The 57,671-nt window shown below is 71.9% G+C and carries 50 protein-coding genes (1 of these 50 running past the window's edge); 39 read left to right on the top strand and 11 right to left on the bottom strand.

Annotation, left to right across the window (positions count from 1 at the left end):
* The 8 genes from K7854_RS22495 to K7854_RS22460 all read left to right on the top strand — a co-directional run.
* Nucleotides 1–65, top strand: the 3' portion of a protein-coding gene (locus K7854_RS22495) for an enhanced serine sensitivity protein SseB (protein ID WP_226028354.1). The gene continues 703 nt to the left of window position 1, outside the view; only the last 65 of its 768 coding nucleotides appear in the window; the start codon falls outside the window, past its left edge; the stop codon is at nt 63–65.
* Between the two features lie 168 nt (nt 66–233).
* Nucleotides 234–1,031 carry an enhanced serine sensitivity protein SseB C-terminal domain-containing protein gene (locus K7854_RS22490; protein ID WP_226028353.1) on the top strand — a complete coding sequence of 266 codons (798 nt, stop codon included), beginning with the start codon at nt 234–236 and terminating at the stop codon, nt 1,029–1,031.
* A 371-nt stretch (nt 1,032–1,402) separates the two neighbouring features.
* Nucleotides 1,403–2,410 (top strand): ABC transporter permease, encoded by a 1,008-nt coding sequence (locus tag K7854_RS22485; protein WP_226028352.1) that lies wholly within the window; start codon nt 1,403–1,405, stop codon nt 2,408–2,410.
* Between the two features lie 71 nt (nt 2,411–2,481).
* Nucleotides 2,482–4,284: an ABC transporter substrate-binding protein gene (locus K7854_RS22480; RefSeq protein WP_226028351.1), complete on the top strand. Its 1,803-nt coding sequence runs from the start codon at nt 2,482–2,484 to the stop codon at nt 4,282–4,284.
* A 108-nt stretch (nt 4,285–4,392) separates the two neighbouring features.
* Nucleotides 4,393–5,391 (top strand): ABC transporter permease, encoded by a 999-nt coding sequence (locus K7854_RS22475; RefSeq protein ID WP_127892511.1) that lies wholly within the window; start codon nt 4,393–4,395, stop codon nt 5,389–5,391.
* Nucleotides 5,388–6,485, top strand: coding sequence for an ABC transporter ATP-binding protein (locus K7854_RS22470; protein ID WP_226028350.1), 1,098 nt, complete (start codon nt 5,388–5,390; stop codon nt 6,483–6,485). The genes K7854_RS22475 and K7854_RS22470 overlap by 4 nt, the downstream gene beginning before the upstream one ends.
* Nucleotides 6,486–6,508: 23 nt before the next feature.
* The gene (locus K7854_RS22465; protein WP_226028349.1) at nt 6,509–7,804 is read left to right on the top strand and encodes an ABC transporter ATP-binding protein; all 1,296 of its coding nucleotides are present in this window, start codon (nt 6,509–6,511) and stop codon (nt 7,802–7,804) included.
* 78 nt (nt 7,805–7,882) lie between these two features.
* Nucleotides 7,883–8,542 (top strand): trimeric intracellular cation channel family protein, encoded by a 660-nt coding sequence (locus K7854_RS22460; RefSeq protein WP_125628708.1) that lies wholly within the window; start codon nt 7,883–7,885, stop codon nt 8,540–8,542.
* A 7-nt stretch (nt 8,543–8,549) separates the two neighbouring features.
* Here the strand turns inward: K7854_RS22460 and K7854_RS22455 are convergent, their stop codons facing one another.
* Nucleotides 8,550–9,752, bottom strand: a complete 1,203-nt coding sequence (locus K7854_RS22455) for an erythromycin esterase family protein (RefSeq protein ID WP_226028348.1) — start codon at nt 9,750–9,752, stop codon at nt 8,550–8,552.
* A gap of 58 nt (nt 9,753–9,810) precedes the next feature.
* Between K7854_RS22455 and K7854_RS22450 the strand changes: the two genes are divergently transcribed.
* On the top strand, nt 9,811–10,554 hold the full coding sequence (locus K7854_RS22450) for a TioE family transcriptional regulator (RefSeq protein ID WP_226028347.1): 744 nt from the start codon (nt 9,811–9,813) through the stop codon (nt 10,552–10,554).
* 25 nt (nt 10,555–10,579) lie between these two features.
* Nucleotides 10,580–11,440: a thioesterase family protein gene (locus K7854_RS22445; RefSeq protein ID WP_226028346.1), complete on the top strand. Its 861-nt coding sequence runs from the start codon at nt 10,580–10,582 to the stop codon at nt 11,438–11,440.
* A gap of 12 nt (nt 11,441–11,452) precedes the next feature.
* Here K7854_RS22445 and K7854_RS22440 read toward each other — a convergent pair whose 3' ends face one another.
* The gene (locus K7854_RS22440; protein ID WP_226028345.1) at nt 11,453–12,079 is read right to left on the bottom strand and encodes a TetR family transcriptional regulator; all 627 of its coding nucleotides are present in this window, start codon (nt 12,077–12,079) and stop codon (nt 11,453–11,455) included.
* Nucleotides 12,080–12,194: 115 nt separating this feature from the next.
* On the opposite strand from K7854_RS22440, the gene K7854_RS22435 reads away from it, so the two are divergent.
* The 3 genes from K7854_RS22435 (at nt 12,195) to K7854_RS22425 (ending at nt 13,965) form a co-directional block, all read left to right on the top strand.
* On the top strand, nt 12,195–12,362 hold the full coding sequence (locus K7854_RS22435; protein WP_226028344.1) for a hypothetical protein: 168 nt from the start codon (nt 12,195–12,197) through the stop codon (nt 12,360–12,362).
* Between the two features lie 49 nt (nt 12,363–12,411).
* Complete coding sequence (locus K7854_RS22430) at nt 12,412–12,705, top strand: DUF4190 domain-containing protein (protein WP_226028343.1); 294 nt, start codon at nt 12,412–12,414, stop codon at nt 12,703–12,705.
* Between the two features lie 90 nt (nt 12,706–12,795).
* Nucleotides 12,796–13,965 carry a cysteine desulfurase family protein gene (locus K7854_RS22425; protein WP_226028342.1) on the top strand — a complete coding sequence of 390 codons (1,170 nt, stop codon included), beginning with the start codon at nt 12,796–12,798 and terminating at the stop codon, nt 13,963–13,965.
* A 28-nt stretch (nt 13,966–13,993) separates the two neighbouring features.
* On the opposite strand, the gene K7854_RS22420 is transcribed toward K7854_RS22425, so the two are convergent.
* The gene (locus K7854_RS22420) at nt 13,994–14,737 is read right to left on the bottom strand and encodes an N-acetylmuramoyl-L-alanine amidase (RefSeq protein WP_226028341.1); all 744 of its coding nucleotides are present in this window, start codon (nt 14,735–14,737) and stop codon (nt 13,994–13,996) included.
* 60 nt (nt 14,738–14,797) lie between these two features.
* Between K7854_RS22420 and mnmA the strand changes: the two genes are divergently transcribed.
* Nucleotides 14,798–15,928, top strand: coding sequence for a tRNA 2-thiouridine(34) synthase MnmA (gene mnmA, locus K7854_RS22415; RefSeq protein WP_226028340.1), 1,131 nt, complete (start codon nt 14,798–14,800; stop codon nt 15,926–15,928).
* A 43-nt stretch (nt 15,929–15,971) separates the two neighbouring features.
* Here mnmA and K7854_RS22410 read toward each other — a convergent pair whose 3' ends face one another.
* Nucleotides 15,972–16,751: an alpha/beta fold hydrolase gene (locus tag K7854_RS22410; protein ID WP_226028339.1), complete on the bottom strand. Its 780-nt coding sequence runs from the start codon at nt 16,749–16,751 to the stop codon at nt 15,972–15,974.
* A gap of 37 nt (nt 16,752–16,788) precedes the next feature.
* The gene (locus K7854_RS22405) at nt 16,789–17,130 is read right to left on the bottom strand and encodes a DUF427 domain-containing protein (protein WP_226028338.1); all 342 of its coding nucleotides are present in this window, start codon (nt 17,128–17,130) and stop codon (nt 16,789–16,791) included.
* A gap of 96 nt (nt 17,131–17,226) precedes the next feature.
* Here K7854_RS22405 and K7854_RS22400 point away from each other — a divergent pair, with 96 nt between their 5' ends.
* The 5 genes from K7854_RS22400 to rmdB all read left to right on the top strand — a co-directional run bounded on the left by K7854_RS22400 (nt 17,227) and on the right by rmdB (nt 24,355).
* Nucleotides 17,227–17,766, top strand: coding sequence for an LOG family protein (locus K7854_RS22400; protein ID WP_226028337.1), 540 nt, complete (start codon nt 17,227–17,229; stop codon nt 17,764–17,766).
* Nucleotides 17,767–17,793: 27 nt separating this feature from the next.
* On the top strand, nt 17,794–18,483 hold the full coding sequence (locus tag K7854_RS22395) for an SDR family oxidoreductase (RefSeq protein ID WP_226028336.1): 690 nt from the start codon (nt 17,794–17,796) through the stop codon (nt 18,481–18,483).
* A 167-nt stretch (nt 18,484–18,650) separates the two neighbouring features.
* Complete coding sequence (locus tag K7854_RS22390) at nt 18,651–19,646, top strand: methionine synthase (protein ID WP_226028335.1); 996 nt, start codon at nt 18,651–18,653, stop codon at nt 19,644–19,646.
* Between the two features lie 15 nt (nt 19,647–19,661).
* A complete protein-coding gene (gene ligA / locus K7854_RS22385) occupies nt 19,662–21,869 on the top strand; it encodes an NAD-dependent DNA ligase LigA (protein ID WP_226028334.1) in 2,208 nt (735 codons plus the stop codon).
* A gap of 257 nt (nt 21,870–22,126) precedes the next feature.
* Nucleotides 22,127–24,355, top strand: a complete 2,229-nt coding sequence (gene rmdB / locus K7854_RS22380; RefSeq protein ID WP_226028333.1) for a cyclic Di-GMP phosphodiesterase RmdB — start codon at nt 22,127–22,129, stop codon at nt 24,353–24,355.
* 75 nt (nt 24,356–24,430) lie between these two features.
* On the opposite strand, the gene K7854_RS22375 is transcribed toward rmdB, so the two are convergent.
* Nucleotides 24,431–25,021 carry a TetR/AcrR family transcriptional regulator gene (locus tag K7854_RS22375; RefSeq protein ID WP_226028332.1) on the bottom strand — a complete coding sequence of 197 codons (591 nt, stop codon included), beginning with the start codon at nt 25,019–25,021 and terminating at the stop codon, nt 24,431–24,433.
* A gap of 89 nt (nt 25,022–25,110) precedes the next feature.
* Between K7854_RS22375 and K7854_RS22370 the strand changes: the two genes are divergently transcribed.
* The 6 genes from K7854_RS22370 (at nt 25,111) to gatB (ending at nt 29,711) form a co-directional block, all read left to right on the top strand.
* Nucleotides 25,111–25,482, top strand: a complete 372-nt coding sequence (locus tag K7854_RS22370) for a DUF4267 domain-containing protein (RefSeq protein WP_226028331.1) — start codon at nt 25,111–25,113, stop codon at nt 25,480–25,482.
* A 32-nt stretch (nt 25,483–25,514) separates the two neighbouring features.
* Entirely contained in the window at nt 25,515–26,033 is a 519-nt protein-coding gene (locus K7854_RS22365; protein WP_226028330.1) for a cupin domain-containing protein, read from the top strand.
* A gap of 118 nt (nt 26,034–26,151) precedes the next feature.
* Nucleotides 26,152–26,448: an Asp-tRNA(Asn)/Glu-tRNA(Gln) amidotransferase subunit GatC gene (gene gatC / locus K7854_RS22360; RefSeq protein WP_003973500.1), complete on the top strand. Its 297-nt coding sequence runs from the start codon at nt 26,152–26,154 to the stop codon at nt 26,446–26,448.
* A 3-nt stretch (nt 26,449–26,451) separates the two neighbouring features.
* Nucleotides 26,452–27,945 (top strand): Asp-tRNA(Asn)/Glu-tRNA(Gln) amidotransferase subunit GatA, encoded by a 1,494-nt coding sequence (gene gatA, locus K7854_RS22355; RefSeq protein ID WP_226028329.1) that lies wholly within the window; start codon nt 26,452–26,454, stop codon nt 27,943–27,945.
* Entirely contained in the window at nt 27,942–28,181 is a 240-nt protein-coding gene (locus K7854_RS22350; protein WP_030402391.1) for a hypothetical protein, read from the top strand. Before gatA ends, K7854_RS22350 begins: the two co-directional genes overlap by 4 nt.
* A 15-nt stretch (nt 28,182–28,196) precedes the next feature.
* Nucleotides 28,197–29,711 (top strand): Asp-tRNA(Asn)/Glu-tRNA(Gln) amidotransferase subunit GatB, encoded by a 1,515-nt coding sequence (gatB, locus tag K7854_RS22345; RefSeq protein WP_226028328.1) that lies wholly within the window; start codon nt 28,197–28,199, stop codon nt 29,709–29,711.
* Nucleotides 29,712–29,813: 102 nt separating this feature from the next.
* Here gatB and K7854_RS22340 read toward each other — a convergent pair whose 3' ends face one another.
* Complete coding sequence (locus K7854_RS22340) at nt 29,814–31,730, bottom strand: protein kinase domain-containing protein (RefSeq protein WP_226028327.1); 1,917 nt, start codon at nt 31,728–31,730, stop codon at nt 29,814–29,816.
* 384 nt (nt 31,731–32,114) lie between these two features.
* Here K7854_RS22340 and K7854_RS22335 point away from each other — a divergent pair, with 384 nt between their 5' ends.
* From K7854_RS22335 to K7854_RS22315, 5 genes are all read left to right on the top strand, one after another.
* Nucleotides 32,115–34,352 (top strand): MMPL family transporter, encoded by a 2,238-nt coding sequence (locus tag K7854_RS22335; protein WP_226028326.1) that lies wholly within the window; start codon nt 32,115–32,117, stop codon nt 34,350–34,352.
* 131 nt (nt 34,353–34,483) lie between these two features.
* Nucleotides 34,484–35,140: a hypothetical protein gene (locus K7854_RS22330; protein WP_226028325.1), complete on the top strand. Its 657-nt coding sequence runs from the start codon at nt 34,484–34,486 to the stop codon at nt 35,138–35,140.
* Nucleotides 35,141–35,335: 195 nt separating this feature from the next.
* Entirely contained in the window at nt 35,336–35,521 is a 186-nt protein-coding gene (locus K7854_RS22325) for a hypothetical protein (RefSeq protein WP_226028324.1), read from the top strand.
* A gap of 113 nt (nt 35,522–35,634) precedes the next feature.
* Nucleotides 35,635–38,763, top strand: coding sequence for a helix-turn-helix transcriptional regulator (locus tag K7854_RS22320; protein WP_226028323.1), 3,129 nt, complete (start codon nt 35,635–35,637; stop codon nt 38,761–38,763).
* A 37-nt stretch (nt 38,764–38,800) separates the two neighbouring features.
* Nucleotides 38,801–39,010, top strand: coding sequence for a DUF6191 domain-containing protein (locus K7854_RS22315; protein ID WP_226028322.1), 210 nt, complete (start codon nt 38,801–38,803; stop codon nt 39,008–39,010).
* A 12-nt stretch (nt 39,011–39,022) separates the two neighbouring features.
* Here the strand turns inward: K7854_RS22315 and K7854_RS22310 are convergent, their stop codons facing one another.
* Both K7854_RS22310 and K7854_RS22305 read right to left on the bottom strand, forming a co-directional pair.
* A complete protein-coding gene (locus K7854_RS22310; RefSeq protein ID WP_226028321.1) occupies nt 39,023–40,231 on the bottom strand; it encodes a PQQ-dependent sugar dehydrogenase in 1,209 nt (402 codons plus the stop codon).
* A 74-nt stretch (nt 40,232–40,305) separates the two neighbouring features.
* Nucleotides 40,306–41,304: an aldo/keto reductase gene (locus tag K7854_RS22305; protein WP_226028320.1), complete on the bottom strand. Its 999-nt coding sequence runs from the start codon at nt 41,302–41,304 to the stop codon at nt 40,306–40,308.
* Between the two features lie 74 nt (nt 41,305–41,378).
* On the opposite strand from K7854_RS22305, the gene K7854_RS22300 reads away from it, so the two are divergent.
* The 6 genes from K7854_RS22300 to serA all read left to right on the top strand — a co-directional run bounded on the left by K7854_RS22300 (nt 41,379) and on the right by serA (nt 51,391).
* Nucleotides 41,379–42,320, top strand: coding sequence for a 2-hydroxyacid dehydrogenase (locus K7854_RS22300; protein WP_226028319.1), 942 nt, complete (start codon nt 41,379–41,381; stop codon nt 42,318–42,320).
* A gap of 413 nt (nt 42,321–42,733) precedes the next feature.
* On the top strand, nt 42,734–45,823 hold the full coding sequence (locus K7854_RS22295) for a putative bifunctional diguanylate cyclase/phosphodiesterase (protein ID WP_226028318.1): 3,090 nt from the start codon (nt 42,734–42,736) through the stop codon (nt 45,821–45,823).
* Nucleotides 45,824–46,066: 243 nt separating this feature from the next.
* Complete coding sequence (locus K7854_RS22290; RefSeq protein WP_226028317.1) at nt 46,067–47,908, top strand: acetolactate synthase large subunit; 1,842 nt, start codon at nt 46,067–46,069, stop codon at nt 47,906–47,908.
* 35 nt (nt 47,909–47,943) lie between these two features.
* A complete protein-coding gene (ilvN, locus tag K7854_RS22285; RefSeq protein ID WP_052838449.1) occupies nt 47,944–48,468 on the top strand; it encodes an acetolactate synthase small subunit in 525 nt (174 codons plus the stop codon).
* A gap of 116 nt (nt 48,469–48,584) precedes the next feature.
* A complete protein-coding gene (gene ilvC / locus K7854_RS22280; protein ID WP_019329769.1) occupies nt 48,585–49,583 on the top strand; it encodes a ketol-acid reductoisomerase in 999 nt (332 codons plus the stop codon).
* Between the two features lie 218 nt (nt 49,584–49,801).
* Nucleotides 49,802–51,391, top strand: coding sequence for a phosphoglycerate dehydrogenase (gene serA, locus K7854_RS22275; RefSeq protein WP_226028316.1), 1,590 nt, complete (start codon nt 49,802–49,804; stop codon nt 51,389–51,391).
* Between the two features lie 54 nt (nt 51,392–51,445).
* On the opposite strand, the gene K7854_RS22270 is transcribed toward serA, so the two are convergent.
* Nucleotides 51,446–52,993 carry an MFS transporter gene (locus tag K7854_RS22270; RefSeq protein ID WP_226028315.1) on the bottom strand — a complete coding sequence of 516 codons (1,548 nt, stop codon included), beginning with the start codon at nt 52,991–52,993 and terminating at the stop codon, nt 51,446–51,448.
* An 84-nt stretch (nt 52,994–53,077) separates the two neighbouring features.
* Between K7854_RS22270 and K7854_RS22265 the strand changes: the two genes are divergently transcribed.
* The gene (locus K7854_RS22265) at nt 53,078–53,668 is read left to right on the top strand and encodes a TetR/AcrR family transcriptional regulator (protein WP_226028314.1); all 591 of its coding nucleotides are present in this window, start codon (nt 53,078–53,080) and stop codon (nt 53,666–53,668) included.
* Here K7854_RS22265 and K7854_RS22260 read toward each other — a convergent pair.
* Nucleotides 53,649–54,872 carry a PucR family transcriptional regulator gene (locus K7854_RS22260; RefSeq protein ID WP_226028313.1) on the bottom strand — a complete coding sequence of 408 codons (1,224 nt, stop codon included), beginning with the start codon at nt 54,870–54,872 and terminating at the stop codon, nt 53,649–53,651. The genes K7854_RS22265 and K7854_RS22260 overlap by 20 nt on opposite strands.
* Nucleotides 54,873–55,037: 165 nt before the next feature.
* On the opposite strand from K7854_RS22260, the gene K7854_RS22255 reads away from it, so the two are divergent.
* Complete coding sequence (locus K7854_RS22255; protein WP_226028312.1) at nt 55,038–55,964, top strand: proline dehydrogenase family protein; 927 nt, start codon at nt 55,038–55,040, stop codon at nt 55,962–55,964.
* A gap of 49 nt (nt 55,965–56,013) precedes the next feature.
* Nucleotides 56,014–57,654 (top strand): L-glutamate gamma-semialdehyde dehydrogenase, encoded by a 1,641-nt coding sequence (gene pruA / locus K7854_RS22250; protein WP_226028311.1) that lies wholly within the window; start codon nt 56,014–56,016, stop codon nt 57,652–57,654.
* Nucleotides 57,655–57,671: the final 17 nt, after the last annotated feature.

Here is a 57,671-nt window from a genome sequence, read left to right as displayed (position 1 = left end):
CCCAGGACCCGGTCTGCGACTGGATGCGGGAGAAGGTCAGGCCCTTCTACAACGGTGACTTGTAAACACCGGTATGGGAAACGCCGTCAGGGGCGCGGGGAACTGCGCGACAAGCCACGACGGCGCCGCAGCCGAACAAGGACCGCACACCCCGAGCTCCGAACCTCCCCCGCACCCGGCGGAGCCTTAAGCTGGACCCGACACCGGGGGAACTTCTCGAAGGGGCGATACACGTGAGCGCCAGCGGCACCACGACCGGACAGGTCGAGCACATGCTGCGCCAGGTGACGCCCGGGCGCTACGACGCCTACGAGGCCCTGCTGCGCGCCCTGGCCACCCCCACCTCCGGCCAGGTCTGGATGCTGCTGTGGCACGGCCAGGCCGGCTCCCCGGACGCCCAGTACGGGAACATGGAGGTCGACGGCTACGGCTACGCCCCCTGCGTGACCTCCGCCCAGGAGCTGTCGGCCAGCGGCTGGAACCGGTCGTACGAGGTGGTCGACGGCCTGGAGGTCGCCCGCGCCCTCTACCCCGACCACTACGGCCTGTGGCTCAATCCGCACGCCCCCGGCGGCGGCGTCGGCATCCCCTGGCTCGACCTGCGCCGCATCGCCTCCGGCCTGGACCGCCAGCCCGCCGGGCCGCTCCGGCTGTCCGAACCGGCCATCGAGATCCCCCAGTTCTACGCCCTGCTCGCGCAGAACGCGCACCGCACCCCGGCGGTCCGCGCGCTGCGCCGCGCCTGGGTGCAGCCGGCGCTGGGGGCGCCGTACCTGGCCATCGGCCTGGACGTGTACGACACCTCCCCGCCGGCCGTCGACGCGGTGCGCGCGATGATGCAGCAGTCCGTCGGCGCGGTGCCGGACGGGCTGCCGGTGTCGACGGTGGCGATGACCGACGCCCACGACCCGGTCGCCCTGTGGCTGCGCGCCAACGCGCGCCCGTTCTACGACCGCGAGGCCCACGCGGCCGCCCCCGCCCAGGCACCGGCGGGCGGGGACGGATACCCTCCCGCCGGTAGCCGCTACTGACGGCCGCTCCCGCCGGACCGGAACCTGGTCCGGTCCCGGCCCGCGGACCGAACCGGAACCCGGGCCGGTCCGCGAACCGGGCGGACAGAGGCGATCTTCGCGCGTAGATGACGACGCAAACCACCGCGTTGTCCCCGATGTCCAACTCGCCCGTGTCCGGCCCCCGTTACCCACTGTCCGGATAACGGAACACCTCAAACAGCATCACGGTTGCGCATCCATTCCCCGTCAACTCTGGCTACAGATCGCCAAAGCGTTGAAGACTCCCGCAACAAGGGGTGGATGCTCGCCTCTTTGTACGACGGACTGATCACGCCGCTACAGCGGCAAGTGCGGGCCGGCTACCGCCGGTTGAGAGGGGTCCCTGCCAGATGACGGCACCATTGCACGAGCCGACCGCGGAAGCGGCCCCGAGTGCGGCAGAGGAAGCGGCGGTCGCCGGCGCCGAGGCCAAGTCGGTACAAGGCCGCTCCCTGGGCCGGATCGCCTGGGAGCGCCTGAAGAAGGACCGGCTGGCCCTCGCGGGCGGCATCGTGGTGCTGGTCCTCATCCTGGTCGCCGTCTTCGCGCCCCTGATCACCTCCCTGTACGGGCAGGATCCCAACGCGTACAACGAGGACATGATCGACCCGCTGTTCGGCACCCCTACGGGTTCCCTGGGCGGCGTCAGCGGCGACCACTGGCTCGGCGTGGAGCCGGTCAACGGCCGTGACATCTTCGCCCGCATCGTCCACGGCGCCCGGATCTCCCTGCTCGTCGGCTTCCTCTCCGCCATGGTCGCCGTGGTCATCGGCACCGTCCTGGGTGTCCTCGCCGGCTTCTTCGGCGGCTGGGTCGACTCCCTCATCAGCCGGATCATGGACGGTCTGCTGGCCTTCCCGCAGCTGCTGTTCATCATCGCCCTGGTCTCCGTGATGCCGGACTCCATGCTGGGGCTGAGCGGCACGGGCGTGCGCCTGCTCATGATGATCGTGGTCATCGGCTTCTTCGGCTGGCCCTACATCGGCCGCGTGGTCCGCGGCCAGACCCTCTCCATGCGTGAACGGGAGTACGTCGAGGCGGCCAGGTCACTGGGGGCCGGACGGTTCTACATCCTGTTCAAGGAACTGCTGCCCAACCTGGTGGCGCCGATCATCGTCTACACCACGATGATGATCCCCACCAACATCCTCACCGAGGCGGCGCTCAGCTTCCTGGGCGTGGGCGTCAAGCCGCCCACCTCGTCCTGGGGGCAGATGCTCTCGAGCGCGATCGACTACTACAAGTCGGACCCCATGTACATGGTGGTCCCCGGTGTGGCGATCTTCATCACCGTTCTTGCCTTCAACCTCTTCGGTGACGGCGTGCGCGACGCGCTGGACCCGAAGGGCTCCCGCTGACCCTGCCGTACCGCAAAGCGACCCGTGGCACCTGCACGGGGTCTCTCATCTAATCCGGAGGATCCGAGATCGTGACTACCCAACGCACCTCAGGGCGGCGCAAGCAGGCTTTGGCCGCTGCCGCAGTGGTCGCCGCGCTGCTGACCACGGCGGCGTGCGGCGGAGGCGGCGACGACAGCGGCAGCGGCGGTTCGAAGAACGGCGCGGCCGGCTACGACGCAGCCAACAACAAGGTCGCCCAGGCCTCCGAGGCCAAGAAGGGCGGCACGCTGAAGTTCGCCAGCACGCAGGACGCCGACTCGTGGGACACCACGCGCGGCTACTACGGCTTCATGTGGAACTTCTCCCGCTACTACAGCCGCCAGCTCGTCACCAACAAGACGGAGCCGGGCAAGACCGGTGCCGAGGTCACCCCCGACCTCGCCACCGACGTCGCCAAGGTCTCGGACGACGGCAAGACCTACACGTACACCCTGCGTGACGGCGTCACCTGGGAGGACGGCAAGCCGATCACCTCCAAGGACGTCAAGTACGGCATCGAGCGCGTCTGGGCGCAGGACGTGCTGTCCGGCGGTCCGACGTACCTCAAGGAGGTGCTCGACCCCTCGGACGAGTACAAGGGTCCGTACAAGGACACGTCCAAGGACAAGCTCGGCCTGAAGGCGATCGAGACGCCGGACGACAAGACGATCATCTTCCACCTGCCGAAGGCCAACTCGGACTTCGAGGAGATGCTCGCGCTGACCTCGGCGTCCCCGGTCCGCCAGGACAAGGACACCAAGTCCAAGTACGGCCTGCACCCGTTCTCCTCGGGCCCGTACAAGTTCGAGTCCTACAACCCCGGCAAGGACCTGACCCTGGTCCGCAACACCGAGTGGAAGCAGAGCTCGGACCCGGTCCGCAAGGCGTACCCGGACAAGATCACGATCAAGTTCTTCACCAACGCCAACGACATGGACGCCCGCCTGATCGCCGGCGACTACGACATCGACCTGGCGCAGACCGGTCTGTCCCCGCAGGGCCGCACCACGGCGCTCAAGGAGCATGAGGGCAACCTGGACAACCCGGTCTCGGGTTACATCCGGTACGCCGCGTTCCCGCAGAACGTGAAGCCGTTCGACAACATCCACTGCCGCAAGGCCGTGCTCTACGGGGCCGACCACGTCTCCCTGCAGACTGCGCGCGGTGGCCCGAAGGCCGGCGGTGACATCGGCACCAACATGCTGCCGCCCGCCGTTCCGGGCGCCGAGGGCCAGAAGTACGACCCGTACGAGATGGCCGGTGCCAACAAGAAGGGCAACGTCGAGAAGGCCAAGGAAGAGCTGAAGGCCTGCAACCAGCCGAACGGCTTCAAGACCACCATCGCGGTCCGCAACAACAAGCCGGTCGAGGTGGCCACCGCCGAGTCCCTCCAGGCCTCGCTGAAGAAGGTCGGGATCGACGTCGAGATCGACCAGTACGACGGCTCGCAGTACGCCAGCGTCATCGGTAGCCCCACCAACGTGAAGAAGAAGGGCTACGGCATCATCATCATGGGCTGGGGCCCGGACTTCCCGTCCGTGCAGGGCTACGGTCTGCCGCTGTGGCACAGCGACTACATCCTCGACAGCGCGAACAACAACTTCGCGATGATCGACGACCCGAAGATCGACGGTCTCTTCGCCGACTACCTGACCGAGCTGGACGACGCCGGCAAGACGAAGATCGCCACTGAGATCAACCACAAGGTGATGGAGGGCGCGTACTACCTGCCCTTCGTCTTCGAGAAGTTCATCAACTGGCGTTCCAGCAACATCGCGAACGTGTACACCACCGACGCCTACAGCGGTATGTACGACTTCGTGAACATCGGTCTGAAGAACCCCAAGAAGTAACCGGTACACCCGCCGTACGGCACGAAAGGCAGGTGAAGGCCGGCGCGGCGTGACCGCGGGCCGCCGGACAACCTCCGGCGGCCCGCGGGGCGCAGCGGGCCGCAACCCGTGCTCGCTTACCTCATCAGGCGGCTGTTCGCCGCCGCAGTGATGCTCGTGGTCATCATCCTGGTGGTCTTCTGCATCTTCTTCCTCGTCCCCAAGTGGGCCGGGGTCGACATCGCCCTGAACTTCGTCGGCAAGCAGGCGGACCCCGCCGCCGTCGAGGGGGTGCGGCAGAAGCTGGGTCTGGGCGACCCGGTCTTCGTCCAGGCCTGGGAGTTCTTCAAGGGCATCTTCGCGGGCCGTACCTACGCGGCCGGCGGCGACGTGACCCACTGCGCCGCGCCCTGCTTCGGCTACTCCTTCAAGACCGAGCAGTCGGTCTGGCCGGTGCTGACCGAGCGTTTCCCGGTGACCCTGGCCCTCGCGCTCGGCGCCGCCGTGCTGTGGCTGATCTTCGGCGTGGCCGCCGGTGTGCTCTCCGCGCTCAAGCGCGGCACGCTGTGGGACCGCGGCGCGATGGTCGTCGCCCTGGCGGGTGTCTCCCTCCCCATCTACTTCACCGGTCTGCTCAGCCTGGCGATCTTCTCCTACGGACTGGGCTGGATCGACGGCGAGTTCGTACCGCTCGAGGAGAGCTTCAGCGGCTGGCTCGGCGGCATGATCCTGCCCTGGATCACGCTGGCCTTCCTCTACGCCGCGATGTACGCCCGGATCACCCGCGCCACCATGCTGGAGATCCTCGGCGAGGACTACATCCGCACCGCGCGGGCCAAGGGCCTCAAGGAACAGGTCGTCATCAGCAAGCACGCGATGCGCTCGACCCTGACCCCGCTGCTCACCATGCTCGGCATGGACCTCGGCGCCCTGATGGGCGGCGCGATCCTGACCGAGACCACGTTCAGCCTCCCCGGCCTCGGCCAGAAGGTGCTGGACGCGATCCAGAACCACGACCTGCCCTTTATCCTGGGCGTCGTACTGATCACTTCTCTCGCGGTGCTGATCGCCAACCTCGTGGTGGACGTCCTGTACGCCGTGATCGACCCCCGAGTGAGGCTCGCATGACCGAACTGAGCAAGAGCGGGGCCGCGGTGGGCGAGCCCACCGGCACCTCGCCCGCGCCGACCGCCTTCCTGGAAGTACGCGACCTCAAGGTCCACTTCCCCACCGACGACGGCCTGGTCAAGTCCGTCGACGGGCTCTCCTTCCAGCTGGAGAAGGGCAAGACCCTCGGCATCGTGGGCGAGTCCGGCTCCGGCAAGTCGGTGACCTCGCTCGGCATCATGGGTCTGCACACCGCCGGCCAGTACGGCAAGCGCAAGGCGCAGATATCGGGCGAGATCTGGCTGGACGGCACCGAGCTGCTGTCCGCCGACCCCGACCACGTACGCAAGCTGCGCGGCCGCGAGATGGCGATGATCTTCCAGGATCCGCTGTCCGCGCTGCACCCGTACTACACGATCGGCCAGCAGATCGTGGAGGCGTACCGCATCCACCACAAGGTGGACAAGAAGACCGCCAAGCGCCGCGCGGTGGAGATGCTCGACCGGGTCGGCATCCCGCAGCCCGACAAGCGGGTGGACAGCTACCCGCACGAGTTCTCCGGCGGTATGCGCCAGCGTGCGATGATCGCGATGTCGCTGGTGAACAACCCCGAGCTGCTCATCGCGGACGAGCCGACCACCGCCCTGGACGTCACCGTCCAGGCGCAGATCCTGGACCTCATCCGGGACCTGCAGAAGGAGTTCGGCTCCGCGGTCATCATCATCACCCACGACCTGGGCGTCGTCGCCGAGCTGGCCGACGACCTGCTGGTGATGTACGGCGGCCGGTGCGTGGAGCGCGGTCCGGCGGAGAAGGTGTTCTACGAGCCCCGGCACCCCTACACCTGGGGCCTGCTGGGCTCGATGCCGCGGCTCGACCGCGACCAGCAGGAGCGCCTGATCCCGGTCAAGGGCTCGCCGCCCTCCCTCATCAACCTCCCGTCCGGCTGCGCCTTCAACCCGCGCTGCCCGTACGCCGACGTGCCCAAGGACGACGTCACCCGCACGGTCCGCCCCGAGCTGACCGAGGTCGGCAGCAAGCACTGGGCCGCCTGCCACATGTCGCAGGAGCAGCGGGAGCGTATCTGGACCGAAGAGATTGCGCCGAAGCTGTGAGCGACCAGGCAGAGGACAAAGCGGTGACCATCCCCGCACAGACCAGCGGCACCACCCTCACCAAGGACGCCGCCCCCGGTGACACCCTGCTGAAGGTCACCGGGCTGCAGAAGCACTTCCCGATCAAGAAGGGCCTGCTGCAGCGCCAGGTCGGCGCGGTCCGCGCCGTCGACGGCATCGACTTCGAGGTCAAGGCCGGCGAGACGCTGGGCGTCGTGGGCGAGTCCGGCTGCGGCAAGTCGACCATGGGCCGGCTGATCACCCGGCTGCTGGAGCCGACCGCGGGCAAGGTCGAGTTCCAGGGCAAGGACATCACCCACCTCGGGGTCGGCGGCATGCGTCCGCTGCGCCGCGACGTGCAGATGATCTTCCAGGATCCGTACTCCTCGCTGAACCCGCGCCACACCATCGGCACGATCGTCAGCGCCCCCTTCAAGCTCCAGGGCGTGCAGCCCGAGGGCGGGGTCAAGAAGGAGGTCCAGCGGCTGCTGTCGGTGGTCGGTCTCAACCCCGAGCACTACAACCGCTACCCGCACGAGTTCTCCGGCGGTCAGCGCCAGCGCATCGGCATCGCCCGGGCGCTCGCGCTCAACCCGAAGCTGGTCGTGGCCGACGAGCCGGTCTCCGCGCTCGACGTGTCGATCCAGGCCCAGGTCGTCAACCTGCTCGACGACCTCCAGAGCGAGCTGGGCCTGACGTACGTGATCATCGCGCACGACCTGTCCGTCGTCCGGCACGTCTCGGACCGCATCGCGGTGATGTATCTCGGCAAGATCATGGAGCTGGCCGACCGCGACCTGCTCTACAAGACGCCGATGCACCCGTACACCAAGGCGCTGATGTCGGCCGTCCCGATCCCGGATCCGGCCCGCAAGTCGGCCAAGAGCGAGCGCATCCTGCTCAAGGGCGACGTGCCCTCGCCGATCGCCCCGCCGAGCGGCTGCCGCTTCCACACCCGGTGCTGGAAGGCGACGCAGATCTGCACCACCACCGAGCCGCCGCTCAAGGAGCTGCGGCCGGGCCAGCAGGTGGCCTGCCACCACCCGGAGAACTTCGAGGACCAGGCCCCGCAGGACGTCGTCCTGCTCTCCGCCGCGAAGGAGGCGGCGGAGCTGGTGTCGGAGGAGGCGCTGGCCGAGTCGGCGGCCACCTCGGCGGCGGTGGCCGCGGAGGTCGAGGGCGCGGAGGCCGAGCCGACCGAGAGCGAGACCACCGAGGCCGAGGCCGCTGAGGGCGCCGAGCCGGACGGCGACCAGCCCTCCGCCGAGAGCGGCGACGAGCCCGCTGCCGGCGAGGAGCCCCCCGCCAAGGGGAAGTGACCTCACTCACCCGCCCTGCCACTGAGCCCCTGCCTTCGTTTGCAAGGCAGGGGCTCACTGTCGAGTAAGAATGGAAGGGTGTACGAGCAACTCTTCAGCCCCACCGTCCAGCACACGCTCGACCTGGTCGGCATCTTCGTCTTCGCCATCTCCGGCGCGCTGCTGGCCGTACGCAAGAACTTCGACGTCTTCGGCATCGCCGTCCTCGCCGAGGTCACCGCACTCGGCGGCGGGCTGTTCCGGGACCTGGTGATCGGCGCGGTGCCGCCCGCCGCCTTCACCGACCTCGGGTACTTCCTCACCCCGTTGCTCGCGACCCTGCTGGTCTTCTTCCTCCACCCGCACGTGGAGCGCCTGCAGACCGGCGTGAACATCTTCGACGCGGCCGGGCTCGGCCTGTTCTGCGTCGCCGGCACCACCAAGGCGTACGACTACGGCCTCGGCCTGACCGCCTCCGCCTGCCTGGGCCTGACCACCGCGGTCGGCGGCGGCGTCCTGCGCGACGTGCTGGCCAACGAGGTGCCCTCGCTGCTGCGCTGGGACCGCGACCTGTACGCCGTCCCGGCGATCGTCGGCTCGGCGATGGTCGCCCTGTGCATCCGCTACGAGGCGCTCACCCCGTTCACCAGCGGGCTCGCGGTCGTCACGGCCTTCGTGCTGCGGCTGCTCGCCCTGCGCTACCACTGGCGGGCCCCGCGCGCCTGGAATCGCAGGTCGACGGTGGTGGAGGGGGACTGAGCAGGCCCTAGGGGCGGGGCATGTCCCTGACGAAGACGACGCCGTCCACCGAGTCCAGGTGGCCGGGGTCGAGCGGGGCGTAGCCGTACCAGGGGGAGACCCGGGGCGCGGGCCGCGGGTCGCCGAGGGCCTCGGCCAGCCGCCCGGCGCCGACGACGCAGGGGTCCTGGGCAAGCGCGTACAGGAGCCCCTCGACGGTGTCCGGCGGCGGGGTGTCCACGCCCTGGTGCCGGATCGTGCCGAGCGCCGTGGCCACGAAGGCGTACTCCCCGCCGAGCCGGGCGTCGACGAGCGCACCGGCGCTCCACCATTCCACCGGGCCCTGCCACATCCGCATCGAACTCCGCTCGCGCTGGAGGTGGGCGTTGTGGGCGTGGACCAGCGTGGGCCCGCGCTCGGCGAGCGCGAGGAGGTTGCCGGCCATCATCCGGTCCCGCACGCCCAGCATCCTGGTCATGCGGGCCGGGGAGGCGTCGGCCATCCAGTAGTGGTAGGTCAGCAGTCCGGTGGCGGTACGTCCGTGCAGGCGCGCCCGGTCCCAGTCGTCACGCGGGCCGGTCGCGAGCAGGTGCGGTGCCTGCTCCGCCAGCAGCGACACCAGGTCGGCGGCGAGCGTCCGCAGCTCCCCGGCCCCTGCCGAGCGCCCGACCGAGCGGGCCGGGTCCGTCATCGCCGCGGGCTCGGTCCACCGGTCGTCGGCCCCGAGCAGGCGGTCCAGCGTCTCGGCGGTGCAGGGGAGCAGGGCCGGGTCCACCTCGGCCGACAGGTATCCGTGGAGCGCGGTGAGGGACTGGCGGGGGCTCGCGGCGCCGGTGATCTCCAGCGGGCCGTCGAAGCCGGCGAAGCGGATCCGCTCGTCAGCGGGCCGGTCCTCGTTGTGGGCGCGCATCCAGCGCACCAGCTCCCGGTTGGGTGCGCTCGGCCCCCAGGGGTGGCTGAACCCGTGCGCCATGACCTCGTCGAGGGTGCCGCGGCCCCGGGTGACGTAGTCGTCCACGACCAGCCCTTTCAGGCAGTCGCTCTCGATCGCGATCGTCCGGTAGCCGTGCTGCTCGACGAGTTGCCGGAAGACGTCGTTGCGCACGTCGAGCAGGGCGTCCTCGCCGTGGGTGGGCTCGCCCAGGGCGAGCAGCCGGGGCGGTGCCGGGAGCAGCCGCAACAGGGCGGCGGCGTCGAGGGGACGGGCGATGTCCTGGATGCGTTCGGCCATGCATTCAACGCTATCGTTGAACCTTCGGTTGAAACCTGGCCGCGGAGGTGTGGGAACTTTGGCCGCCAACCTTCAAAACGGGGGTCGGCTCAGGCCGGTCGACCTGGCCCGTCCGCACGGTCTGTCGGCACAGGCGGTCAGGAACTACGAGGCGGCCGGCATCCTCCCGGCCGCCGAGCGCACGGCCCACGGCTACCGCGTCTACACTCCGCTGCACGCCCACGCCCTGGCCGCGTTCCTCGCCCTGCTGGCGGGCCACGGCCACCGGACGGCGGCGGCGGTGCTGCGGGAGGTGAACGACGGCGCGGTGGACGAAGCGCTCCGGTTGATCGACGAGAGCCACGCCCGGCTGCTCGACGACCGGCGGACGCTGGAGACCGTGCAGGGTGCGCTGCGCGACCTGGTGCCCGAGGCGGCCGGGGCGGTGCCCGGGGCCGCCGGCGGGTTCATCGGGGCGCTCGCGGCGGAGCTGGGCATCCGGCCCGCGACCCTGCGCAAGTGGGAGCGGGCCGGCCTGCTGCGCCCGCGGCGCGACCCGGTGACCGGATACCGCCGTTACGACGAGGCCGACGTCCGGGACGCCCGCCTCGCCCGCCAGCTCAGGCGGGGCGGCTACCCGCTGGAGCGGATCGCGGCGGTCGTCGCCCAGGTCAGGTCGGCCGGGGGAGTGGAGCCGCTGGAGCCCGCCCTGCACGAGTGGCGCGACCGGGTGACCGCCCGTGGCAGGGCGATGGTGGCCGGCGCGGCGGAACTGGACGCGTATCTGCGCGCACGGGAACGGACGCGGAAAGCTACCGCTTAGTAGTTTCCTGTTGTACCGTGCAGTCATGCCAGAAGCAGCCTCCGCAGCGGCCGTACGGGCCACCATCGGCGCCAGCGAGTTCGACCGGGACACCGCCGTCACCCGACGCGCCCCCGGCGTCTACGACCTCGACCTGTCGGCCGGCTGGACGATCATCAACGCCGTCAACGGCGGGTATCTGCTGGCCGTCCTGGGCCGGGCCCTCGGCGACGCGCTCCCGCACCCCGACCCCTTCACCATCTCGGCGCACTACCTCACCGCCTCCCGGCCGGGCCCGGCGGTGGTGCGCACCGAGACCGTCCGCACCGGCCGCACCCTCTCCACCGGCCAAGCCTCCCTCTTCCAGTACGACGACGAGGGCAACGAGGTCGAGCGCATCCGCGTCCTCGCGTCCTACGGCGACCTCGACGCGCTGCCGGACGACGTCCGGACCTCGGCGAAGCCGCCCGTGATCCCGCCGATGGACCAGTGCTTCGGCCCGGAGGACGGCCCGGCCCCCGTCGAGGGCAGCTCGGCCATCACCGACCGGCTGATGCTCAAGCTCGACCCCGCCACCCTGGGCTGGGCGCTTGGGCAGCCCTCGGGCCGGGGCGAGATGCGGGCCTGGTTCGGCCTCGCCGACGGCCGGGACGCCGACCCGCTCTCGCTGCTCCTCGCGGTGGACGCGCTGCCCCCGACCGCCTTCGAGCTGGGGCTCAAGGGCTGGGTGCCGACGGTCGAGCTGACCGCGCACGTGCGGTGCCGGCCGGCGCCGGGCCCGCTGCGGGTCGCCATCACCACGCGCAACCTCGCCGGCGGCTTCCTGGAGGAGGATGCCGAGGTCTGGGACAGCGCCGACCGCCTGGTCGCCCAGTCCCGCCAGCTGGCCCGGGTCCGGCTCGGCTGACCCGGGGGCCGCTCAGTCCAGCCAGTGTCTGCGGCCGACGCTGATCAGCCGCAGTTGCCGCCGTGCCGTCTCGACGGCCCGGCGGCGTTCGTCTTCCGGGGCGTCCAGCGTCTCCAGGAAGAGGGAGGCCGTGATCAGCATCTGGTCGACGTAGAGCCCCGCCAGCATCCGCAGGTCGGTCTCGCTCCAGCCCGCCGCCGACGCGTCCGTGGCCAGCTCGGCCTGCACCTCCTCGGCGAACCGCGCCAGTTGCTCCCGTATGGCCCGGCGTACCGGCTGCACCCCGCCGTGCCGCTCGCGGGCGACGAAGCGGACGTGGGCCGGGTGTGCGGCCACATGCCCGGCGATCAACTCCACCGCGCGGGCGATGCGTTCGTCGTCGTCCTCGGCCGGTGCCATCGTGGTCCGGATCATCGGGTGCAGGCTGCCCAGCGCTTCCTCGACCAGCGCCACACCGAGGTCCGCCGTGGAGTGGAAGTGCCGGTAGAAGGCGGTCGGAGCGACGCCCACGGCACGGGTGACCTCGCGCAGTCCCAGGCTGCTCAGGCTCTGCTCCTCCAGCAGGCCGAGCGCCGCGTCCAGGAGCGCCTGCCGGGTCTTCTGCTTCTGCGCCTGTCGAACGCCGGGGGTGTGACTCATGCCATGCAGTTAACAACTGTTCTCTGGAATTGAAAAGCCGTGCGGCGCGCTAGACTGAGAAGTCAGTGAACAACTGTAACCACAACCGTTCACCGAAGTCTGGGGGATCCGCTCCATGCTGTTTCTCGTCGTCGCACTCCTGCTCCTCGGGCTGGTCATGGGCACCGTCGCCCACGCACCGCTCACCTTCTCCGTCGCCGCCGGCCTGGTCATCGCGGTCTGGCTCGGCATCTTCGCCCTCCGCGAGCGGCACGGCCGCCGACGGAGCACCTCCGCCCACTGACGCACCTCCACCGACGCCCGGTCCACCGACGCACAGCAGGGAGAACACCATGCAGCTCACCGCACCGGCCCACCGCACCACCGAAAGCCCCCGCACCACCCGTCGCACCGGCATCCACGACACCGACGGCATGGCCGTCGCGTCCTTCGTGCTCGGCCTGCTCGGCCTGCTCGTCCTCAACGTCTTCCTCGGCCCCATCGCCATCGCCCTGGCGAGCGTCGCCCTCTGGCGCGGCACCGCCCGCCGCGGCCGGGCCCTTCTCGGTCTCGGCCTGGGCGTCGCCGACCTGCTGGTCCTGGTGGCGTTCATGTCCGCCGACAACACGATGTCGTGGAGCCTGTGAGCCACCTCGCCGCCGGGTCCGGACCACCGCGCGACGAGGCCAACCTTGGTCTGAGACCGGGCGGAAGCGCCCCGTAGAATCGGCCGCACCATGGCTTACCTCGACCACGCCGCGACCACCCCGATGCTGCCCGAGGCAGTCGAGGCACTCACCGCGCACCTCGGCGTCACCGGCAACGCCTCTTCCCTCCACGCGTCCGGCCGCCGGGCACGGCGCACCGTCGAGGAGGCCCGCGAAACCCTCGCCGAGGCGCTCGGCGCCCGTCCCAGCGAGGTGGTCCTGACCTCCGGCGGCACCGAGGCCGACAACCTCGCCGTCAAGGGCCTGTACTGGGCCCGCCGCGACGCCGACCCGGCCCGCACCCGGGTCCTGGCCAGCCCCGTCGAGCACCACGCCGTCCTCGACGCCGTCCACTGGCTCGGCGAGCACGAGGGCGCCACCGTCGAGTACCTGCCGGTCGACGCCCACGGCCGGGTCCACCCGGAGGCGTTGCGCGAGGCCATCGCCCGCGACCCCGCCGACGTGGCGCTCGCCACCGTGATGTGGGCCAACAACGAGATCGGCACGATCATGCCGATCCGTGAACTGGCCGACGTGGCCGCCGAGTTCGACGTGCCGCTGCACGCCGACGCGGTCCAGGCCTTCGGTCAGCTGCCGGTCGACTTCGCCGCCTCCGGGCTCGCCGCCATGACCGTTTCCGGCCACAAGATCGGCGGCCCCTACGGCATCGGCGCGCTGCTGCTCGGCCGGGAACACACCCCGGTGCCCGTCCTGCACGGCGGCGGGCAGGAACGCCACGTCCGCTCCGGCACCCTCGACGTCCCCGCCGTCGCCTCCTTCGCCGTCGCCGGACGCCTCGCCGCCGAGCAGCGCGAGTGGTTCGCCCGCGAGATCGGTGCCCTGCGCGACAACCTGGTCGAGGCGGTCCGTACCGCCGTGCCGGACGCCATCCTCGGCGGCGACCCGGCGCCCGGGGGCCGCCTGCCGGCCAACGCCCACTTCACCTTCCCGGGCTGCGAGGGCGACTCGCTCCTCCTGCTGCTCGACGCCCAGGGCATCGAGTGCTCCACCGGCTCCGCCTGCACCGCGGGGGTCGCCCAGCCCAGCCACGTCCTGCTGGCCACCGGAACCGACCCCGACCTGGCCCGCGGCACCCTGCGCTTCTCGCTCGGCCACACCTCGACCGAGGCCGACGTGGAGGCGCTGGCCAAGGCGATCGGCCCCGCGGTGGAGCGGGCCAGGGCGGCCGGGCTGTCGTAGGCGCCGCCGCGAGTGCCGACGTCGGGGCTCAGGCCTTGGTCGGCGGTTTCGACGGGCCGCTCGTGGCCGCCCGCCGCACCAGCTTCAGGTACCGGTCCCAGTCCCAGTGCGGCCCCGGGTCGGTGTGGTCGGTGCCCGGCACCTCCACGTGGCCGAGGATGTGCTCGCGGTCCACGGGTATGTCGTACCGCGCGCAGATCCCCGCCGTCAGCCGCGCGGAGGAGGCGTACATCGCGTCCGTGAAGTCCTGCGGGCGGTCCACGAAGCCCTCGTGCTCGATGCCGACACTGCGTTCGTTGTAGTCGCGGTTGCCCGCGTGGTACGCCACGTCCAGCTCGCGGATCATCTGGGTGACGCGCCCGTCCTGCCCGACGATGTAGTGCGCGGCCGCCTGGTGGCCCGGGTCCTGGAAGGCCCGCACCGCGCTGTCGAAACTGCCCTGCGTGACATGGACGATCACCATGTCGATGCCGAAGTCGTCCGGCCGGTCCGCCCGCCGCCAGTTCGCGTCCGACGCAGCCACCCAGCGGGCGCCCGCGTAGTCGACCACGCCCTCCTCACGCGGCCGCTCGACGCCCGGCAGCCGCCACCACAGCCGGGCCAGCTCGTCGCGGGCCAGCACACCGGTGCCCACGGCCGCCGCCGCACCGCCGACGATCAGCGCGCGGCGGCCGATGCGCCGGTCGCCGTCCGCCGAGCCGCCGCTCGTGGACCCGCCACCCGCGGACCCGCCCGGTGTGGACCCGCTCGTGGATCCCTGCTTCGCCCCCATGCGATCTTCAACGCATACTCGCGCGCTCCGGTTCCCGCCTCCCCGTACTCTGGAGGGGTTATGACTGAGACCCCGCAGCGCACCCGTCCCCTCCGCGTCCTCGCCGCCATGTCGGGCGGAGTCGACTCCGCCGTCGCCGCCGCCCGCGCGGCCGAGGCGGGGCACGACGTGACCGGCGTCCACCTGGCGCTCTCCGCCAACCCGCAGTCCTTCCGCACGGGCGCCCGGGGCTGCTGCACCATCGAGGACTCGCGGGACGCCCGCCGCGCCGCCGACGTCATCGGCATCCCGTTCTACGTGTGGGACCTCGCCGACCGCTTCCGCGAGGACGTGGTCGAGGACTTCGTCGCCGAGTACGAGGCCGGCCGCACCCCCAACCCGTGCCTGCGCTGCAACGAGAAGATCAAGTTCGCGGCCCTCCTCGACAAGGCCCTCGCGCTCGGCTTCGACGCCGTCTGCACCGGTCACTACGCCCAGGTGATCCTGCGCGAGGACGGCACCCGCGAGCTGCACCGCGCCTCCGACATGGCCAAGGACCAGAGCTACGTCCTCGGCGTCCTCGACGACCGCCAGCTCGCCCACGCGATGTTCCCGCTCGGCGACACGGTCACCACCAAGGACGAGATCCGCGCGGAGGCCGAGCGCCGGGGCCTGGCGGTGGCCAAGAAGCCCGACTCGCACGACATCTGCTTCATCGCCGACGGCGACACCCAGGGCTTCCTCGCCAAGCGCCTCGGCAAGGCCGAGGGCGACATCGTCGACGAGGCGGGCAACCGGCTGGGCACCCACGAGGGCGCCTACGGCTACACCATCGGCCAGCGCAAGGGCCTCAGGATCGGCACCCCGGCCCCCGACGGCAAGCCCCGCTACGTCCTGGACATCTCCCCGGTCGACAACACGGTGACGGTCGGTCCGGCCGAGGCGCTCGACGTCGACGCCCTGCGCGCGATCAAGCCCCGCTGGTGCGGCGCCGCCCCCACCGGCCCCGGCACCTACACCGCCCAGCTCCGCGCCCACGGCGGCGAGACCGAGGTCCGCGCCGAACTGGTCGACGGCACCCTGGAGGTGACCTTCACCGAGCCGGTCCGCGGCGTCGCCCCCGGGCAAGCGATCGTGCTGTACGACGGCACCCGCGTGGTGGGCTCGGCGACGATCGCGTCCACCACGCGCGCGACGGCCGGCGCGGCCTGACCCGTCGGCCCGGACACCCGGGGGCGACCTCGACGGCGCCGGCTCACCCCGCCAGGAACTCCGCCAGCACCGGCGCCAGCACGCCCGGCTCCACCATGTGGGTCTGCCGGTCCACGGTGCCGTAGGTGCCCTCCGGGGCGGCGTCCGCGATCGCGCGGGCGGCCTCGTGCCACCACGCGTCGCTCGCGCCGCCCGCGAGGACCAGCAGGGGAGCGGAGATCGACGCGATCGCGGACGCGGGCACCCGGCTGTCGCCCAGCACGGCGGCGTCGTACGCAAGACTCGGCGCCAGCGACTCCATCCCCGCCCACATGGGAGACTGCCGGGCACCCCGGATCATCTCCTCGCCCAGCCCCGTGTGCCGCAGGAACAGCTCCACCGCGTCGCCCCGCCGCCCCTGCCCCAGCACCTCGGTCAGGCGCTCGGTGTACTCGGCCGCGGCCCGCGCGGCGGCGTCGTCCATCGCGTACGGCACCTCGTACACGGCGACCCGGCGCACCGGCAGGCCGCTCGCCGCCGCCCGCAGCACCAGCGCGCCGCCCGACGACATGCCGTACAGCGAGACCTCGCCGCCCACCGTCTCGATCAGCGCCGCCAGGTCCTCGATCTCGCGTTCCACCGCGTAGGGCGCCGTGTCGCCGCTCTCGCCGCGCCCCCGGCGGTCGTACACCGTGACGTCGAAACGGTCCGACAGCTCGGCGGCCAGCGGCGCCATCGTGGCACCGGTCGACATGGCGCCGCTGACGAGCACGACACCCGGTCCCCGCCCCGAGCGGGTGTAGGCGATGCGGGTGCCGTCGCGCGAAACAGTCGTCTTCTCCATGCCTGTGCAGACTGCCCTACGGCAGGTGATTCATCGCTCAGGACACCTCGACTTCGTAGAAACAGAGGTGGTCCTTGATCTCGGCGACCTCCGGCTTCGGGTCCGGGTAGGCCCAGACCAGGTCCGCCGCGTCCGGCAGCGACCAGTAGGACGCGTCGCCCTTGAACGGGCAGTGGGTGGTCGTGCCGGACGGCTTCAGCAGGTCGAGGCGTACGTCGTCGGCCGGGAGGTAGTACCGGTCGGGGCAGCCCGTCTCGTGCAGCACCAACGCGTCGTCGCTCTCCGCGAGCACCTGCCCGCCGTGCACCACGCGCACGTGCCGGTCGCTCGGCTCGACGGTGATGACGTGTCCCTTGAGTCCCTTGAGTCCCTTGGTCACGGTCGTCCTCCTGGTGGCAGTGGTCTGCGTCACGTCACTACAGCGTCCCCGGAGTCCGGGTTCTTCCCCTCCGGACCGGGCCGTACGGTGGAGGCCATGAACATCTGCGTCTTCCTCTCCGCCGCCGACCTCGACGAGCGCTACACGCGCCCCGCCGAGGAGTTCGCCGAACTGCTCGGCAAGGGCGGGCACACCCTGGTCTGGGGCGGCTCCGACGTCGGCCTGATGAAGGTGGTCGCCGACGGCGTGCAGGAGGCCGGCGGACGGCTGCTCGGCGTCTCGGTGGACTTCCTGGCGGCCAAGGCGCGCGAGGGCGCCGACGAGATGGTGATCGCCAAGGACCTGGCCGAGCGCAAGCGGCTGCTGCTGGAGAAGGCCGACGCCGTGGTCATCATGGTGGGCGGCACCGGCACCCTCGACGAGGCCACCGAGATCCTGGAGCTGAAGAAGCACGGGCACACCGACAAGCCGGTCGTCCTGCTCAACACCGCGGGCTTCTACGACGGCCTCAGGGAGCAGTTCCGCCGCATGGAGGACGAGGGCTTCCTGCCCCGCCCCCTCACCGAGCTGGTGTTCTTCGCCGAGGAGCCGGTCGGCGCGCTCGCCTACCTGGAGGAGAGCCAGGGCATCGAGTAGGACGCCGGTGGTGCGAGCATGGCGGGCATGGCTACACATGTGATCACCGGAGCGGGCTCCGGCATCGGCGCCGCCGTCGCCCGCCGCCTGCACGAGCGCGGCGACGAAGTCGTGCTGCACGCGCGCGACGCGGGCCGCGCCAAGGAACTGGCCGCCGCGCTCCCCGGAGCCAAGACCCTGGTCGGTGACCTCGCCGACCCGGCCAAGCTGTCCTGGGCCCTGTCGCACCAGGCTCTGCCAGACCGGGTGGACTCGCTGCTGCACATCGCCGGGGTCGTCGACCTCGGTGCGGTCGGCGACCTCACCCCGAAGACCTGGCTCCACCAGCTCAACGTCAACCTGGTCGCCCCCGCCGAGCTGACCCGCCTGCTGCTGCCCCAGCTCCGCGTCGCCCAGGGCCAGGTGATCTTCGTCAACTCCGGCTCGGGCCTGAACGCCCACGCCGGCTGGGCCGCGTACGGTGCCTCCAAGCACGGCCTGAAGGCCCTGGCCGACGCCCTGCGCCAGGAGGAGCACGCGAACGGCGTCCGCGTCACCTCGGTCTACCCCGGCCGCACCGCCAGCCCCATGCAGGCCAAGGTCCACCAGCAGGAGGGCAAGGAGTACGACCCCGAGAAGTGGATCGACCCCGAGTCCGTCGCCACCACCATCCTGATGGCCCTCGACCTCCCGAGGGACGCGGAGGTCAACGACCTGACGGTGCGCCCGGGACGGTAAGGGCCGCTTCGGGACGCCGGAGTGGAAATCCAGCCCGTCCGGCGCTTGAGGACGAGGCCCGTCCAGGGCCGAAACCGGGGGCCCGGGGGCGGCAGCCCCCGGGGACGGGACAGGGAAGGGGCGGCGGGGGCGAAATCCAGCCCCGCACCCCTGCGTACGCTTGCCCCGTGAACGACGACTTCGCCCCCGCCACCGGCATCGGCAGCCTCCCGGGCCACGACGCCCGAGAGGCGGCCAAGACCGCCACCGGCAGCTTCGAGGACTTCCCCTTCCTCCCCGAGCTGCCCGCCCGCGGCCCCGGCGCCGACATGATCGGCCGCACCGCCGGGATGCTCGTCGAGCTGTACGCGCGCGTGGAGCCCAGCGGCTGGCGGCTCGGCGACCGCCCGGGCCGGGACACCAAGCGGGCCCGGGCCTGGCTGGGCGAGGACCTCGACGCCCTGGAGGAGTTCACCCAGGGCTACGAGGGCCCGCTCAAGGTCCAGGCCGTCGGCCCGTGGACGCTCGCCGCCGCACTGGAACTGCGGGGCGGCGAGGCGGTCCTCTCCGACCCCGGCGCCTGCCGCGACCTCGCCGCCTCGCTCGCCGAGGGCCTGCGCCTGCACCTGGCGGAGATCCGCCGCCGCGTCCCCGGCGCCCGCCCCGTGCTCCAGCTCGACGAGCCGTCCCTCACCGCGGTCCTGCGCGGACAGATCCGCACCGCCAGCGGCTACCGCACCCACCGCGCCGTCGACCGCCAGGTGGTGGAGGCGACCCTCCGCGAGGTCGCCGGGGCGCACGACGCGGGCCCCGTCGTGGTCCACTCCTGCGCGCCGGACGTGCCCTTCGCCCTGCTGCGCCGGGCGGGCGTCGCGGGCGTCTCCTTCGACTTCTCGCTCCTCACCGAGCGTGACGACGACGCGATCGGCGAGGCCGTCGAGGGCGGCACCCGGCTCTTCGCCGGTGTCGTGCCGGGCACGGACACGGCATTGTCAGACCCTGCCGGTAGCGTCATGGGTGTCAGAACGCTGTGGCGCAGGCTGGGGCTGCGTCCGGAGCTGCTCGCGGAGGCGGTCACCGTCACCCCCGCGTGCGGCCTCGCGGGTGCCTCCCCGGACTACGCCCGGCGCGCGCTCGCCCACTGCGTCCGGGCGGCAAGATCTCTCGCGGACAACCCAGAGTAACGGGAGGACGATACGGTGGCCGGCGACAAGCAGGGCGACAAGCAGGCGGAGACGACGAGCGTGCCCGCCGAGGCGCGGGAGCGGCACGCGCAGCTCGCCGAGCAGATCGAGGAGCACCGCTTCCGGTACTACGTGAACGACGCGCCCGTGGTCAGCGACGCGGAGTTCGACCGGCTGCTGCGCACCCTGGAGGAGCTGGAGGAGCGGCACCCGGAGCTGCGCACCCCGGAGTCCCCGACCCAGAAGGTCGCCGGTGCCTACGCGACCGAGTTCACGGCCGTGCAGCACCCCACGCGGATGCTCTCCCTGGACAACACCTTCAACGACGACGAGCTGGCCGCCTGGTTCGAGCGCATCGCCCGCGAGCTGGGCGAGCAGGAGTACCACTTCCTGTGCGAGCTGAAGGTCGACGGACTCGCCGTCAACCTCACCTACGAGCGCGGCCGCCTCGTGCGCGCCGCCACCCGCGGCGACGGCCGCACCGGTGAGGACATCACGCCCAACGTCCGCACCATCGCCGAGATCCCCGAGCGGCTGGCGGGCGACAAGGTCCCCGACCTCGTGGAGATCCGCGGCGAGGTCTACTTCCCGATGGAGAAGTTCCAGGAACTGAACGCCCGGCTGAACGAGGCGGGGGACAAGCCCTTCGCCAACGCGCGCAACGCCGCGGCCGGTTCGCTGCGCCAGAAGGACCCGCGCGTCACCGCCTCCCGGCCACTGCACATGGTGGTCCACGGCATCGGCATCCTGGAGGGGTACTCGGGCATGACCCGCCTCTCCCAGGCGTACGACCTGCTCAAGACCTGGGGCCTGCCCACCTCCCCGCACAACCGGGTGGTCGACGGCCTGGACGGGGTACGGGACTTCATCGCCTACTACGGCGAGAACCGGCACTCCGTCGCCCACGAGATCGACGGTGTCGTCGTCAAGCTCGACGAGATCCGCCTCCAGGGCCGGCTCGGCTCCACCGCCCGCGCGCCCCGCTGGGCCATCGCCTACAAGTACGCGCCGGAGGAGGTCAACACCAAGCTGGTCGACATCAAGGTGGGCGTCGGCCGCACCGGCCGCGTCACGCCGTACGCGCAGGTCGAGCCGGTGACCGTGGCCGGCAGCGAGGTGGAGTTCGCCACCCTGCACAACCAGGAGGTCGTCAAGGCCAAGGGCGTGCTCATCGGCGACACCGTGGTGCTGCGCAAGGCTGGTGACGTGATCCCGGAGATCCTGGGGCCGGTGGCCGACCTCAGGGACGGCAGCGAGCGGGAGTTCGTGATGCCGGCGAAGTGCCCCGAGTGCGGGACGCCGCTGAAGGCCATGAAGGAGGGCGACATCGACCTCCGCTGTCCCAACGCCCGCGCCTGCCCGGCCCAGTTGCGCGAGCGGGTCGCCTACCTCGCGGGCCGGGAGTGCCTGGACATCGAGCACTTCGGCGGCGTCGTGGCGGCCGCGCTCACCGGCCCGCTGGAGCCGTCCGAGCCGCCCCTGGTGGACGAGGGCGACCTCTTCGACCTCACCGTCGAGAAGCTGCTGCCCATCAAGGCGTACGTCCTCGACCCCGACAGCGGGCTGCCCAAGCGCGACCCCAAGACCGGCGAGGAGAAGATCGCCACGGTCTTCGCCAACAAGGAGGGCGAGCCGAAGAAGAACACCCTCGCGCTGCTCAGGCACATCGAGGAGGCCAAGACCCGCCCGCTGGCCCGCTTCATCAACGGCCTCTCCATCCGCTACGTCGGACCGGTCGCCGCCCAGGCCCTCGCCCGCGAGTTCCGCTCCATCGACCGCATCGAGCAGGCCTCCGAGGAGGAGCTGGCGAGCACGGACGGGGTCGGCGGCACCATCGCCACCGCGGTCAAGGAGTGGTTCGCGGTGGACTGGCACCGCGAGATCGTCCGCAAGTGGAAGGCGGCCGGGGTGCCGTTGGAGGACCGGTCGACGGGGGAGGACGAGGGGCCGCGCCCGCTCGAAGGGCTCACCGTCGTCGTCACCGGCACCCTGGAGAAGTTCACCCGGGACGGAGCCAAGGACGCCCTCCAGAGCAGGGGCGCCAAAGTGACCGGATCGGTGTCCAAGAAGACGTCGTTCGTCGTGGTCGGTGACAACCCGGGTTCGAAGTACGACAAGGCGATGCAACTGAAAGTGCCGGTTCTGAACGAGGACGGTTTCGCCGTGCTGCTCGAACAAGGACCCGAAGCGGCGGCGGATGTCGCGCTTTCGGCCGAGGAATAGCGGTTGAAGGCCACCCGATCGGCGCATATCAGATGCATACGGGTGGCCGGGTGGCATTCGGGCAACCGTCGACGACCAGTGCCCCTGGAAGCCTTCCGCGGCCTACTGTTGAGGTGTGCGCCCGCCGTGCCCAGCTGCGGCCGGGGCACCCCCCTGCCCCGAGCGACAGGGGAAGGGGTCTCCCACGCGGAGCCGTTGAAGGTGGTCGAGGCGGGGGCCGCGTGGCGTGGGCACCGCCGGCTGTGAGAGGGACGGGAATGGAACCGACCGAGAGCGCCGCCGCGGGCTCACGGCTGAGCCTGCGTCGCATGGTGGGCGCGTGGCACGTGAGCCGGCGGCTCGGGCAACGCGATGGTGGCGTCCCGCATCCCGTGGCGGGCACCCGCGTGCCGCAGGCCACCGGCCACACCACCGGACACCTCCACGGTCCGGCCGACGCGGACGCCGAACGGCACCTGTCCTGGCCCGCGTTGCCCGCGGCGGTCGTGGCGACCGCGGCCTTCGTCCTGGGCGCCGGTTTCTACCGGGCGTTCAGCGACGGCCACGCGCTCTTCCCGTCCGGCACCGTCGGCTGGTCCCTGGCGGTGCTGGCCGGCATCGTCGTCGGCCACCTGGTGATGCTCGGCCGCTCCCGCTGGTGGGGCGGCACCGGCTCGGGCGCCGCCCTCACCCTCGCCGTCCTGCTGCTGTACGGCTGGGTCCCGGCCGGCATGGTCAGCCTCACCGTCGTCGTCCTGGTCGGCATAGCCCGCCGGGGCCGCTGGCGGCAGGGCGTCCTGCACGGCGCGGTGGACATCCTCGGCATCGCCGCGGGTGCCCTGGTCCTCGGCGTCTGCGGCTCCGTTCCCTCCGTGGAGCGCCCCTGGGACCCCGCCACCTGGGGGGTGTACGCGGCCCCCAAGGTGGCGCTGGTGGCCGTCGCCTACCTCGCCGTCACCCGCGCCCTGCTGTGGTACCTGCAGACCCCGCGCCCCGGTCTGCCCACCGTCGCCCGCACCGCCCTGGTCAGACAGGGCCTGGTCGCGGTCGCCCTGCTCGGCATCGCCCCGCTGGTCTGCGTCGTCGCCGTGGCCAAGCCGCTGCTGCTGCCGCTGTTCGCCATCCCGCTCATCGCCCTCGACTCCACGCTGTGGATCGCCCGTGCCCGCGCCGAGGAGCAGTTGCGCGACCCGCTCACCGGCCTGCCCAACCGGCAGTGGCTGCTGGAGCGCACCTGGACCGCGCTGGACGACGCCGAGCGCATCGGCGCCCGCGCCGCCCTGATGCTGATCGACCTCGACCGTTTCCGGTCGGTCAACGACACGCTCGGACACCTCGCCGGCGACCGGCTGCTGCTGCAGACCGCCGACCGGCTGCGGCAGGCCCTGCCGCGCGGGGCGGAGGCCGCGCGGCTGGGCGGCGACGAGTTCGCCGTCTTACTGCCGGTCGCCGACTCCACCACGTCGGCGACCCGGATCGCCCGGAGCCTGGTGGGCGCGCTCAGTTCCCCGATGGACCTGGACGGTCTCACCCTGGTCCTGGAGGCCAGTGCCGGTGTCGCCGTCTTCCCCGACCACGCGCTGGACGCCGAGGGACTGCTGCGCCGCGCCGACGTGGCGATGTACCAGGCGAAGCGGGACCGCACCGGCGTGGAGGTCTACGAGTCCAAGCGGGACTCCAACACCCCCGACCGGCTCGGCCTCCTCGGCGACCTGCGCCGGGCCCTGGACGCCCACGAGGTCCAGCTGCACTACCAGCCCAAGGTCCGCTTCGACGGCCAGGTGGCGGGCCTGGAGGCGCTGGTGCGCTGGGTGCACCCGGAGCGGGGCAGGGTGCCGCCGGACGAGTTCATAGCGATCGCCGAGTCCTCCGGGCTGATGCCCCACCTCACCGAGTACGTACTGGAGACGGCGCTCGGGCAGGTCGCCCGGTGGCGCGCGCAGGGGCTGTTCGTGCCGGTCGCGGTCAACGTCTCCCCGCGTGACGTGCACACCCCCGGCTTCGCGGGCTCGGTGGCCGCCCGGCTCGCCCGGCACGGAGTCCCCGCGGGAGCGCTCCAACTCGAGATCACCGAGCACGTCCTCCTGGAGGACCCGCAGCGGGCGGCCGACACCCTCAACGCGCTGACCGGGCACGGCGTGAAGATGTCCCTGGACGACTTCGGCACCGGTTACTCCTCCCTCGTCCACCTGCGCAGGCTCCCCGTCAGCGAGCTGAAGATCGACCGCTCCTTCGTGGCCCGGCTGGCCATCGACAACGAGGACGCCGAGATCGTGCGCTGCACCGTCGACCTCGCCCACTCGCTCGGACTGCTCGTCGTCGCCGAGGGCGTGGAGGACGACGAGACCTGGGAACGCCTGCGGGACCTCGGCTGCGACGCCGTACAGGGCTGGCTGGTCGCGGCCGCGATGCCCCCGGAGGAGACCACCGCCTGGCTGCTCGCCCGCGGCTCCCGGGGCTGGGTGCGCGCGGCCGCCGCACTGCCCGCGGCGGCGACCGACGACTGACCCGGCCCCCGGGCACCGCGGCACCGCCCACCGGGCCGAACGGCGGGGGTCGGCGCCGCGCTGCCTCCGCGCCAGTCAGTCCGTCGTGGCCCGCGGGGCGAAGCGCTCGATCAGCAGGGCGAGCCGGCGGTCGTGCGCCTCCCGGGGCAGGCGGCCGCTGCGCATCAGGGTCACCAGGCCGTGCAGTCCCGCCCAGAACGTCTCCGTGAGCAGGCCCAGGTCGTCGCCCTCGTGGGCGACCGGCTCGACCGCCTTCAGCAGCTCGCCGAACGCCTCCTGAAGGGGCGCCGGCGCCTCGGGCGTGGCGAACGGCAGGTCCACCAGGTGCGTGAACATCGCGTCGTAGAGCGCGGGCCGCCGCCGTCCGAAGTCCGTGTACGCCCGGCCCACCGCCGCCAGCCTGGCGTGCGCGCCCTCGGCCGCCGCGGTCGACGCCCGCAGGTCCGCCGTCAGCTCCTCGCAGCCCCGGACCGCGACCGCCGCCATGATCGCGCCCTTGCCCTTGAAGTGGCTGTACAGGACCGGCTGGCTGTACTCGATCTCGGCGGCCAGCCGGCGGGTGGTGACCGCGTCCCAGCCCTCCGCCTCGGCCAGGTCCCGCGCGGCCGTCACGATCAGCCGCTCGCGTTCCGCTCGTTCGCGCTCCCGGCGCGTCTGGATCGTCATGACTCGAACTCTAGCAGCGCTAGTCATCCTGTCGTCGCTCTGCTAGCGTCACTCTTGTCCCTAGCGCTGCTAGCAACCAAGGAGTGGTCATGACCGTCGCCGCCTACACCCTGGCCATCGTGCTCAACCTGTTCTGCCTGTTCCTGGGGTACCGCTTCCTGTTCCAGCCCGGCCCGGCCGCCGCCGGCTACGGCGCTCCGGCCGACCCCGGCGGCGACGCCGCGGCCTACCTGACGATCAAGGGAGTCAGGGACGGCACGTTCGGGGTGGTGGGCCTGGTGCTGCTGGCCTTCGCCGGCGCCCGCCCCGAGGCGTGGTTCATGCTCTGCGTCGCCCTGATCCCGCTCGCCGACACGCTCATAGTGCTGCGCCACGGGGGTGCGAAAGCGGTGGCCTTCGGGATCCACTTCGCCACCGCGGTCGTTGTCCTGATCAGTGCCGGACTGCTCTTCGCGGTCTGAGTACGCCCATTCGTCTTCAGGGGGTTTCGAGAATGTCGCTGTTCATCCCGAAGTTCGACGAGTCCGTGGTCGTCCGCGAGGCCGAGGCCGAGGTCGTCGGCCGCGCGCCCGCCACCGTGCGCCTGCTGGCCGACAGCAGTTCCACCGGCGGCGCCCTGTCCACCCAGCGCGTCACCCTCACTGCCGGCGCCGACGGCGCCGCGCCCCACTGGCACGACAACTCCGCCGAGATGTTCTTCCTCCTCGACGGCGCCGCCGAGGTCCTCTCCGGCGACGAGGTGCTCACCGCGGGCCCCGGCGACCTGGTCGTCGTCCCGCCCGGCAAGCCCCACGCCTTCGCCGCCGTGCCCGGGGCCGACGCCGACCTGCTCATCGTGCTCACGCCGGGCGTCGAGCGCTTCGAGTACTTCCGCCACCTCCAGCGCATCGCCCTCGGCGAGGCCACCCGGGAGAGCCTGCTGGAGGTCCAGGAGCTCTACGACAACCACTTCCTGCGCAGCACCGCCTGGGACGCGCGGCGCGGCGGAGCCACCCCGGCGGAAACCGTTTAACGGCCACGGGGCCCGGCCCCATAGGATTGGGCCAAACCGATTGGGCCGAATCGACGGGGACAAGCCACTTGTCCCGGCCGAGCTGCCCCGACCACACACTCACCCAGAGGAACGCTGCATGCCTGGCATCACGCGCGAGGAGGTCGCCCACCTCGCCCGGCTGGCGCGTCTGGAGCTGAAGCCCGAAGAGCTCGAGCACTTCGCGGGACAGCTGGACGACATCATCGGCGCGGTCGCCCGCGTCAGCGAGGTCGCCGACCAAGACGTACCGCCGACCTCGCACCCGCTCCCGCTGACGAACGTCATGCGGCCGGACGAGGTCCGTCCGTCGCTCACGCCCGAGCAGGCGCTGTCCGGCGCCCCGGCCCAGGAGCAGCAGCGTTTCAAGGTGCCGCAGATCCTGGGGGAGGAGTAAGCCATGAGCGACATCATCAAGCTCACCGCGGCCGAGATCGCCGCGAAGATCGCCTCCGGCGAGCTGACCGCCGTCCAGGTCACCGAGGCCCACCTGGCCCGCATCGAGGCCGTCGACGAGAAGGTGCACGCGTTCCTGCACGTGGACCGGGAGGGCGCGCTGGCCCAGGCCCGCGCCGTCGACGCCAAGCGCGAGCGCGGCGAGAAGCTCGGCCCGCTGGCCGGCGTCCCGCTCGCGCTCAAGGACATCTTCACCACCGAGGGCATCCCCACCACCGTCGGCTCCAAGATCCTCGAAGGCTGGATCCCGCCGTACGACGCGACCGTCACCAAGCGCCTCAAGGCCGCCGACGTCGTCATCCTCGGCAAGACCAACATGGACGAGTTCGCGATGGGCTCCTCCACCGAGAACAGCGCCTACGGCCCGACCGGCAACCCCTGGGACCTCACCAAGATCCCCGGCGGCTCCGGCGGCGGCTCCTCCGCCGCGCTCGCCGCCTTCCAGGCCCCGCTCGCCATCGGCACCGACACCGGCGGCTCCATCCGCCAGCCCGCGGCCGTCACCGGCACGGTCGGCGTCAAGCCGACCTACGGCGGCGTCTCCCGCTACGGCATGGTCGCCTTCTCCTCCTCCCTCGACCAGGGCGGCCCCTGCGCCCGCACGGTCCTGGACGCGGCCCTGCTGCACGAGGTGATCGCCGGGCACGACCCGATGGACTCCACCTCCATCGACGCCCCGGTCCCCGCCGTCGTCGAGGCCGCCCGCAACGGCAGCGTCGAGGGCATGCGCGTCGGCGTCGTCAAGCAGTTCCGCGGTGAGGGCTACCAGGCCGGTGTCGTGCAGCGCTTCGACGAGTCCGTCGAGCTGCTGAAGTCGCTGGGCGCCGAGATCGTCGAGCTGGACTGCCCGTCCTTCGACCTCGCGCTCTCCGCGTACTACCTGATCGCGCCCTCCGAGTGCTCCTCCAACCTCGCCCGCTTCGACGGCCTGCGCTACGGCGCGCGCGTCGGCGACGACGGCACGCACTCCGCCGAGGAGGTCACCTCCCTGACCCGCGAGGCCGGCTTCGGCCCCGAGGTCAAGCGCCGCATCATGCTCGGCACGTACGCCCTGTCGAGCGGGTACTACGACGCGTACTACGGCAGCGCCCAGAAGGTCCGCACCCTCATCAAGCAGGAGTTCGAGCGGGCCTTCGAGCAGGTCGACGTGATCGTCTCCCCGACGACCCCGACCACCGCCTTCGCGATCGGCGAGCGCGCCGACGACCCGATGGCGATGTACCTGGCCGACCTGTGTACCATCCCCACCAACCTGGCGGGCAACGCGGCCATGTCGCTGCCCTGCGGCCTCGCTCCCGAGGACAACCTGCCGGTGGGTCTGCAGATCATCGCCCCCGCCATGAAGGACGACCGGCTCTACAAGGTCGGCGCCGCCGTCGAGGCCGCCTTCGTGGAAAAGTGGGGCCACCCGCTGATCGAGGAGGCACCGTCGCTGTGAGCGCACTGTCCAAGGCCAAGGGCTTCAAGAAGTCCAAGTCCGGTCTGTACGTCTCGATGGCCACCTCGGCGTTCGGCGCCGTGGGTGTCTACAAGCAGATCAAGAAGGCGCGTGGCGAGAACGACACGCTGCGGCTGCTCGACGCCGTCGTGACCGGCGCCGCGGTCGTCACCAACCTCGCCATCCTCTACCGCGAGCTGAAGCGCCTCGGCGACGACGACGTCCTGCTGGGCTGAGAGGGAAGTTTCACCGTGACCACCACGACCGACCTGGTGTCGTACGAGGACGCACTCGCGTCGTACGACCCCGTCATGGGCCTCGAGGTCCATGTCGAACTCGGCACCAAGACCAAGATGTTCTGCGGCTGTTCGACCGCGCTCGGTGCCGACCCGAACACCCAGACCTGCCCCGTCTGCCTCGGCATGCCCGGCGCGCTCCCGGTCGTCAACGCGACCGGCGTCGAGTCGGCGATCAGGATCGGTCTCGCGCTGAACTGCGAGATCGCCGAATGGTGCCGCTTCGCCCGGAAGAACTACTTCTATCCGGACATGCCGAAGAACTTCCAGACCTCCCAGTACGACGAGCCGATCGCCTTCGACGGCTACCTCGACGTGCAGCTGGAGGACGGGGAGACCTTCCGCGTCCAGATCGAGCGCGCCCACATGGAGGAGGACACCGGCAAGTCGCTGCACGTCGGTGGCGCGACGGGCCGCATCCACGGCGCCTCGCACTCCCTGCTCGACTACAACCGGGCCGGCATCCCGCTCATCGAGATCGTCACCAAGCCGATCGAGGGCGCGGGCGAGCGGGCCCCCGAGGTCGCCCGGGCCTACGTCCGCGAGCTGCGCGAACTCATCCGTGCCCTCGGCGTGTCCGAGGCCCGCATGGAGATGGGCCAGATGCGCTGCGACGTGAACCTGTCGCTGCGCCCGAACGGCACCGAGAAGTTCGGTACCCGCAGCGAGACCAAGAACGTCAACTCGCTGCGCTCCGTCGAGCGCGCCGCCCGCTTCGAGATCCAGCGGCACGCCGCGGTGCTGAGCGGCGGCGGCACGATCGTCCAGGAGACCCGCCACTTCCACGAGGACACGGGGTCCACCACCTCGGGCCGCGTGAAGGAAGAGGCCGAGGACTACCGGTACTTCCCGGAGCCCGACCTGGTGCCCGTCGCCCCGTCCCGCGAGTGGGTCGAGGAGATCCGGTCCGGCCTGCCCGAGCTGCCGCTGGTGCGCCGCAACCGGCTCCGCGAGGAGTGGGGCATCTCCGGCAACGACATGCAGTCCATCCTCAACGCCGGAGCGCTGGACCCGATCGTCGCCACGATCGACGCCGGTGCCGACGCGGCCGCCGCCCGCAAGTGGTGGATGGGCGAGCTGGCCCGCAGCGCCAACGAGTCGGGCAAGGCGCTCGACGAGCTGGCGATCACGCCGGTCCAGGTGGCCCGCGTCGCCGAGCTGGTGACCAAGGGCGAGCTGAACGACAAGCTGGCCCGCCAGGTCATCCTGGGCGTCCTGGCCGGCGAGGGCACGCCGGACGAGGTCGTCGACAAGCGCGGCCTGAAGGTCGTCTCCGACGAGGGCGCCCTCACCACCGCCGTCGACGAGGCCATCGCCGGCAACCCCGGCATCGCGGACAAGATCCGCGGCGGCAAGGTGGCCGCGGCCGGCGCCCTGGTCGGCGCGGTCATGAAGGCGACCCGGGGCCAGGCGGACGCGGCCCGCGTCAAGGAGCTGATCCTGGAGAAGCTGGGCGTGTCCGAGGGCTGATCACCCCGCGCCACGTCGAAGGGGCGGTGTTCCGGAACCGAGGGTCCCGGAACACCGCCCCTTCCCGTCGTCAGCGCGTCACCGCGTCGGTGCGTGACTGGGTCATCTCGTCAGCGTCGGGTCCGCGAGCAGCAGGTCCCCCATGTCGCAGCTGTCGTCCGGGTCGCTGTACGCGATGCGCAGCCGCAGCCCGTTCTCGACCTTCAGCTTCAGCTCGCGCGGCTTGCCGAGGTCGACCTGGCCGGTGAACAGGGACTCGCCGTCCACGTACACCTCGACGCGGGAGGACGTGTTGGCCGAGACGTCGGACACACCGGCGGTCATGGTGAGGTTCTTCCACTCGCGTCCCAGGTTGTACTCGGCCATTCCGTTGCATTTCTCGTCGCCCCCGCCGTCGGGGACGAGCGCCGTCTCGTAGTGCTTGTTGTTCATCGTGCCGTCGCCGACGGCGAGGGTGGCGAACTGGCCCTCGGCGACCGTCTCGAAGGTCGTCAGCGACACCGAGGACGCCTGGTCCACCACACCGTCGTTCCCGGTGCCGTCGGCCGAGGCGTCCGCCGAGGGTCCGTCCGACGCCCCCTCGTCCCCGGCCGGACTCTGCGCCCCGGCGTCCGGCGGGGCCGTCACCGTCGTGGTCGCCGTGACCGTGGCGGTGGCATCGGGCGAGGCGCCGTCGGACCCGTCGTCGCCCCGTGCCGCCAGCACGCCGATGACGGCCAGCGAGGCGGCCAGGGCCACGGCCAGCACGGGGACCAGCACGCGTCTCGTCCCGCCGCCGACCTGCCGCCCGGGGACCGTGCCGGGAGTGCCGGGCGTTCCGGGTGCGCCCGGTGCCGTGCCAGGCAGCGGCATGAGGGGCGGGCCGAACCCGGTGCCGGGTCCGGCGGGCGAGGACGGTGCCGCGGCGGACTCCGGCTCGACGGTGGACTCCGCCCCCGCGGTGGACCCGGACTCCGGCGGGTGCGTCACCGTGGTCGGCGGTGCCTGGGTGGCCGTGGGGTCCGGGGCGGCGGAGCCGGTCACCGTGGTCGGGGGCAGCTGCGTCGGGGGCGGCGGGACCGGCGGCGCGGCCGTCACCGTGGTCGGGGGCCGCTGGGTGCCGGAGGACCCGGCGGGCGGGGCGTCGCGCACCGGGTTCGTGGTCGACACCACCGCGTCCCGTACGTCGCTCAGCCAGGCGCGCAGGCTCTCCGGACGCTGGGCCGGGTCCGTCGCGCAGACGGTCAGCACCCGCTCGGCCCGGTCGGCGGCGAGGGCCCGCACGGACGGCAGCCCGGCCAGCGCGTCCCGGAGCTGCTCCGGGGTACTGGGCGGCGTCTGCCCGCTCAGCAGGAAGTACGTGATCGCTCCGAACGCGTACCGGTCCGTGTTCGGGGTCCGCTTGCCGTCGAACACCTCGGGTGCCGCGTACCCGGGAGTGAACCAGACCTCGGCGGTCTGGTGGTCGGCGGTGAGCTTGCTGAGGCCGAAGTCGACCAGCGTGGCCTGCCCGTGCACGTCGACCATGATGTTGCCGGGCGACAGGTCGCCGTGGACCACGGTCCGGCCGGACGGCGTGGCCCGGCCGGAGTGCAGCCAGTCCAGGGTGTCGGCGAGCTGTTCGAGCACCCGGCCGGCCTCGCGCCGCTCGGCGTGCGTGGTGAGGGTGCGTTCGGCGCGCCAGTCCCGCAGGTCGAGGCCGTCGACGTGGTTCATGACCAGGACCAGGGCCCGGCCCGCGGCGGCGCCGGCGGCCCCCTGGGAGTGGATCGGCGGCCCCTCGAAGTGCTCGCGCACCCCCACGACACCCGGTCGGCCCACGAAACGCAGCAGCTCCGCCTGGTCGTTCCACTTGGCGCTCAGCCGCTCGAACTGATCCGGCGTGAGCGTGTTCCTGGCGTCGAGCACTTTGACGACCACCGTCTCCGGCTCGCCGTCCAGCTCGATGGTCGCCCGGTACAGCACGGCCTCACCGCCCCGGCCGATGGCGTTGAGGAGCCGGTAGCGGTCGGGCGCCGCGTCGGGCCCGATGTAGTGCATGCCACTGTTCAATTCAACTGCCCCCCGGCGTAAACGAGTTGATGGCTCAGTGCGAGCAGCGTGCGGCGTCGCGGATGAGCGCGCGTCAGCTTGCCCGGCATGTGTTGCCCAAGTCAACGACAGCACCACGCCCCCCAGCGGTTCCCCGCGGTTGCCCGGAAGAGCGGTTGCTCCGGAAGAGGGGTTGCTCCGGAAGAGGGGCGCCCTGATTGTGAACAAGCCCACTAAGTCCGCAAATGATCACTTCTGCCTGCAAGAGTGGCAGGGCATTGCTCATGCGTTCTTTGCGGGCCGTTCGTCTCACGGACGACTGTTTCCGGTTTTCCGGTAGTTTCCGGTGTTCCCGGTCAAAGATCCACAATCAGACACCCTGGGAGCACGTTCGTGGCAGCCCTCGCACGCTGGTGTGTTCAACGTCGCCTCGTAGCCGTCCTGCTCTGGCTGCTCGCCTTCGGCGGCGTGGCCGCGGCCGCCACGGTCACCGGCTCCGCGTACTCCAACGACTACGGCATCCCCGGCACCGGCTCCGACCGCGCCTCCCGGCTGCTCGAATCCCGCTTCCCCGACCTCGGCGGCGACAGCGACACGATCGTCTGGCACACCACGAACGGCACCGTCCGCGCCGCCGACGTCGAACAGACCATGACCCGCACCCTGGACCGCGTCGCGGACCTGCCCGGAGTGGCCGCGGTCACCAACCCGTACCACGACCCCGACTCGCCCCTGATCAGCGAGAACGCCGACACCGCGTACGCCACCGTCACCTTCGAGGCCGCCTCCCAGGACATCGACGCGGGCCAGGCGCGGGCCGTGGTGGACACCGCCGAGGCGGCCGAGTCCGACGGACTCCGGGTCGAGCTGGGCGGCAGCGCCATAGCGCTCACCGAGTCCGGCGGCAGTCACCTCGCCGAGGCCGTCGGCGTGGCCGTGGCCGCGGTCGTCCTGTTCCTCGCCTTCGGCTCCGTCGCCGCGGCGCTGCTGCCCATCGCCACCGCGCTGGTCTCCGTCGGCACCGCCTACGCCGGCATCACGCTCCTCGGCCACGCCATGACCGTCGCCGACTTCGCGCCCATGCTGGGCACCCTCATCGGACTCGGCGTGGGCATCGACTACGCCCTGTTCATCGTCACCAGACACCGGCGCGGCCTGAAACGGGGCCTGTCGGTGGCGGAGGCCGCCGCCGACGCCGTGGCGACCACCGGACGAGCCGTCGTGTTCGCGGGCGCCACCGTCTGCATCGCCCTGCTGGGCATGCTGATCCTCCGGCTGAGCTTCCTCAACGGCGTCGCCGTCGCCGCCTCGCTGACCGTGATCCTCACCGTCGCGGCCTCCGTGACGCTGCTGCCTGCCCTGCTGTCGTACATCGGCCCGCGTGCGCTGAGCGGGCGGGAGCGGCGCCGGCTCGCCGAGCACGGTCCCGAGCCCGAGGTGACGACCGGGTTCGCCGCCCGCTGGTCGGCCTTCGTCGAGCGGCGGCCCAAGCTGCTCGGGGCCCTCGCCCTCGTCGTGATCACCGTCCTCGCGCTGCCCACCCTCGGTCTGCGCCTGGGCACCTCCGACCAGGGCAACGACCCCAAGGGCAGCACCACCCGCCAGGCCTACGACCTCCTCGCCGACGGCTTCGGCCCCGGCGTCAACGGCCCGCTCACCCTGGTCACCGAGGTGCGCGGCGCCGAGGACCGCCTCGCCCTGGACAACCTGGACGCCACCCTGCGCACCACCGAGGGGGTCTCCTCGGTGACGCCGGTGATGTACAACTCCGGCGGCGACGCCGCGTACCTCACCGTCGTACCCGAGTCGGCGCCGCAGTCCGAGCAGACCAGCGACCTGGTCGAGCGGCTGCGTGCCGAGGTGCTGCCGCGCGCCGAGGCCGGCACCGCGCTCGACGTGCACGTGGGCGGCGTCACGGCCGGCTACGACGACTTCGCCGACGTCATCGTCGGCAAGCTGCCGCTCTTCGTCGGCGTCGTCATCGGGCTCGGCTGCCTGCTGCTCCTGCTGGCCTTCCGCTCCGTCGGCATCCCCCTCAAGGCCGCCGCGATGAACGTGGCCGCGGTGGCCGCCGCCTTCGGCGTGGTCGTGGCGATCTTCCAGTGGGGCTGGGGAAGCGAACTGCTGGGCCTCGGCAGCGCCGGACCGATCGAACCCTTCCTGCCCGTGATCATGGTCTCGGTGCTCTTCGGGCTCTCCATGGACTACCAGGTCTTCCTCGTCAGCCGCATGTACGAGGAATGGCTGGAGACCGGCGACAACCGCCGCGCCGTCCGGGTCGGACTCGCCGAGACCGGCCGTGTGATCAACTCCGCCGCGGTCATCATGATCTCGGTCTTCCTCGCCTTCGTCCTCAGCGGCGAGAGGGTGATCGCCATGTTCGGCATCGCGCTCGCCGCCGCCGTCGCCCTGGACGCCTTCGTGCTGCGCACCCTCCTGGTGCCCGCCCTGATGCATCTGCTCGGCCGCGCCAACTGGTGGCTGCCGCGCCGCCTGGACGCCCTCCTGCCGCGCATCAGCATCGAGCCGCCCGAATGCCGGGCCGCCCACGAGAGGCTGGCCGCGGCGACGGACGCCGAGGTGGCGGACGTCCTCGCGGAGGAGGAACCGAGCACATCACCTTCGGGGTGAACCCCCGGGTGCCGGCGCCGCGCGGCGACTCGGCATGATGCGTGAGGGCGTGCTGCGCGTGAGGCACGCGCGCGTGCCGCTCAAAGGGATCATTAAGGGACCTCTCAGACAGCGTCCGTACGGTGCGAGGCATGGGAACGAAGACAGTGGACGAGACCGGCGTGAAGACCGACGAGCACAAGACGGACGAGGCGACCGGGGCGGCCGGGTCCACCGGGGCCGCGGAAGCCACTGAGGCCTCCGAGGCGGTCGAGAAGACCGGAACCGGCACACCCGCCGGCACCGCCACGCCGGAGGACACCGACGGCACGGAAAAGACCGACGGCACGGAAGAGACCGACGGCACGGGCGAGGCCGACGGCACCGAGGAGACCGAGGGCACCGGGGCCGGGCCCACCGGCGTCGGCCAGGGCGCGGGCGCCGTCGTCTCCGCCGGTCTCGGCATCGTCTCCCTGACCGGCAGCTGGGTCGGCACCGTGGCCTCCGCGCGCGAGTCGCTGATGGGCCAGCTGGAGACCTCCTCCTCGTCGAACGTCGGCACCCTGATCGAGAAGGGCTACGGCAACGCCTGGCAGGCCACCGCGATGTGGGGCGGCATCTTCGCCCTGGTCGCGCTGATCGTCGGCGTCGTCGTACTGGCCCGCCCCGCGTTCGGCGCGCCCGGCCGCCCGCAGGCCCCGTGGATCAAGTCGGTCGCCTGGGCGGGCGTCGCCCTCGGTGTCATCGGCCTGCTGCTGGCCGTCCTGAAGTACACGGACGTCCTGCTGGGGCTGCCCGCCGCCGGCTGACCAGGCACTTTCGAGGGGTCTTAGGACGATCGCCCGCCCGTGGCGCGCGGCCTAAGGCCCCTTACGCACGCCTGAGGCCCGGCCGGGGCCCGAAGATGCGGAACTTGCCCGATGTGGCCCGCCCCCCTGGGAGACGAAGGTTGAGGCATCGCGAACGAGCGAAGCCGACACCGGCTCTCACCGAGGGGACACACCGTGTACGAGTACGAGATCCAGCAGTTCCGCTCCGCCGAACTGATCCGCCGCGCCGACGAGGCCCGGCTGGCCCGCGAGGCGATCCGGGCCCGGCGCGCCGCCCGCCGGCAGGCCCGGCACGACGGCGCCGAGGCGGAGAGCCATACGCCGCGACAGCGCCGGCCCCGGTTCGCCCGGGCCGCATGAACGGGGGAGCCGGGGAGGGAGGCCGCACGGCCTCCCTCCCCGCCGTCGTTCCGGCCGCCGGGGCCACCGTCCCGCGGGCGAAAAGCGGTGCCCCGTTGTCGTACCCGCGTGCGATGCTCGGGTCCGTGGAGACCAGGTCCGTCAGTCCCGTGTTCGTCGGCCGCACCGGCGAACTGGACACGTTGAACGACGCGCTCGACCGCGCCGCGGGCGGCGACGCCTCGCGCGCGCCCGCCGCCGGGGGAGAGCCGCAGGCACTGCTGCTCGGCGGCGAGGCCGGTGTCGGCAAGACCCGCCTCGTCGAGGAGTTCGCCGCCGCGGCGGACCGGCGGGGCGCCGTGGTCGCGCTGGGCGGCTGCGTGGAGATCGGCGCCGACGGGCTGCCCTTCGCCCCCTTCTCCACCGCCCTGCGCGCCCTGCGCCGCCAGCTGCCCGGGGAACTGGCCGCCGCGGCCGCCGGACAGGAGGAGGAGCTGGCCCGGCTGCTGCCCGAACTGGGCGAGGGCGCCCCGGTCACCGGCGGCGGCCGGCACGACGAGGAGAGCATGGCCCGGCTCTTCGAACTCACCGCCCGCCTGCTGGAGCGCGTCGCCGCCCGGCGCACCGTCGTCCTCGTCCTGGAGGACCTGCACTGGGCCGACGCCTCCACCCGGCATCTGATCGCCTACCTGCTGCGCACCCTGCGCACCGGCCGCCTCGTCGTCCTGGCCACCTACCGCTCCGACGACATCCACCGCCGTCATCCGCTGCGCCCGCTGCTCGCGGAGCTGGACCGGCTGCGCACCGTGCGCCGCCTCGAACTGGGCCGCTTCACCCGCGACGAGGTGGGCCGCCAGATCGCCGGGATCCTCGCCCACGAGCCCGACCCGCGCCAGGTCGACGAGATCTTCGAGCGCTCCGACGGCAACGCCTTCTTCGTCGAGGAACTCGCCGTCGCCGCCCACGAGGGCAGCTGCGCCGGCCTCACCGACTCCCTGCGCGACCTGCTCCTGGTCCGGGTCGAAGCCCTGCCCGAGAGCGCCCAGCGGGTCGCCCGGATCGTCGCCGAGGGCGGCTCCACCGTCGAGTACCGGCTGCTGGCCGCCGTCGCGCAGCTCACCGAGGACGACCTCATCGAGGCGCTGCGCTCCGCGGTGAACGCCAACATCCTGCTCCCCGCGCCCGACGGCGACGGCTACCGCTTCCGCCACTCCCTGGTCCGCGAGGCGGTCGGCGACGACCTGCTCCCCGGCGAACGCTCCCGCCTCAACCGGCGCTACGCCGAGGCGCTGGACGCCGACCCCACGCTGGTGCCCGCCGCCGAGCGCGTGATGCGCCTGGCCAGCTACTGGTACCACGCCCACGACCCCGCCAGGGCGCTGCCCGCCGTCCTGGACGCCTCGGTCGAGGCCCGCCGCCGGCACGCCTACTCCGAGCAGCTGCGGCTGCTGGAGCGCGCGATGGAGCTGTGGGACTCCGTCCCCGACGACGTACGCGCCACCCTGCGCCCCGTCGACTGGGCCGAGGTCTACCCTCCGTGCGGCTGCGACCCCGGCACCACGCCCCTGCGCTACCTGGACCTGATGGCGGAGGCGGCCGTCGCCGGGCGGCTGTGCGGCGAGCGCGAGCGCGCCATGAAGATCACCAAGCGGGCGCTGCGCCTGCTGGACGAGCAGGACGCGGGCACCGGCGCGGGCGCCGGCGGCCGGGACCCGCAGCGCGCCGCCTGGTTCTGGACCCAGCGCTCGCTGCTGGTCCAGGCCCAGGGCCGCGGCGACGGCTGGCGGGAGCTGGGCATCGCCCAGGAGCTGGTCCGCGGCCTGCCGCCGTCCCAGGTGCACGCCGAGGTGCTGGCCATGTCGGCCAACTGGTCGATGCTCCACTGCCCGGGCCCCGACGCCATGACGGCAGCCGAACGGGCCGTCGAGTACGCCCGTATGGTGGGCGCCGACGAGATCGAGCTGAACGCCCGCCTCACCCTGGGCGGCCTGATGGTGGACGCGGGCCAGATCGACGCCGGACTCGCCGAGATGTTCCAGGTCAGGGACCTGGTGGTGGCCCAGGGCCGGTTCGCGGTGGTGGCCCGCAGCCATGTCAACCTGCCCTCGTCCCTGGAGAGCGTCGGACGCTCGCGGGACGCGCTCGGCATCCTGCACGAGGGCATCGAACTCACCCGGCGGATGGGCCTGCTGGAGTCCGAGGCCTGGGTCTGGGGCAATCTCGCCGAGTCGCTCATCTCCCTGGGCCGATGGGACGAGGCCCTGGAGGCGGCCGAGCGGGCCGGAGCACCGGGCCGCGGCCCCGCACCACGCGGTGGCGCCGCCCGCAAACGCGCCGCCGTCGCCCTGGCCCGCGGCGAGCTGGCCGAGGCCGCCCTGCTGCTCGCCGAGGCCCGCGCCGCCTACGGCGCCCACGACCCCATGCCGCAGCACCGCCTGCCACTGGCGGCCCTCACCGTCGGCCTCGCCGCTGCCGAGGGCCGCATCCAGGACGCCCGCGCCGAAGTCCTCGGCGTCCTGGACACGGGCTTCCCACCCGGTACCCAGCGCTACGGCTGGCCCCTGCTGCTGTCCGCCGCCGCGGCGGAGGCCGACGCGCGCGCCCGGCCGGCCGCCGAAGAGGGCCGCGCCGACTTCCTCGACCGTCTCGCCGAGGCCGCCAAGCACCTGGCGACGGGCGCCCCGGTCTGGGTCGCCCACGAGCGGTGGGTCCGCGCCGAACTCCACCGCGCCCGGGGCCGCGACACCCCGCTGCTGTGGTCGGAGGCGGTCACCGCCTTCGAATGCCTGGAGCGGCCCTACGACCTCGCCCGGGTCCGGCACCGGCTGGCCGGCGCCCTCCTGGCGACCGGCGGCGAGGACGAGCGCGCCCGGGCCACGGAGCTGCTCCGCCTGGCCGGCACCGTCGCCGACCACCTCGGTGCGCGCCCGCTGTCCGCCGCCGTGGCCGTGCTCGGCCGGCGCGCCCGCCTCACCCTCGGCCGCACCCCCGAACCGGCCCCCGCCTCCGTGCCGCCGCCCGCCGACCCCGCCGAGGCCCTCGGCCTCACCGGCCGGGAGCGCGACGTCCTGCGGCTGGTCTCCGACGGGCGCACCAACCGGCAGATAGCCGAGGAGCTCTTCATCTCGCCCAAGACGGCCAGCGTCCACGTCTCCAACATCCTGGCCAAGCTCGGCGTCTCCGGCCGCGGCGAGGCGGCGGCGGTGGCCCACCGGCTGGCGCTGTTCCCCGCCGAACGGCTCACGTCCGGTTCGCCGGAATGAGGCTTACGCTGTAAGGACGCCGACCGACGGAGGCACGATGTTCAACGCATTCGAGGAACTGTTCTCCCCGGGCCGCAAGCACACCCACGACGAGCAGAACCGCCTCGAACTGACCCGCGAGGACATCGGCGACGGCGACCCCGCCCGCGGGCCGATAGACCTCACCTCGGGCAAGGTCGTCGTCCTCCAGCCGCGTTCCGACGAGGAGGCGCAGGGCCCGGAGGCTCCGTCGCCGGAAGACGAGTAGCCGGCCGGCCGCCTAGGCCACCCGCAGCTCCAGGATCCGGTCGTCGTCGCCCTTCGGGTCGCCGCGGCCGTCCGTGTTGCTGGTGATCAGCCACAGCTTGTCGCCGCCGGCCGGGGCCACCGTGCGCAGCCGGCCGTACCCGCCCTCCAGGAAGGCCTGCGGATCGGCCGCGGCCTGTGTGCCCTTCAGCGGGATCCGCCACAGCCGCTCACCGCGCAGCCCCGCCATCCACACCGAGCCCTCCGCGTAGGCGATGCCGCTGGGCGAGGCCTCGTCGGTGCTCCACTGGGCGACCGGGTCGTGGAAGCCGGAGCCGCCGCCCTTGCCCTCCGCCTCGGGCCAGCCGTAGTTGTCACCCGGCTTGATGGCGTTCAGCTCGTCCCAGGTGTCCTGGCCGAACTCCGAGGCGAACAGCCGCTGCTTGTCGTCCCAGGCCAGTCCCTGCACGTTCCGGTGGCCCAACGAGTACACGGGGGAGTCGGGGAAGGGATTGCCGGGCGCCGGTTCGCCGTCCGGGGTCATCCGCAGGATCTTGCCGCCGAGCGACTTCTTGTCCTGCGACAGGCCCGTGTCGCCGCTCTCGCCCGTGCCCGCGTACAGCATCTTGTCGGGGCCGAAGGCGATCCGGCCGCCGTTGTGGATCACGCCCTTGGGGATGCCCCGGAAGACGGTGTCGGGAGCGCCCAGCTGCTCGCCGGACGGCTTCTTCTCGTCGTAGATCATGCGCACGACGCGGTTGTCCGAGGCCGAGGTGAAGTACGCGTAGACCAGGTGGTCGGCGGCGTAGTCGGGGGAGAGCGCGATGCCCAGGAGGCCGCCCTCGCCGGACGGGGAGACTCCCGGCACTTCGCCCAGCTCGGTCTTCTCGCCCGTCTCCTCGTCGATCCGCGTGATCGTGCCCTCGTCGCGGGAGGAGACCAGCAGGTCGCCGCCCGGCAGCGGGGCCAGGCCCCAGGGGCTGTCCAGCCCCGTGGCGACCGTGCGGAGCACCTTCACGGAGCCCTTCGCGGGCGGCGCCTGCTCGGTGGGCGACCCGGCGGGCGGGGACTGCGCCGCCGTACTTGTCGGGGAGGCGCCGCGGTCCGTCCCGGACGGGTCCGCGCCGTCGGAGGAGCCGGAGGAGCAGCCGGCCGTCAGCAGGAGAGCGGCGGTCAGCACGGCCGGCACGGCTCGACGTTGCACGATCTTGGTCCCTTCGACGCGGCGGGTTCTCCCTGTCATACACCGCAGGGGCTCCCCAAGTTCCCGATCGCCGAATCCCGAATCCGGCGGCGGCCGACCGGCCGCCGCACGCCTCACTCCCACGAACCCCGCGCCGGCGGCAGCACCCGCAGCTCGGCCAGGTCCCCCTCGGTCAGCCGCAGCCCCGCCGCCCCGGCGTTCTGCGTCACCCAGCGCTCCTGCTTGGTGCCCGGCACCGGCACCACGTGCCGCCCCTGCGCCAGCACCCAGGCCAGTGCCACCTGCGCCGCGGTGACCTGGTCGCCGTGCCGGGCCGCGATCCGGCGCAGCGTGGCCACGATCGGCTGGTTGGCGGCCATCATCTCGGCGGTGAAGCGTGGGTGCCGGGCCCGCAGGTCCTCCGGTTCGAAGCCCTGGCCGGGGGTCAGCGTGCCGGTCAGGAAGCCGTTGCCCAGCGGCATCGCCGCCAGGAAGCCGACGCCGCGCGAGACGCACCACGGCAGCAGGGTCCGCAGCGCCTCCGGCGACCACACGGACAGCTCGGCCTCGACCGCGCTCACCGGGAAGACCTGCTGCACCCGCTCCAGTTGGCGCACCGTCGCGTCGTGCAGCCGCGCCCCGGGCCGCCGGGCCGACCGTGCCCCGACCGCGCACAGGCCGAGCGCCCGCACCTTCCCGGCCCGCACCAGCTCCGCCATCGCGCCCCAGGTCTCCTCGACGGGTACCTCGGGGTCGGCGCGGTGCAGCTGGTAGAGGTCGATCACGTCCGTCTGGAGCCGGCGCAGGGACGCGTCGCAGGCCCGTCTCACATAGCCGGGGCGGCCGTTGGCCACGATGTGCTGCTCGCCCACCAGCAGACCGACCTTGGTCGACACGAAGGCCTCGGACCGCCGCTCCTTCAACACCCGGCCCAGCAGCAGCTCGTTGGTGAACGGGCCGTACATGTCCGCCGTGTCCAGCAGGGAGACACCGAGATCGAGGGCCCGGTGCACGGCCCTGAGCGACTCGTCGCCCCGCTGCCGCGAGGCGCTGTACGCCCAGCTCATCGGCATGCACCCCAGTCCGACGGCCCCCACCGCGAGTGCCGTCGCGCCGATCGTCCTGCGCTCCACCGGTCGTGACCCTCCCTTGTCGGACCACCCAACCTAACCTCTGCCTCTCCGCCCCCTGACATAGCCTCCTGACCATGACTGCTGACGTGTGGCTGCCCATCCCGCCGGACCAGATCGAGGGCCTCCCCGAGGGCCCCGCCTACCGCCACTGGGACGGCGAGGAGACCTTCCCCGCCGACCCGGCCGACTGCGCTTTCTACGTCGTCCCCTACATGAAGCCCAGCGCGGTCGGGGTACGTCCGCTGCCCGAGATGCGCTCCGTCGAGGTGGTCCAGACCCTCTCCGCGGGCATCGACCACGTCGAGCCCGGTCTCCAGCACCTGCCCGCGGGCGTGCGGCTGTGCAACGCGCGCGGGGTGCACGAGGCCAGCACCGCGGAGCTGACCCTGGCCCTGGTCCTGGCCTCGCTGCGCGGCATCCCGGACTTCGTGCGGGCGCAGGACCGCGGCGAGTGGCTCGGCGGGTTCCGGCCCGCGCTCGCGGACCGGACGGTCCTCATCGTCGGGTACGGGTCGATCGGCGCCGCGATCGAGGACCGGCTCGTGCCGTTCGAGGTCGCGCCGGTGGTGCGCGTCGCACGCTCCGCCCGCACCACGGCGCGCGGCCCCGTGCACCCGCTCACCGAACTCCCCGCCCTGCTCCCCGAGGCGGACGTCGTCATCCTGTCCACACCGCTCACCGAGGCCACCCGGGGGCTGGTGGACGCCGAGTTCCTGGGCCGGATGAAGGACGGTGCCCTGCTCGTCAACGTGGCGCGCGGACCGGTCGTGGACACGAAGGCGTTGCTCGCCGAACTGGAGAGCGGGCGCCTCACCGCGGCCCTGGACGTGACCGACCCCGAACCGCTGCCGCCGGGCCACCCTCTGTGGCATGCTCCCGGCATAGTCGTCAGCCCGCACGCGGGCGGTCCGACCTCCGCCTTCCTGCCCCGCGCCGAGCGGCTGCTGGTGGACCAGTTGACCCGGTTCGTGAACCGGGAGCCACTGCGCAACGTGATCCTGACGACGGGCGCGTAATCCGTTTTGGGCACCCTCCGCGACCCCTCGGATGCGGTGGGTGCGCGCATATCCGCTGGTCGTCACGGAGCGTAGAGAACCTATGTCCCTGAGTGACGATCCTGGTGTATCGTCCGACAGGGGATGCGCCGCGCACCGTACGGCGCCGGGGATGGACATCTCAGACTGTGAGGGGGGCGACGGGCGATGCACGGCCTATGGAGCAACGATCCGACGCGGCGGAGCCGCCGCCGACGACCCTGGCGCACGGCGACGATCACGACCGCGCGCCGACGGGACCGGCACGGTCACCGCAGCGGCCGGCCCGCCCGGCGCTGCCCCCACCCGCGCCGGCCGGGCGACCGCAGAAGGCAGGACCGGCCGGCCCACCGCTGTGCGCGGGACGCGGGAGCGGTGCGGACCGGGAGGCCCCGGTGAGTCCGCCCCCCGTCCCCACGCTGGACGGATCGCTGCGCGGCCAGGCCCCGACCGGGCCACTGCTGCCCCGGCCGTCGGCCGTCGCCGGCGGGCCGCCCCTGGTTCGCCAACTGGTGCTCGCCCTGGTCTGCGCGGCCTACGCCGTCGGTGCCGCGCTCGGCTGGGGTTCCGAGTACGTCGCCAAGATCATGGGTGACTTCGGCCTGAGTGCCGCCGCGGCCGCCGCCGCGGTCTCCTGCTTCCTCTACGCCCGTGGACGCCGGGTCCGCTTTCGACCGGCCTGGCTGCTCTTCGCCCTCTCCTCGGCGATGGCGTCCCTCGGCAATCTGGTCTGGGGGTGGTACGAGGTCGTGCTGCGGGTGCCGGTGCCCAGTCCCAGCTACGCGGACCTGTTCTTCCTGTGCTTCGCCCCGCCCGCCATCGTGGGACTGCTGGTGCTGGCCAAGCGGCCGGTGACCAAGGCCGGCTGGATCTGCCTGGGCCTGGACGCCTGGCTGATCGGCGGTTCGCTGCTGACCCTGGCCTGGAGCCTGGCGCTGGCCCAGGCGGCCAAGGCGGAGGGCGGGTCGAGCGTCGCGCACTCCGCGCTCTCGGTGGCCTACCCGCTGCTCGACATCGCTCTGGTCAGCATGGTGCTGGCGCTGCACTTCAGGCGGTCGCCCGTGTGCAGATCCGCCGTCAACACCGCCATCGGCGCGCTCGGCCTGACGGTGGTGTGCGACGCCCTGTTCACCTCGCCGCTGCTGCACAACACCTACCGCTCCGGCCAGTTGCTCGACGCGGGCTGGTTCGCCGGCTCCCTGCTCCTCGCCTACGCACCCTGGGCCGCGTCCCGGCGCGGGCGCCCGGCGTCGGAGGAGGAGGGGACCGGCGGCCACACCCGGGTGGTGCGCGAGCACGTGCCCGGACAGCGCGGCGCCGGTCACCGGCCCACGCCCCCCGCCGTACCGTCGGCCCCGCCCACCGCACTGCCCGGTCCCGGGCCCGGCGGCGAACGGGGCCGCTATCCCGCCGCCCGCCCCATCGCCGGATCCCTGGCCGCGCTCACGCCGTACCTCGCGGCCGCCGTCTGCACCCTGGGCATCCTCTACAACGTGCTCAACGGCCGCAGCGTCGACCGCGTGGTGCTGCTGACCGGCGGCACCGTCGTGCTCGCGCTCGTCGTCCGGCAGGGCATCATGCTGCTCGACAACATCGTCCTCACCCAGGAACTGGCCCAGAAGGAGAACCACTTCCGCTCCCTGGTCCAGGGCTCCAGCGACGTGATCATGATCGCCGCGCCCAGCGGCGTCCTCCGCTACGTCTCCCCGGCCGCCGCCGGGGTCTACGGACGGCCCGCGGAGGAACTGGTCGGTACCGAACTGGCCGGGCTGATCCACCCCGAGGACCTGGGCTGCGTGGTGCACGAGGTGCGCCGGTTCCTGGCCGCCAGCCCGGTCGAGGAACCCACCACACGCATCGAGTGCCGCTTCAGATCCGGAGAGGGCCGCTGGCTCAACGTCGAGTCGACCGTCAACCGGCATCAGGGCGGTCTCATCTTCAACAGCCGCGACGTCACCGAGCGGGTGCGCCTCCAGGCGCAGCTCCAGCACAACGCCGAACACGACCCGCTCACCGACCTGCCCAACCGCGCCCTGTTCACCCGGCGCGTGCAGCAGGCGCTCTCCGGCCGCCGCGCGCTGGACCGGGGTGCCGCCCTGCGCGGCACGGCGGTGCTCTTCATCGACCTCGACGGCTTCAAGGGCGTCAACGACACCATCGGCCACCAGGCCGGGGACGAGCTGCTCGTCCAGGCGGCCCGCAGGCTCCACGAGGCCGTCCGCAAGGGCGACACCGCTGCCCGGCTGGGCGGCGACGAGTTCGCGGCGCTGATCGTCGGGGACGGCGCCCGGGACCGGGCCGCCCGCGAGGGACACATCCGGGAGCTGGCCGACCGGCTCAGACTGACCCTCTCCCAGCCCTACCTCATCGACGGCAACGACGTCCGGGTCAACGCCTCCATCGGCGTCGCCTTCGCCGAACCGGGCCTGGGCGCGGGCGAGTTGCTGCGCAATGCCGACCTGGCCATGTACCGGGCCAAGGCGGGCGGCAAGGGCCGCGTCGAGCTGTACCGACCGCAGATGCAGCAGGACGTCGTACGCAAGGCCGAGCTGGCCACCCGGCTGCGCGCCGCGCTGCACGACGGGGAGTTCGCGCTGCTGCACCAGCCCGTGGTCTCCCTCACCGACGGCCGGATCACCTCGGTCTGCGCCCAGGCGCGCTGGCGCTCCTCGCAGGGCGTGCTGTTCACCCCCGCCGAGTTCCTGCGGGTGACCGAGGAAGGCGACAGAACCGCCGAACTCGACCGCTGGATGCTGCGCGAGGCGGTCGAGCAGGCCGCCGAACGCGCGGCGACCGGACTGTCCGTGCCCGTGGCCATACGCATCGGCGCCCGCCGCCTGCTGGACCGCTCCATGCCGCTGGGCTCCGTGGAGGCCCTGCTGACCCGGCACGGACTGCCGCCGGGCTCGCTGGTGATCGAGCTGTCCGACATCGATCCGCGCGTCGGCCTCGACGAGCTGGACCGCCGGCTGAACGCGCTGCGCAGGGTCGGCGTCCGGATCGCCCTGGACGGCTTCGGCAGCGGCTACGCGGCGATCACCGCGCTGCGCCGGCTGCCCGTGGACGTCCTCAAGCTCGACCGGGGGCTGGTCGACGGCGTCGTGGAGTCCGCGCGACTGCACAAGATCACCAGCGGTCTGCTGCGCATCGCCACCGACCTCGGGCTGAAGTCCGTCGCCGACGGCGTCGACCTGCCGGAGCAGATCGTCGCGCTGCGCGCGATGGGCTGTACGCACGGACAGGGCATGGCGTTCTCCGGTGCCCTGGACGAGTACCGGCTGCGCAGGGCGCTGGGCACCGGCCACTACCCGGTGCCGCACGGACCGACCGAACCGGCCTTCGCGGGCGGCGGCGCCGGGGTGTACACCAAGGGTGTCGGCGGCCCCGGACAGGTGGCCGGCCAGGTCGCCTCCGGCCTGCCCGCGGTGCTCGGCGGCGGCACCGCCCTGCGCTCACATAATGAGACTCCCGTCCCACCCACTTGACAGTGAGTGCGCGCCGGAGGGAAGGTCAGTGCCATGCGCACCCGAATTCTCGTACTTGGAAAGCGCGTCGGCTGAAGCTGGTGACGTCCGGACCGACCCGGACTCCCCGCGACCCACACCCGACGCGCTCCCCTCGCTTGCCCTACGGCACGAGGGGTTTTTTGTTGCACAGGCACCTGCCGAGCAGCAGACCCGCATCGTACAAACCTCGCAAAAACCCTCAGCATCGAGAAGAGAACGCCGATGACCGAGCAGGCCACCGGGGCTCACCCGCAGCCCCGGCCCCGATCCGGAGGACAGTCCGCCCCCGAGCACGTCACGGGTGCGCAGTCCCTCATTCGCTCTCTCGAGGAGGTCGGCGCCGACACCGTATTCGGCATCCCCGGCGGCACCATCCTTCCCGCCTACGACCCGCTGATGGACTCCACCAAGGTGCGCCACGTCCTGGTCCGTCACGAGCAGGGCGCGGGCCACGCCGCCACCGGCTACGCCCAGGCCACCGGCAAGGTGGGCGTCTGCATGGCGACCTCGGGGCCCGGTGCCACCAACCTGGTCACCCCGATCGCCGACGCCAACCTGGACTCCGTGCCCCTGGTCGCGATCACCGGGCAGGTGGTCTCCTCCTCGATCGGCACGGACGCCTTCCAGGAGGCGGACATCGTCGGCATCACCATGCCGATCACCAAGCACAGCTTCCTGGTCACCAAGGCCGAGGACATCCCCAAGGTGATCGCGCAGGCGTTCCACATCGCCTCCACCGGCCGTCCCGGCCCCGTCCTGGTCGACATCCCCAAGGACATCCTCCAGCGGAAGACCACCTTCTCCTGGCCGCCGGTCATGGACCTGCCCGGCTACCGCCCCGTCACCAAGCCGCACGCCAAGCAGATCCGCGAGGCGGCCAAGCTGATCACGGCCGCGCAGCGCCCCGTGCTCTACGTCGGCGGCGGCGTCCTCAAGGCCCGGGCCACCGCCGAGCTGAAGGTCCTCGCCGAACTCACCCAAGCGCCCGTCACCACCACCCTGATGGCGCTCGGCGCGTTCCCCGACAGCCACCCGCTGCACGTGGGAATGCCGGGCATGCACGGTGCGGTCACCGCCGTCACCGCGCTGCAGAAGGCCGACCTGATCGTCGCCCTCGGCGCCCGCTTCGACGACCGCGTCACCGGCAAGCTGGACAGCTTCGCCCCGCACGCCAAGATCGTGCACGCCGACATCGACCCGGCCGAGATCGGCAAGAACCGCGCCGCCGACGTCCCGATCGTCGGTGACGCCCGCGAGGTCATCGCCGATCTCGTGCAGGCCGTCCAGAAGGAGCACGACGAGGGCAACCGGGGCGACTACACCGCCTGGTGGAAGGACCTGACCCGCTGGCGCGAGACCTACCCCCTCGGCTACGACCAGCCCGACGACGGCTCGCTCTCCCCGCAGCAGGTCATCGAGCGCATCGGACAGCTGGCCCCCGAGGGCACGATCTTCGCGGCCGGCGTCGGCCAGCACCAGATGTGGGCCGCGCACTTCGTCGAGTACGACAAGCCCGCCACCTGGCTGAACTCCGGCGGCGCCGGAACCATGGGCTACGCCGTCCCGGCCGCCATGGGGGCCCAGGCAGGCATGCCCGACCGCACCGTCTGGGCGATCGACGGCGACGGCTGCTTCCAGATGACCAACCAGGAACTGACCACCTGCGCCCTGAACAACATCCCGATCAAGGTCGCGGTCATCAACAACGGCGCCCTCGGGATGGTCCGCCAGTGGCAGACCCTCTTCTACAACCAGCGATACTCCAACACGGTCCTGCACTCTGGTCCCGACGACGTCAACCCGGACGCCCGCGGCACCCGGGTCCCCGACTTCGTGAAGCTGTCCGAGGCCATGGGCTGCTACGCCATCCGCTGCGAGGACCCCGCCGACCTCGACAAGGTGATCGAGGAGGCCAACTCCGTCAACGACCGCCCCGTCGTCGTCGACTTCATCGTCCACGAGGACGCGATGGTCTGGCCGATGGTCGCCGCCGGCACCTCCAACGACGAGATCATGGCCGCCCGGGACGTCCGCCCCGACTTCGGCGACAACGAAGACGACTGAGAGCCGTCGGGACTTTCAAGCAGAGGAAGCAGACCATGTCCAAGCACACGCTCTCCGTCCTGGTGGAGAACACCCCCGGCGTCCTCGCCCGGATCACCGCCCTCTTCTCCCGCCGCGGCTTCAACATCGACTCGCTCGCCGTCGGCGTCACCGAGCACCCCGACATCTCCCGCATCACCATCGTGGTGAGCGTCGAGGACTTCCCGCTGGAGCAGGTGACCAAGCAGCTCAACAAGCTCGTCAACGTGCTCAAGATCGTCGAGCTGGAGCCCACCCAGGCCGTCCAGCGCGAACTCGTTCTGGTGAAGGTGCGCTCCGACAACGAGACGCGCTCCCAGATCGTCGAGATCGTCCAGCTGTTCCGCGCCAAGACCGTCGACGTCTCCCCGGAGGCCGTCACCATCGAGGCCACCGGCAGCGGCGACAAGCTGTCCGCCATGCTCAGGATGCTGGAACCGTACGGCATCAAGGAACTCGTCCAGTCCGGCACGATCGCCATCGGCCGCGGCGCCCGTTCGATCACGGACCGCTCGCTGCGCGCACTCGACCGGTCCGCATAACGACGGAATCGGGCGGCCGCGGACACCGCGGCCGCCCGCATTCCGAGACCCCGAAACTTCCCTTCCCCCCACCGGCATACGGTGGGACGCAACACCGCACACAAGGAGATAACCCAGTGGCCGAGCTGTTCTACGACGCCGACGCCGACCTGTCCATCATCCAGGGCCGCAAGGTCGCGGTCATCGGGTACGGCAGCCAGGGCCACGCCCACGCCCTGTCGCTGCGCGACTCCGGTGTCGACGTGCGCGTCGGTCTGCACGAGGGCTCCAAGTCCAAGGCCAAGGCCGAGGAGCAGGGCCTGCGCGTGGTGAGCCCCTCCGAGGCCGCCGCCGAGGCCGACGTCATCATGATCCTGGTCCCGGACCCGATCCAGGCCGAGGTCTACGAGAAGGACATCAAGGACAACCTGAAGGACGGCGACGCCCTGTTCTTCGGTCACGGCCTGAACATCCGCTACGGCTTCATCAAGCCCCCGGCCGGCGTGGACGTCTGCATGGTCGCCCCCAAGGGCCCGGGCCACCTGGTGCGCCGTCAGTACGAGGAGGGCCGCGGCGTTCCCTGCATCGCCGCCGTCGAGCAGGACGCCTCCGGCAACGCCTTCGCGCTCGCCCTGTCCTACGCCAAGGGCATCGGCGGCACCCGCGCCGGCGTCATCAAGACCACCTTCACCGAGGAGACCGAGACCGACCTCTTCGGCGAGCAGGCCGTCCTGTGCGGTGGCACCGCGGCGCTGGTCAAGGCGGGCTTCGAGACCCTGACCGAGGCCGGCTACCAGCCGGAGATCGCCTACTTCGAGTGCCTGCACGAGCTGAAGCTCATCGTGGACCTCATGTACGAGGGCGGCCTGGAGAAGATGCGCTGGTCGATCTCCGAGACCGCCGAGTGGGGCGACTACGTCACCGGCCCGCGGATCATCACCGACGCCACCAAGGCCGAGATGAAGAAGGTCCTCGCCGAGATCCAGGACGGCACCTTCGCCAAGAACTGGATGGACGAGTACCACGGCGGTCTGAAGAAGTACAACGAGTACAAGAAGCAGGACTCCGAGCACCTGCTGGAGACCACCGGCAAGGAGCTGCGCAAGCTCATGAGCTGGGTCGACGAGGAGGCGTAAGCCTTCCGTGCCGTGAGGGTGCCCGCCTGCCGGGCACCCTCACGGCCACTTCCGGGTGATCCTTCCGCACAGGCGCAGGACGACCACCGCCACGCCACTACACTGCTGAACACATACGCGTCAGGCCCACAGCGTCGTGCGTCTTCCACGCGGCTAGCAACCCTCCACCGCATGCGGCCGTCGGGACGGCCGTCCGCATTGGACTTGTGAGGACTCACGTGAGCTCGAAACCCGTCGTACTCATCGCTGAAGAGCTGTCGCCCGCGACCGTGGACGCGCTCGGCCCCGACTTCGAGATCCGCCAGTGCAACGGCGCGGACCGGGCCGAACTGCTCCCCGCCATCGCCGACGTGGACGCGATCCTGGTCCGCTCCGCCACCAAGGTCGACGCCGAGGCCGTGGCCGCCGCCAAGAAGCTCAAGGTCGTCGCCCGCGCCGGTGTCGGCCTGGACAACGTGGACGTCTCCGCCGCCACCAAGGCCGGCGTGATGGTGGTCAACGCCCCGACCTCCAACATCGTCACCGCCGCCGAGCTGGCCTGCGGCCTCCTCATCGCCACCGCCCGCAACATCCCGCAGGCCAACGCCGCGCTGAAGAACGGCGAGTGGAAGCGCAGCAAGTACACCGGTGTCGAGCTGGCCGAGAAGACCCTCGGCGTCGTCGGCCTCGGCCGCATCGGCGCCCTCGTCGCCCAGCGCATGTCCGCCTTCGGCATGAAGGTCGTCGCCTACGACCCCTACGTGCAGCCCGCGCGGGCCGCGCAGATGGGCGTCAAGGTGCTGTCGCTGGACGAGCTGCTGGAGGTCTCCGACTTCATCACCGTCCACCTGCCCAAGACCCCCGAGACCCTCGGCCTGATCGGCGACGAGGCGCTGCGCAAGGTCAAGCCGAGCGTCCGCATCGTCAACGCCGCCCGCGGCGGCATCGTCGACGAGGAGGCGCTGTACTCGGCGCTCAAGGAGGGCCGCGTCGCCGGCGCCGGCCTGGACGTGTACGCCAAGGAGCCCTGCACCGACTCGCCGCTGTTCGAGTTCGACCAGGTGGTCTGCACCCCGCACCTCGGCGCCTCCACCGACGAGGCCCAGGAGAAGGCCGGCATCGCCGTCGCCAAGTCGGTGCGCCTGGCCCTCGCCGGTGAGCTGGTCCCCGACGCGGTCAACGTCCAGGGCGGTGTCATCGCCGAGGACGTCAAGCCGGGCCTGCCGCTCGCCGAGCGCCTCGGCCGCATCTTCACCGCGCTGGCCGGCGAGGTCGCCGTCCGCCTCGACGTCGAGGTCTACGGCGAGATCACCCAGCACGACGTGAAGGTGCTGGAGCTGTCCGCCCTCAAGGGCGTCTTCGAGGACGTGGTCGACGAGACCGTCTCCTACGTCAACGCCCCGCTGTTCGCCCAGGAGCGCGGGGTCGAGGTCCGGCTGACCACCAGCTCCGAGTCGCCCGAGCACCGCAACGTGGTCACCGTGCGCGGCACCCTCGCGGACGGCGAGGAGGTGTCGGTCTCCGGCACGCTGGCCGGCCCGAAACACCTCCAGAAGATCGTCGCCGTCGGCGAGTACGACGTCGACCTGGCCCTCGCCGACCACATGGTCGTCCTGCGCTATGAGGACCGCCCCGGCGTGGTCGGCACCGTCGGCCGGGTCATCGGCGAGGCCGGCATCAACATCGCCGGCATGCAGGTCGCCCGGGCGACGGTGGGCGGCGAGGCGCTCGCCGTGCTGACCGTCGACGACACGGTGCCCTCCGGGGTCCTGGCGGAGGTTTCGGCGGAGATCGGGGCGACGTCGGCCCGGTCCGTCAACCTGGTGTGAGGTCCGGGGGCGCTGCCCCCGGACCCCCGTCGCGGCCCTGAACGGGCCTCGTCCTCACACGCCGGACGGGCTGAGGCAATCAGTCCGTCCGGCGTTTTCCGTGCCCGCTTCCTCGTGCATCCGCACCCTGCGCAGGGTCGTCGCCGCCAGGACCGCCGCACCGGCGAGCACCACCGCGCCCGCGATCGCCGCGCTCTGCATGCCCTGGGTGAACGCCTCCCGGGCCGCCGTGGCCAGGGCGTCCCCCGCGCGCCCCGGCAGCCGGTCGGCGACGGCCAGCGCACCGCCCAGCGTCTCGTGGGCCGCGGCCGGCGCCGAGTCGGGGACCCCGTGGCGGTAGACGGCGGTGCCGATGGAGCCGAGGACCGCCATGCCGAGCGCACCGCCGAACTCCGTGCCGGTCTCCATCAGCGAGGACGCCGAGCCCGCCCGCTCCACCGGTACGGTCCCCAGGGCCAGGTCCATCAACTGGGACATCACCATGACGATCCCGGACGAGAGGACGCCGCAGGCGGCGAGCACCAGCCACAGCGAGTCCGTGCCGACGAGGACCAGCAGCGCGTAGCCGCCCGCGGCGATCGCGAAGCCGGCCGTGACGACGTGGGCGCGGTGCACGCCCCGCTGCACCAGTGAGGTCGCCGCCGGGGCGGCGAAGCCGATCGGCACCGAGGGCAGCAGCGCCCACAGCGCGGCCTCCAGCGCGCTCTTGTCGAGCACCGACTGCAGGTACTGCGTGGTGAAGAACGCCGAGCCCAGCATGCCGAAGGCCGAGACGAGGTTGAGCGCGACGGCCGGGGCGAAGCCGCGCCCGCCGAACAGCGCGGGGGAGATCATCGGTGACGCCACCGTCCGCTGCCGGTGCACGAACAGGGCCGCGAAGAGCAGGCCGACGGTGACCGAGACGACGTAGCGGACGTTCCAGCCCTCGGACGGGATCTCCTTGAGGCCGTAGACGACGGGCAGCACCGCGGCCATCGACAGCGGGACGCTCGGCCAGTCGAAGCGGCCGGGGGCCGGGTCCCTGGACTCGGGCAGCAGGAGCGGGCCGAGGACCAGCAGCAGCGCCATCGCGGGCAGGTTCACCAGGAAGACGGAGCCCCACCAGAAGTACTCCACCAGGACGCCGCTCAGCACCGAGCCCAGGGCGACACCGGCCGTCATCACACCGGACCACAGGGCGATGGCCTTCGCGCGCTGGGCCGGGTCGGTGAACATCGTGCGCACCAGGGCCAGCGTCGACGGCATCAGGGTCGCGCCGCCGATGCCGAGGACGGCGCGGGCCGCGATCAGCATCTCGGCGCTGTTCGCGTACGCCGCCACCAGGGAGGCCGCCCCGAAGGCCGCGGCGCCGGCGAGCAGCAGTCGGCGGCGGCCGATGCGGTCGCCGACGGAGCCCATCGTCATCAGCAGTCCGGCCAGGACGAACGCGTAGATGTCGAAGATCCACAGCTGCTGGGTGCCGCTCGGTTCCAGGTCGGCGCTGATCGCCGGGATCGCGAAGTAGAGGACGGAGACGTCCATCGAGACCAGCAGCAGCGGCAGCATCAGTACGCCCAGCGCGGTCCACTCGCGACGGCCGGCCCGGGACGGGTTCGTTGTCATGCCGGTGACTGTACGCACGTCTTATACGGTTGTCTAGAACGCCTGTATAAGACGGCTGTCTGGACGGATGGATAGGGTGGCGGCATGGGACACCGTGAGGATCTGCTCGAGGGCGCCAAGCGCTGCCTGCTGGCCAAGGGGTTCGTGCGCACCACGGCGCGCGACATCGTCAAGGAGTCGGGAACCAACCTGGCGTCCATCGGCTACCACTACGGTTCGAAGGACGCTCTGCTGGCGCAGGCCTACGTGTCGCTGGTCGAGGGGGTGGGTGACGCCTTCGAGGGCGACGGGAGCCTGCAGGAGACCGCCCCGGGCTCCGTGGAGCGCTTCGAGCGGGTGTGGTCGAACATCATCGGCACCATGAAGGAGCCGGGCTCGGTGTGGCGGCTCAGCATGGAGGTCCTCGCCCTCGGCGACCGGCTCCCCGAGGTCCGCGACCACCTCGCGGCGGCGCAGCGCGAGGCCGGACGCGGGCTGGTCCCGCTGCTGATGGGGGGCCGGGAGGAGGAGGTGACCGACGAGCGGGCGGACACCCTCGGCGTGTTCTACGTGACGCTGATGACGGGCCTCATCGCCCAGTGGACGTTCGACCCGAAGTCCGCGCCCGACGGTGCGCAGCTCGCCGCCGGCCTGCGCCAGGTGATCGAGGGTGCCGCTACAGGCGACGCGCCTTGAGCGCCATGTGCAGCAGCAGCCGGTCCTCCCCGTCGTCCAGGTCCAGGGCCGTGAGCTGTTCGACACGGGACAGCCGGTAGTACAGCGTCTGGCGGTGGATGCCCAGCTCGGCGGCGGTACGTCCGGCCTGGCCCGCGCAGTCCAGGTACGCCTCCGCCGTGCGGGCGAGTTCGCGGTGGGCGGGGGAGAGCAGCGCCGCGACGGCGGGATCGTGGGCGGAGCGCGGGGGCAGCGCGGTCAGCAGGCGGAACGGCCCGATGTCCGTCCACTGGGCGACCGGCCCGAACCGCGCCTCCGCGCGCGCCGCCCGGGCCGCCGCCGACGCCTCCGCCCAGGCCGTCCCCAGCTCTCCGAGACCCGTGCGCGGCGCCGAGACGCCGGCCGCCCCGTCGGCACCCCGGGCCGGGACCCGCTCCAGCAGCCGCCCCGCCGCCGAGGTCGCGGGGGCGGACAGGTCCACCGAGCGCAGCCGGACCAGCAGCGCCAGCGACACGCCGGCGGCCCCCCACGGCACCGTGCACAGCGCCGTCGCGCCCGGCACCGTACGGACCGAGGGCGCGTCGTCCGGGTCGGCCGAGGGCCAGGGCGCCACGCAGACCACCGCGTACGGGGTGTCCGCCCGCGCCCCCAGCGCGCTGCGCAGCTCCGCCACGGCCATGTCCCGCTGCCAGTCCCGCTCCGCGGTCAGCACCGCCCGCAGCTCCCGGCTCAGGTCCGCGCCGTGCTGCGCCTCGTCGGCGAGCAGCGCGCCGATCCGCGCCGTGACCTCCATGGCCGCCGCCAGCTGCCGCTCGGTCGGACCCGGGTCGGTGTCCAGGAGCCAGACGTAGCCGAGGACCACACCCCGATGGCGTACCGGCAGACAGGTCCGTCCCCGGTACACCCCCGCCTCGGGCGTCGGGGGGATGCGGACCGGGCCGGTCGCCCGGGTGATGCCGAAGCTCTCGAACCACGCCCGGACCGCCGCGGTGGAGCGCCGGGTGAGGATCGAGCGGGTGCGCACCGGGTCGAGGGCGGAGGGGTCGAGGTCGCCCTCGCTGTCGTAGGCGCCGAAGGCGATCAGCTCGAAGTCGCGGTTCTCCAGGGTCGCGGGCGCGCCCAGCAGCTCGGACAGCTCGTCGACCAGCTCCTGGTAGTCACCACGGGTACCACCGGCGCCTGCGGAACCTCTGGAATCGGACGTCACCCGGGCATTCTGCCGCATATACGAGCGCCCTTCATACATCTGTCTGAGATCCGCGGCACGGATGCGTGACAGCTGTCGATGGCCGACGATCGGGTGGATCCTTAGATTTCACGGTGGTTCTCCGTGCCGTTCCCCGTTCGTCGGGCAGCGGCCCCTGTGTTGGTTGGTAAGTGGAGGTGCCCCGTGCTGGGTCCCGTGATTCTCGCCGCGTCGCGCAGCGACCGGATGCGTCGTCTCGTCTCGGCCGCGCCCGTGACCAAGCCGGTCGTCGACCGGTTCATCCCCGGCGAGACGGTCGACCAGATCGTGCCGATCATCCGGGAGCTGACCGATCAGGGCCTGGAGCTGACGATGGACGTCGTCGGCGAGGACATCACCACCCCCGCGCAGGCCGAGGCCGCCCGCGACGCCTACCTGGAGCTGATCGACCGGCTCAAGCCGCTGGAGCTGGGCACCCGCGCCGAGATGTCGGTGAAGCTGTCCATGTTCGGCCAGGCGCTGGACGGCGGCCACGAGCTGGCCCTGAAGAACGTCCGTCCGGTCGTCGAGGCCGCCGCCGAGATCGGCACCACGGTCACCCTCGACGCCGAGGACCACACCACCCTCGACTCGATGTTCGCCATCCACGAGGAGCTGCGGAAGGACTTCCCGCAGACCGGCTGCGTCATCCAGGCCTACCTCTTCCGCACCGAGGCCGACGCGCGCCGGCTCGCCGACAGCGGCTCTCGCGTACGGTTGGTGAAGGGCGCCTACAAGGAGCCCGCAGAGGTCGCGTACCAGCAGCGCCACGAGATCGACAAGGCGTACGTGCGGATCCTGCGCACGCTGATGGAGGGCGAGGGCTACCCGATGATCGGGTCGCACGACCCGCGCCTGATCTCCATCGGCCAGGAGCTGGCCCGCACGGCCGGCCGCAAGCTCGACGAGTACGAGTTCCAGATGCTGTACGGCATCCGGGGCGACGAGCACCTGCGGCTGGCCGCAGAGGGCCACCGCATGCGCGTGTACACCGCCTACGGCACCGACTGGTACGGCTACTTCATGCGCCGTCTGGCGGAGAAGCCGGCCAACCTCCGGTTCTTCGCCCGCTCGATGGTGAGCAAGGGCTGAGCCCGCACCCGCTCGCACAACCCGCTCAAGTCAAGGAGTTACGGAACCCATGGACGCTGTGACCCAGGTCCCCACCCCCGTCAACGAGCCGGTGCACGGCTACGCCCCCGGTTCGCCCGAGCGCGCCCGTCTGGAGGCCAAGCTCAAGGAGCTGGCCGACAACCCGGTCGACCTGCCCTGCACCATCGGCGGCGTGAAGCGGATGGGTGGCGGTGAGCGCTTCGACGTCGTGCAGCCGCACAACCACAAGGCCCGCCTGGGCACCTACGCCAACGCCACCCAGCAGGACGCCCAGGACGCGATCGACGCCGCCCTGGCCGCCGCCCCCGCGTGGCGCGCGATGTCCTTCGACGACCGCGCGGCGATCATCCTGCGCGCCGCCGAGCTGCTGTCCGGTCCGTGGCGCGAGACCATCGCCGCCTCCACCATGCTCGGCCAGTCCAAGACCGCCCAGCAGGCCGAGATCGACAGCCCCTGCGAGCTGATCGACTTCTGGCGCTTCAACGTCCACTACGCCCGCCAGATCCTGGCCGAGCAGCCCCCGGCCAACTCCCCGGGCGTGTGGAACCGCATGGACCACCGCCCGCTGGAGGGCTTCGTCTACGCGATCACGCCGTTCAACTTCAGCGCCATCGCCGCCAACCTGCCCACCGCCCCGGCCCTGATGGGCAACGTGGTGGTCTGGAAGCCGTCCCCGACGCAGACCCACGCCGCCGTGCTGCTGATGCAGCTCCTGGAGGAGGCCGGGCTGCCCAAGGGCGTCATCAACCTGGTCACCGGCGACGGCATCGCGGTCTCCGAGGTCGCCCTGGAGCACCGGGACCTCGCGGGCATCCACTTCACCGGCTCGACCAAGACCTTCCAGCACCTGTGGAAGACGGTCGGCAACAACATCGAGAAGTACCGCACCTACCCGCGCCTGGTCGGCGAGACCGGCGGCAAGGACTTCCTGGTCGCCCACCCGTCGGCCGACCGCGCCGTGCTCAAGACCGCGCTGACCCGCGGTGCCTTCGAGTACCAGGGCCAGAAGTGCAGCGCCACCTCCCGCGCGTACATCCCGGCGTCCATCTGGAACGACGGGTTCAAGGAGGAGTTCGCCGCCGAGGTCGACTACCTCACCATGGGTGACGTCACCGACCTGTCGAACTTCCTCGGCGCCGTCATCGACGAGCGGTCCTTCGCCAAGAACAAGGCCGCCATCGACCGCGCCAAGGAGGACGAGACCTGCACCATCGTCGCGGGCGGCTCCTACGACGACTCGGTCGGCTACTTCGTCCGCCCGACCGTCGTCGAGTGCACCGACCCGGAGAACGAGGTCTTCCGCACCGAGTACTTCGGCCCGTTCCTCGCCGTGTACGTCTACGACGACGGCAAGGCCGACGCGTACGACGAGATGCTGACCCAGATGGAGTCGGTGTCGGACTACGCGCTCACCGGCTCGGTCATCTCCAACGACCGCGCGGCGGCGGCGTACACGATGGAGAAGCTGCGCTACGCGGCCGGCAACTTCTACATCAACGACAAGTCGACCGGCGCCGTCGTCGGCCAGCAGCCCTTCGGCGGAGGCCGTGCCTCCGGCACCAACGACAAGGCCGGCGCCCCGCAGAACCTGATGCGCTGGACGCTGACCCGCGCCATCAAGGAGACGCTGGTCCCGCCGACCGACTACACCTACCCGCACATGGGCTGACGCCCGCGTGCCCCACG

The sequence above is a fragment of the Streptomyces hyderabadensis genome (genome assembly GCF_020404845.1).
Taxonomy (GTDB): Bacteria; Actinomycetota; Actinomycetes; order Streptomycetales; family Streptomycetaceae; genus Streptomyces; species Streptomyces hyderabadensis.
Note: the sequence above shows the minus strand (reverse complement) of the source record. Positions and strands in the feature narration are given on the sequence as shown.

Excerpts from the sequence above, each read along its gene's own strand:
- K7854_RS22485 (WP_226028352.1), top strand. The coding sequence starts at position 1,403 with ATGACGGCACCATTGCACGAGCCGACCGCGGAAGCGGCCCCGAGTGCG.
- K7854_RS22470 (WP_226028350.1), top strand. The coding sequence starts at position 5,388 with ATGACCGAACTGAGCAAGAGCGGGGCCGCGGTGGGCGAGCCCACCGGC.
- K7854_RS22455 (WP_226028348.1), bottom strand. The coding sequence starts at position 9,752 with ATGGCCGAACGCATCCAGGACATCGCCCGTCCCCTCGACGCCGCCGCC.
- K7854_RS22445 (WP_226028346.1), top strand. The coding sequence starts at position 10,580 with ATGCCAGAAGCAGCCTCCGCAGCGGCCGTACGGGCCACCATCGGCGCC.
- K7854_RS22440 (WP_226028345.1), bottom strand. The coding sequence starts at position 12,079 with ATGAGTCACACCCCCGGCGTTCGACAGGCGCAGAAGCAGAAGACCCGG.
- K7854_RS22435 (WP_226028344.1), top strand. The coding sequence starts at position 12,195 with ATGCTGTTTCTCGTCGTCGCACTCCTGCTCCTCGGGCTGGTCATGGGC.
- K7854_RS22430 (WP_226028343.1), top strand. The coding sequence starts at position 12,412 with ATGCAGCTCACCGCACCGGCCCACCGCACCACCGAAAGCCCCCGCACC.
- K7854_RS22425 (WP_226028342.1), top strand. The coding sequence starts at position 12,796 with ATGGCTTACCTCGACCACGCCGCGACCACCCCGATGCTGCCCGAGGCA.
- K7854_RS22420 (WP_226028341.1), bottom strand. The coding sequence starts at position 14,737 with ATGGGGGCGAAGCAGGGATCCACGAGCGGGTCCACACCGGGCGGGTCC.
- mnmA (WP_226028340.1), top strand. The coding sequence starts at position 14,798 with ATGACTGAGACCCCGCAGCGCACCCGTCCCCTCCGCGTCCTCGCCGCC.
- K7854_RS22410 (WP_226028339.1), bottom strand. The coding sequence starts at position 16,751 with ATGGAGAAGACGACTGTTTCGCGCGACGGCACCCGCATCGCCTACACC.
- K7854_RS22400 (WP_226028337.1), top strand. The coding sequence starts at position 17,227 with ATGAACATCTGCGTCTTCCTCTCCGCCGCCGACCTCGACGAGCGCTAC.
- K7854_RS22395 (WP_226028336.1), top strand. The coding sequence starts at position 17,794 with ATGGCTACACATGTGATCACCGGAGCGGGCTCCGGCATCGGCGCCGCC.
- rmdB (WP_226028333.1), top strand. The coding sequence starts at position 22,127 with ATGGAACCGACCGAGAGCGCCGCCGCGGGCTCACGGCTGAGCCTGCGT.
- K7854_RS22375 (WP_226028332.1), bottom strand. The coding sequence starts at position 25,021 with ATGACGATCCAGACGCGCCGGGAGCGCGAACGAGCGGAACGCGAGCGG.
- K7854_RS22370 (WP_226028331.1), top strand. The coding sequence starts at position 25,111 with ATGACCGTCGCCGCCTACACCCTGGCCATCGTGCTCAACCTGTTCTGC.
- K7854_RS22365 (WP_226028330.1), top strand. The coding sequence starts at position 25,515 with ATGTCGCTGTTCATCCCGAAGTTCGACGAGTCCGTGGTCGTCCGCGAG.
- gatC (WP_003973500.1), top strand. The coding sequence starts at position 26,152 with ATGCCTGGCATCACGCGCGAGGAGGTCGCCCACCTCGCCCGGCTGGCG.
- gatA (WP_226028329.1), top strand. The coding sequence starts at position 26,452 with ATGAGCGACATCATCAAGCTCACCGCGGCCGAGATCGCCGCGAAGATC.
- K7854_RS22340 (WP_226028327.1), bottom strand. The coding sequence starts at position 31,730 with ATGCACTACATCGGGCCCGACGCGGCGCCCGACCGCTACCGGCTCCTC.
- K7854_RS22330 (WP_226028325.1), top strand. The coding sequence starts at position 34,484 with ATGGGAACGAAGACAGTGGACGAGACCGGCGTGAAGACCGACGAGCAC.
- K7854_RS22320 (WP_226028323.1), top strand. The coding sequence starts at position 35,635 with ATGCTCGGGTCCGTGGAGACCAGGTCCGTCAGTCCCGTGTTCGTCGGC.
- K7854_RS22315 (WP_226028322.1), top strand. The coding sequence starts at position 38,801 with ATGTTCAACGCATTCGAGGAACTGTTCTCCCCGGGCCGCAAGCACACC.
- K7854_RS22310 (WP_226028321.1), bottom strand. The coding sequence starts at position 40,231 with ATGACAGGGAGAACCCGCCGCGTCGAAGGGACCAAGATCGTGCAACGT.
- K7854_RS22300 (WP_226028319.1), top strand. The coding sequence starts at position 41,379 with ATGACTGCTGACGTGTGGCTGCCCATCCCGCCGGACCAGATCGAGGGC.
- K7854_RS22290 (WP_226028317.1), top strand. The coding sequence starts at position 46,067 with ATGACCGAGCAGGCCACCGGGGCTCACCCGCAGCCCCGGCCCCGATCC.
- ilvN (WP_052838449.1), top strand. The coding sequence starts at position 47,944 with ATGTCCAAGCACACGCTCTCCGTCCTGGTGGAGAACACCCCCGGCGTC.
- K7854_RS22270 (WP_226028315.1), bottom strand. The coding sequence starts at position 52,993 with ATGACAACGAACCCGTCCCGGGCCGGCCGTCGCGAGTGGACCGCGCTG.
- K7854_RS22265 (WP_226028314.1), top strand. The coding sequence starts at position 53,078 with ATGGGACACCGTGAGGATCTGCTCGAGGGCGCCAAGCGCTGCCTGCTG.
- K7854_RS22260 (WP_226028313.1), bottom strand. The coding sequence starts at position 54,872 with ATGCGGCAGAATGCCCGGGTGACGTCCGATTCCAGAGGTTCCGCAGGC.
- pruA (WP_226028311.1), top strand. The coding sequence starts at position 56,014 with ATGGACGCTGTGACCCAGGTCCCCACCCCCGTCAACGAGCCGGTGCAC.